Source organism: Virgibacillus litoralis, from assembly GCF_017873675.1.
Taxonomy (GTDB): Bacteria; Bacillota; Bacilli; order Bacillales; family Amphibacillaceae; genus Lentibacillus; species Lentibacillus litoralis.
On record NZ_JAGGKK010000023.1, the window covers coordinates 1 to 57,671 of the forward strand.

The 57,671-nt window shown below is 38.4% G+C and carries 55 protein-coding genes, 1 tRNA gene and 1 riboswitch (1 of these 57 running past the window's edge); of the genes, 39 read left to right on the forward strand and 17 right to left on the reverse strand.

The features are described 5' to 3' along the window. Window positions 1-284 precede the first annotated feature (284 nt). The gene (locus J2Z82_RS16760) at window positions 285-1,043 is read left to right on the forward strand and encodes an alpha/beta hydrolase (protein WP_209481963.1); all 759 of its coding nucleotides are present in this window, start codon (window positions 285-287) and stop codon (window positions 1,041-1,043) included. Between the two features lie 35 nt (window positions 1,044-1,078). Here J2Z82_RS16760 and J2Z82_RS16765 read toward each other — a convergent pair whose 3' ends face one another. Next, window positions 1,079-1,282, reverse strand: a complete 204-nt coding sequence (locus tag J2Z82_RS16765; RefSeq protein ID WP_209481964.1) for a hypothetical protein — start codon at window positions 1,280-1,282, stop codon at window positions 1,079-1,081. A 140-nt stretch (window positions 1,283-1,422) separates the two neighbouring features. On the opposite strand from J2Z82_RS16765, the gene J2Z82_RS16770 reads away from it, so the two are divergent. The 15 genes from J2Z82_RS16770 (at window position 1,423) to uxuA (ending at window position 14,480) form a co-directional block, all read left to right on the forward strand. Beyond that, window positions 1,423-2,091, forward strand: a complete 669-nt coding sequence (locus J2Z82_RS16770; protein WP_209481965.1) for an HAD family hydrolase — start codon at window positions 1,423-1,425, stop codon at window positions 2,089-2,091. 98 nt (window positions 2,092-2,189) lie between these two features. Continuing rightward, window positions 2,190-2,236: riboswitch (PreQ1 riboswitch) on the forward strand. Between the two features lie 155 nt (window positions 2,237-2,391). After that, complete coding sequence (gene queF / locus J2Z82_RS16775) at window positions 2,392-2,889, forward strand: preQ(1) synthase (protein WP_209481966.1); 498 nt, start codon at window positions 2,392-2,394, stop codon at window positions 2,887-2,889. A 59-nt stretch (window positions 2,890-2,948) separates the two neighbouring features. Then, the gene (locus tag J2Z82_RS16780; RefSeq protein WP_209481967.1) at window positions 2,949-3,563 is read left to right on the forward strand and encodes a queuosine precursor transporter; all 615 of its coding nucleotides are present in this window, start codon (window positions 2,949-2,951) and stop codon (window positions 3,561-3,563) included. Between the two features lie 211 nt (window positions 3,564-3,774). Further along, window positions 3,775-4,803 carry a LacI family DNA-binding transcriptional regulator gene (locus J2Z82_RS16785; protein ID WP_209481968.1) on the forward strand — a complete coding sequence of 343 codons (1,029 nt, stop codon included), beginning with the start codon at window positions 3,775-3,777 and terminating at the stop codon, window positions 4,801-4,803. Beyond that, window positions 4,796-5,746, forward strand: coding sequence for a sugar kinase (locus J2Z82_RS16790; protein WP_209481969.1), 951 nt, complete (start codon window positions 4,796-4,798; stop codon window positions 5,744-5,746). The genes J2Z82_RS16785 and J2Z82_RS16790 overlap by 8 nt, the downstream gene beginning before the upstream one ends. Window positions 5,747-5,753: 7 nt before the next feature. Continuing rightward, window positions 5,754-6,371, forward strand: a complete 618-nt coding sequence (gene hxlA, locus J2Z82_RS16795) for a 3-hexulose-6-phosphate synthase (protein ID WP_209481970.1) — start codon at window positions 5,754-5,756, stop codon at window positions 6,369-6,371. Next, window positions 6,371-6,922 carry a 6-phospho-3-hexuloisomerase gene (gene hxlB / locus J2Z82_RS16800; RefSeq protein WP_209481971.1) on the forward strand — a complete coding sequence of 184 codons (552 nt, stop codon included), beginning with the start codon at window positions 6,371-6,373 and terminating at the stop codon, window positions 6,920-6,922. The genes hxlA and hxlB overlap by 1 nt, the downstream gene beginning before the upstream one ends. 14 nt (window positions 6,923-6,936) lie before the next feature. Then, window positions 6,937-7,947, forward strand: coding sequence for an ureidoglycolate dehydrogenase (gene allD, locus J2Z82_RS16805; protein ID WP_209481972.1), 1,011 nt, complete (start codon window positions 6,937-6,939; stop codon window positions 7,945-7,947). A 114-nt stretch (window positions 7,948-8,061) separates the two neighbouring features. Continuing rightward, window positions 8,062-9,072 (forward strand): TRAP transporter substrate-binding protein, encoded by a 1,011-nt coding sequence (locus J2Z82_RS16810; protein ID WP_209481973.1) that lies wholly within the window; start codon window positions 8,062-8,064, stop codon window positions 9,070-9,072. Between the two features lie 64 nt (window positions 9,073-9,136). Continuing rightward, on the forward strand, window positions 9,137-9,622 hold the full coding sequence (locus J2Z82_RS16815; RefSeq protein ID WP_209481974.1) for a TRAP transporter small permease: 486 nt from the start codon (window positions 9,137-9,139) through the stop codon (window positions 9,620-9,622). Continuing rightward, the gene (locus J2Z82_RS16820; protein ID WP_209481975.1) at window positions 9,622-10,899 is read left to right on the forward strand and encodes a TRAP transporter large permease; all 1,278 of its coding nucleotides are present in this window, start codon (window positions 9,622-9,624) and stop codon (window positions 10,897-10,899) included. Before J2Z82_RS16815 ends, J2Z82_RS16820 begins: the two co-directional genes overlap by 1 nt. 15 nt (window positions 10,900-10,914) lie before the next feature. Next, a complete protein-coding gene (locus J2Z82_RS16825) occupies window positions 10,915-11,931 on the forward strand; it encodes a zinc-binding alcohol dehydrogenase family protein (RefSeq protein ID WP_209481976.1) in 1,017 nt (338 codons plus the stop codon). Between the two features lie 27 nt (window positions 11,932-11,958). Continuing rightward, entirely contained in the window at window positions 11,959-12,729 is a 771-nt protein-coding gene (locus J2Z82_RS16830) for a glucose 1-dehydrogenase (protein ID WP_209481977.1), read from the forward strand. 15 nt (window positions 12,730-12,744) lie between these two features. Further along, window positions 12,745-13,365: a bifunctional 2-keto-4-hydroxyglutarate aldolase/2-keto-3-deoxy-6-phosphogluconate aldolase gene (locus J2Z82_RS16835; protein ID WP_245251770.1), complete on the forward strand. Its 621-nt coding sequence runs from the start codon at window positions 12,745-12,747 to the stop codon at window positions 13,363-13,365. 41 nt (window positions 13,366-13,406) lie between these two features. Continuing rightward, window positions 13,407-14,480 carry a mannonate dehydratase gene (gene uxuA, locus J2Z82_RS16840; protein WP_209481978.1) on the forward strand — a complete coding sequence of 358 codons (1,074 nt, stop codon included), beginning with the start codon at window positions 13,407-13,409 and terminating at the stop codon, window positions 14,478-14,480. A 48-nt stretch (window positions 14,481-14,528) separates the two neighbouring features. Here the strand turns inward: uxuA and J2Z82_RS16845 are convergent. Next, window positions 14,529-14,618, reverse strand: a tRNA-Ser gene (locus J2Z82_RS16845). Window positions 14,619-14,859: 241 nt separating this feature from the next. On the opposite strand from J2Z82_RS16845, the gene J2Z82_RS16850 reads away from it, so the two are divergent. Both J2Z82_RS16850 and J2Z82_RS16860 read left to right on the forward strand, forming a co-directional pair. Next, complete coding sequence (locus J2Z82_RS16850) at window positions 14,860-15,693, forward strand: aldo/keto reductase (RefSeq protein WP_209481979.1); 834 nt, start codon at window positions 14,860-14,862, stop codon at window positions 15,691-15,693. A gap of 455 nt (window positions 15,694-16,148) precedes the next feature. Further along, complete coding sequence (locus tag J2Z82_RS16860) at window positions 16,149-17,882, forward strand: methyl-accepting chemotaxis protein (protein ID WP_209481981.1); 1,734 nt, start codon at window positions 16,149-16,151, stop codon at window positions 17,880-17,882. Window positions 17,883-18,006: 124 nt separating this feature from the next. On the opposite strand, the gene J2Z82_RS16865 is transcribed toward J2Z82_RS16860, so the two are convergent. Further along, the gene (locus J2Z82_RS16865) at window positions 18,007-19,164 is read right to left on the reverse strand and encodes an acyl-CoA dehydrogenase family protein (RefSeq protein ID WP_209481982.1); all 1,158 of its coding nucleotides are present in this window, start codon (window positions 19,162-19,164) and stop codon (window positions 18,007-18,009) included. 165 nt (window positions 19,165-19,329) lie between these two features. Here J2Z82_RS16865 and J2Z82_RS16870 point away from each other — a divergent pair, with 165 nt between their 5' ends. Further along, window positions 19,330-19,743, forward strand: a complete 414-nt coding sequence (locus J2Z82_RS16870) for a hypothetical protein (RefSeq protein WP_209481983.1) — start codon at window positions 19,330-19,332, stop codon at window positions 19,741-19,743. 25 nt (window positions 19,744-19,768) lie between these two features. Continuing rightward, the gene (locus J2Z82_RS16875) at window positions 19,769-20,209 is read left to right on the forward strand and encodes a hypothetical protein (protein ID WP_209481984.1); all 441 of its coding nucleotides are present in this window, start codon (window positions 19,769-19,771) and stop codon (window positions 20,207-20,209) included. Between the two features lie 548 nt (window positions 20,210-20,757). Here the strand turns inward: J2Z82_RS16875 and J2Z82_RS16880 are convergent. From J2Z82_RS16880 to rfbA, 7 genes are read right to left on the reverse strand one after another with little or no spacing between them, the layout of a single operon-like run. Beyond that, the gene (locus J2Z82_RS16880) at window positions 20,758-22,434 is read right to left on the reverse strand and encodes a DUF6044 family protein (RefSeq protein WP_209482018.1); all 1,677 of its coding nucleotides are present in this window, start codon (window positions 22,432-22,434) and stop codon (window positions 20,758-20,760) included. Continuing rightward, window positions 22,397-23,509, reverse strand: coding sequence for a dTDP-4-amino-4,6-dideoxygalactose transaminase (gene rffA, locus J2Z82_RS16885; RefSeq protein WP_209481985.1), 1,113 nt, complete (start codon window positions 23,507-23,509; stop codon window positions 22,397-22,399). Before rffA ends, J2Z82_RS16880 begins: the two co-directional genes overlap by 38 nt. Window positions 23,510-23,520: 11 nt before the next feature. After that, entirely contained in the window at window positions 23,521-23,886 is a 366-nt protein-coding gene (locus J2Z82_RS16890) for an EamA family transporter (protein WP_209481986.1), read from the reverse strand. A 2-nt stretch (window positions 23,887-23,888) separates the two neighbouring features. Next, window positions 23,889-24,518: a GNAT family N-acetyltransferase gene (locus tag J2Z82_RS16895; protein WP_245251771.1), complete on the reverse strand. Its 630-nt coding sequence runs from the start codon at window positions 24,516-24,518 to the stop codon at window positions 23,889-23,891. Window positions 24,519-24,567: 49 nt separating this feature from the next. Next, window positions 24,568-25,518: a glycosyltransferase family 2 protein gene (locus J2Z82_RS16900; RefSeq protein ID WP_209481988.1), complete on the reverse strand. Its 951-nt coding sequence runs from the start codon at window positions 25,516-25,518 to the stop codon at window positions 24,568-24,570. Continuing rightward, window positions 25,488-26,504, reverse strand: coding sequence for a dTDP-glucose 4,6-dehydratase (rfbB, locus tag J2Z82_RS16905; RefSeq protein ID WP_209481989.1), 1,017 nt, complete (start codon window positions 26,502-26,504; stop codon window positions 25,488-25,490). Before rfbB ends, J2Z82_RS16900 begins: the two co-directional genes overlap by 31 nt. Continuing rightward, entirely contained in the window at window positions 26,497-27,429 is a 933-nt protein-coding gene (rfbA, locus tag J2Z82_RS16910) for a glucose-1-phosphate thymidylyltransferase RfbA (protein WP_209481990.1), read from the reverse strand. Before rfbA ends, rfbB begins: the two co-directional genes overlap by 8 nt. Before the next feature lie 251 nt (window positions 27,430-27,680). Between rfbA and J2Z82_RS16915 the strand changes: the two genes are divergently transcribed. The 10 genes from J2Z82_RS16915 to J2Z82_RS16960 all read left to right on the forward strand — a co-directional run bounded on the left by J2Z82_RS16915 (window position 27,681) and on the right by J2Z82_RS16960 (window position 42,193). Beyond that, on the forward strand, window positions 27,681-28,529 hold the full coding sequence (locus J2Z82_RS16915; RefSeq protein WP_209481991.1) for a chemotaxis protein: 849 nt from the start codon (window positions 27,681-27,683) through the stop codon (window positions 28,527-28,529). Window positions 28,530-28,818: 289 nt separating this feature from the next. Beyond that, window positions 28,819-31,200: a penicillin acylase family protein gene (locus tag J2Z82_RS16920; RefSeq protein ID WP_209481992.1), complete on the forward strand. Its 2,382-nt coding sequence runs from the start codon at window positions 28,819-28,821 to the stop codon at window positions 31,198-31,200. A 338-nt stretch (window positions 31,201-31,538) separates the two neighbouring features. Beyond that, window positions 31,539-34,172, forward strand: coding sequence for a sigma 54-interacting transcriptional regulator (locus J2Z82_RS16925; RefSeq protein ID WP_209481993.1), 2,634 nt, complete (start codon window positions 31,539-31,541; stop codon window positions 34,170-34,172). Between the two features lie 224 nt (window positions 34,173-34,396). Next, window positions 34,397-34,618, forward strand: a complete 222-nt coding sequence (locus tag J2Z82_RS16930; protein ID WP_092491824.1) for a hypothetical protein — start codon at window positions 34,397-34,399, stop codon at window positions 34,616-34,618. A gap of 18 nt (window positions 34,619-34,636) precedes the next feature. Further along, the gene (locus J2Z82_RS16935) at window positions 34,637-34,939 is read left to right on the forward strand and encodes a PTS sugar transporter subunit IIB (protein ID WP_209481994.1); all 303 of its coding nucleotides are present in this window, start codon (window positions 34,637-34,639) and stop codon (window positions 34,937-34,939) included. Between the two features lie 13 nt (window positions 34,940-34,952). After that, on the forward strand, window positions 34,953-36,260 hold the full coding sequence (locus tag J2Z82_RS16940; RefSeq protein WP_209481995.1) for a PTS sugar transporter subunit IIC: 1,308 nt from the start codon (window positions 34,953-34,955) through the stop codon (window positions 36,258-36,260). A gap of 15 nt (window positions 36,261-36,275) precedes the next feature. Continuing rightward, window positions 36,276-36,605: a PTS lactose/cellobiose transporter subunit IIA gene (locus tag J2Z82_RS16945; protein ID WP_209481996.1), complete on the forward strand. Its 330-nt coding sequence runs from the start codon at window positions 36,276-36,278 to the stop codon at window positions 36,603-36,605. A gap of 72 nt (window positions 36,606-36,677) precedes the next feature. Then, window positions 36,678-37,661, forward strand: coding sequence for a Gfo/Idh/MocA family protein (locus J2Z82_RS16950; RefSeq protein WP_209481997.1), 984 nt, complete (start codon window positions 36,678-36,680; stop codon window positions 37,659-37,661). A gap of 765 nt (window positions 37,662-38,426) precedes the next feature. Then, window positions 38,427-40,274 carry an asparagine synthase (glutamine-hydrolyzing) gene (gene asnB, locus J2Z82_RS16955; RefSeq protein ID WP_209481998.1) on the forward strand — a complete coding sequence of 616 codons (1,848 nt, stop codon included), beginning with the start codon at window positions 38,427-38,429 and terminating at the stop codon, window positions 40,272-40,274. Between the two features lie 305 nt (window positions 40,275-40,579). Continuing rightward, entirely contained in the window at window positions 40,580-42,193 is a 1,614-nt protein-coding gene (locus J2Z82_RS16960; RefSeq protein WP_209481999.1) for an FMN-binding glutamate synthase family protein, read from the forward strand. 25 nt (window positions 42,194-42,218) lie between these two features. Here J2Z82_RS16960 and J2Z82_RS16965 read toward each other — a convergent pair whose 3' ends face one another. Further along, window positions 42,219-43,106, reverse strand: a complete 888-nt coding sequence (locus J2Z82_RS16965; RefSeq protein ID WP_209482000.1) for a glycine betaine ABC transporter substrate-binding protein — start codon at window positions 43,104-43,106, stop codon at window positions 42,219-42,221. Window positions 43,107-43,375: 269 nt separating this feature from the next. On the opposite strand from J2Z82_RS16965, the gene J2Z82_RS16970 reads away from it, so the two are divergent. Next, window positions 43,376-43,567, forward strand: a complete 192-nt coding sequence (locus J2Z82_RS16970; protein ID WP_209482001.1) for a YwbE family protein — start codon at window positions 43,376-43,378, stop codon at window positions 43,565-43,567. A gap of 42 nt (window positions 43,568-43,609) precedes the next feature. On the opposite strand, the gene J2Z82_RS16975 is transcribed toward J2Z82_RS16970, so the two are convergent. Next, window positions 43,610-44,395, reverse strand: a complete 786-nt coding sequence (locus J2Z82_RS16975; protein ID WP_209482002.1) for an HAD family hydrolase — start codon at window positions 44,393-44,395, stop codon at window positions 43,610-43,612. 239 nt (window positions 44,396-44,634) lie between these two features. On the opposite strand from J2Z82_RS16975, the gene J2Z82_RS16980 reads away from it, so the two are divergent. The 4 genes from J2Z82_RS16980 (at window position 44,635) to J2Z82_RS16995 (ending at window position 47,984) form a co-directional block, all read left to right on the forward strand. Then, window positions 44,635-45,396, forward strand: coding sequence for an SDR family NAD(P)-dependent oxidoreductase (locus J2Z82_RS16980; protein ID WP_209482003.1), 762 nt, complete (start codon window positions 44,635-44,637; stop codon window positions 45,394-45,396). A gap of 239 nt (window positions 45,397-45,635) precedes the next feature. After that, window positions 45,636-45,839: an alpha/beta-type small acid-soluble spore protein gene (locus J2Z82_RS16985; RefSeq protein ID WP_092491833.1), complete on the forward strand. Its 204-nt coding sequence runs from the start codon at window positions 45,636-45,638 to the stop codon at window positions 45,837-45,839. 234 nt (window positions 45,840-46,073) lie between these two features. Beyond that, window positions 46,074-46,199 carry an anti-repressor SinI family protein gene (locus J2Z82_RS16990; protein ID WP_209482004.1) on the forward strand — a complete coding sequence of 42 codons (126 nt, stop codon included), beginning with the start codon at window positions 46,074-46,076 and terminating at the stop codon, window positions 46,197-46,199. Between the two features lie 228 nt (window positions 46,200-46,427). Beyond that, window positions 46,428-47,984: a Na+/H+ antiporter NhaC family protein gene (locus J2Z82_RS16995; protein WP_209482005.1), complete on the forward strand. Its 1,557-nt coding sequence runs from the start codon at window positions 46,428-46,430 to the stop codon at window positions 47,982-47,984. Between the two features lie 192 nt (window positions 47,985-48,176). Here J2Z82_RS16995 and J2Z82_RS17000 read toward each other — a convergent pair whose 3' ends face one another. Further along, a complete protein-coding gene (locus tag J2Z82_RS17000) occupies window positions 48,177-49,874 on the reverse strand; it encodes a M3 family oligoendopeptidase (RefSeq protein ID WP_209482006.1) in 1,698 nt (565 codons plus the stop codon). Between the two features lie 212 nt (window positions 49,875-50,086). On the opposite strand from J2Z82_RS17000, the gene J2Z82_RS17005 reads away from it, so the two are divergent. Together J2Z82_RS17005 and J2Z82_RS17010 are read left to right on the forward strand one after the other, a co-directional pair. Beyond that, window positions 50,087-50,314 carry a DUF2164 domain-containing protein gene (locus tag J2Z82_RS17005; RefSeq protein WP_209482007.1) on the forward strand — a complete coding sequence of 76 codons (228 nt, stop codon included), beginning with the start codon at window positions 50,087-50,089 and terminating at the stop codon, window positions 50,312-50,314. Window positions 50,315-50,406: 92 nt separating this feature from the next. Then, window positions 50,407-50,685 (forward strand): hypothetical protein, encoded by a 279-nt coding sequence (locus tag J2Z82_RS17010; RefSeq protein ID WP_209482008.1) that lies wholly within the window; start codon window positions 50,407-50,409, stop codon window positions 50,683-50,685. A gap of 56 nt (window positions 50,686-50,741) precedes the next feature. Here J2Z82_RS17010 and J2Z82_RS17015 read toward each other — a convergent pair whose 3' ends face one another. The 3 genes from J2Z82_RS17015 to J2Z82_RS17025 all read right to left on the reverse strand — a co-directional run bounded on the left by J2Z82_RS17015 (window position 50,742) and on the right by J2Z82_RS17025 (window position 54,006). Further along, complete coding sequence (locus J2Z82_RS17015; protein ID WP_209482009.1) at window positions 50,742-51,668, reverse strand: DUF6612 family protein; 927 nt, start codon at window positions 51,666-51,668, stop codon at window positions 50,742-50,744. Between the two features lie 78 nt (window positions 51,669-51,746). Further along, the gene (locus tag J2Z82_RS17020) at window positions 51,747-52,736 is read right to left on the reverse strand and encodes a DUF6612 family protein (RefSeq protein WP_209482010.1); all 990 of its coding nucleotides are present in this window, start codon (window positions 52,734-52,736) and stop codon (window positions 51,747-51,749) included. A 433-nt stretch (window positions 52,737-53,169) separates the two neighbouring features. Next, on the reverse strand, window positions 53,170-54,006 hold the full coding sequence (locus tag J2Z82_RS17025; RefSeq protein ID WP_209482011.1) for a CvfB family protein: 837 nt from the start codon (window positions 54,004-54,006) through the stop codon (window positions 53,170-53,172). 683 nt (window positions 54,007-54,689) lie between these two features. Between J2Z82_RS17025 and J2Z82_RS17030 the strand changes: the two genes are divergently transcribed. Beyond that, a complete protein-coding gene (locus J2Z82_RS17030; RefSeq protein WP_209482012.1) occupies window positions 54,690-55,481 on the forward strand; it encodes an SDR family oxidoreductase in 792 nt (263 codons plus the stop codon). A 1-nt stretch (window position 55,482) separates the two neighbouring features. Here the strand turns inward: J2Z82_RS17030 and ytaF are convergent, their stop codons facing one another. Beyond that, window positions 55,483-56,103: a sporulation membrane protein YtaF gene (gene ytaF / locus J2Z82_RS17035; RefSeq protein WP_209482013.1), complete on the reverse strand. Its 621-nt coding sequence runs from the start codon at window positions 56,101-56,103 to the stop codon at window positions 55,483-55,485. Window positions 56,104-56,236: 133 nt separating this feature from the next. Here ytaF and J2Z82_RS17040 point away from each other — a divergent pair, with 133 nt between their 5' ends. Next, window positions 56,237-57,671: the 5' portion of a DNA topoisomerase III gene (locus tag J2Z82_RS17040; RefSeq protein ID WP_209482014.1), read on the forward strand. 725 nt of this gene lie beyond the right edge of the window; the window shows 1,435 of its 2,160 coding nt (coding positions 1-1,435); the start codon lies at window positions 56,237-56,239; its stop codon lies beyond the right edge, outside the window.

Below are 57,671 nucleotides of genomic sequence, written 5' to 3' on the forward strand. Positions count from 1 at the left end.
ATCCTTTATCTCAGGGAAAAGGAAGATCGACTAAGACCGCCGCTTTGCGCGGCAACGTCGACCTACCCGCGATGCGCGGGCACAGTCCATACGGCCTGAACAGGCGCTTGCGCTTTTGTTCTTCTAATGCCACTTTTACCCTTGGAGAATCGAATATAGTAGTAGAGAAGATAGTTTTATCTTATAATGTTTTTAATCCCAGTTGACAGAAGGAATATTAAAAGTGTCTATCGAATAGTTAAAATAGATGAATAAAACAGTAATCGTGTGAACGGAGGGGAAATATGGCCGAATCAATTGAACTTATGGAAAATGCTGAAGAATTTTATTTTCCGGGAAACAAAACAGGAGTGCTAGTTATCCATGGCTTTACTGGTACGACGCAGAGTATGCGGTTTTTGGGTGAAACATTAGCAGAAGAAGGCTTTACTGTATATGGACCAAGTCTGAAAGGGCATGGAACTGACCCAGAGGATATGGAAACTACATCGTATCGTGATTGGATTCGATCAGTAGGAGATGCATTAGAAATACTAAATAAGACATGTGATGAAATTTTCATAACAGGTTTATCCATGGGTGGAACATTAACACTTTATGTGGCAGAAAATTCTTCCTCAATCAAAGGAATTATGCCCATTAACGCTGCAGTGCATATGCCTGATTTAATTAAAACATATGATTCACTTCGGGATACAAAGACGCGATTTGTTGATGGTATTGGGTCTGATATAAAACAAAAAGGCGTGGAAGAACTCGCATATGCTAAAACACCTGTAAAGTCAATGAAGGAACTAATCGCCCTATCGATGATTGTCAGAGGGAATCTATCAAAGGTAGAAACACCAGCAATGATATTTTCGTCAACGGTTGATCATGTTGTACCACCGGAAAATTCACAGGAGATATATGATTCTATCTCATCAAATGACCGTGAACTGGTGAAGCTGGAGAATAGTTATCATGTAGCAACACTGGACAACGATAAAGAATTGATTGCTGAAAAGTGTGTGGAATTTGTAAAGGGAATAAGTAAGAATTAGGATCAGTACAAAGGGAATTGCTTCTTGGCAATTCCTTAATCTCTATTACGTAGTTCTTCATATGCTTTTAAATAATTTTGATAGACCTCGACATCAGTCCCATCTTTTTCCTCACCAAATACCCGCTCCAGCGTTATTTTGCTTGAATCTTCAAGTGAACAGTCTTTGGTGTTCATGATCAATTTCATATATGACTTGAAATAAGCTTTGCTTAGCTTTCCTCCATGTTTAATGCGCATGTAACAACACTCCTTGTTTGTATATTAAATGGAATAAACATTAATATCAATTTTGTGATATATACTGAAGCATATACATCTATGGAAATATTTACAATCCTACATGGCTCGGATACAATTGAAATAGAGGTGATTTATAAATGGCAGTTGTAACGGTAGATTTTGATGGGACTCTATTTCAAGGGAATTCATTTAAAGTTATGTTTGAAGCGGCGCAAAAGGATTTTAATCTTAAACAGTGGGCAGTCGTTGGTGCGGGAGTAATCAAAGCGGTTGTTAGTGGGATTTTAAAAGGTAAGAACGCATTCCGTATCAGTTTTTTTAAAGCTTTTGCCAAATCCTTTAAAGGAAAGTCTGAAACAGAAATGGATGAATTTTTCCGTAAGCTGGTGGACATTGGCAGGGAAGATATTCATCAGGGACTGGTTCAAAAAATTCACGAACACCAGGAGCAAGGGGATGAAATAATTGTCCTATCTGGTGCACTCCATCCCTTTTTAAAGGCGTTTACAAGGGAAGTAAACTTGCAAGTACATATCATCAGTACGAAATTACAATATGATCAAAACGGCATATGCACTGGTGAAATTGGAACTGTGATAAATGGAGATGAAAAAGTAAAGGAAGTTAAAAATTGGGTGGCTGCTGAAAGTGATTTAGTTGAGAAAACTGAAGTATGGGCTTATGCAGATAGTTTAAGCGATTATCCATTGTTTCAATTTGCCAACCATCCAATTGTTGTAAATCCAGATGATGCAATGAAAAAGTTAGCCGAAAAGCATAATTGGCCGATTTTTAAGTCTGCCTAATTTGTACATATTTCCGATTGAAATGACTTATTGACATGACTTTCTTTCGACTATATAATTAGTCGAGTAAAATGGATAATTCAGATCCGTTAAAAATAACGGGAGAGGTTCTTAGCTTTAACCCTCTATAAAAAACTAAGGACAGATGATGCGATTATGAAGCCATGTGCCTTAGAGGCCATGGTTTTTATATTTTCAGTTAAGTAAGTATAAATACTTTCTTACAGTATAACTAAGGCACTCACCATTAAGGCTTGACGAATGCCAAGTTTTCTAAAAATAAAGTGAGGAGGTTATCAAATGGCTGGTAGACGTGATGAAGAATTAACAGATATATCTCTTTTAGGGAACCAAGGAACACCTTATAACTTTGATTATTCACCAGAAGTATTAGAGGCATTTGATAATAAACATCCCTACAGAGATTATTTCGTGAAATTCAATTGTCCTGAGTTTACGACACTGTGTCCAAAAACAGGACAACCCGATTTTGGGACAGTGTATATTAGTTATGTACCTAACGATAAGATGGTGGAGAGTAAGTCACTGAAGCTATATTTATTCAGTTTCAGAAATCATGGCGATTTTCATGAGGACAGTATGAATATTATTATGAACGATCTTATCGAACTAATGGACCCTCGCTATATTGAAGTGTGGGGGAAATTTACGCCACGTGGAGGTATTTCCATTGATCCCTATTGCAATTATGGAAAGCCCGGAACTAAGTTTGAACAGGTGGCTGATCATCGCTTAATGAACCATGATATGTATCCAGAAAAGGTAGATAATCGCTAGCAACGTTTAAGTTTTGAGGGTTAGCTTTGTTCTTTTTCCTAGATAGGAAGAGGATTATTATGTTTGTTTATTTAAATGCTTTATTTGTAGGACTTTTACTAATAGCTAATATTTTAGGAGTTAAATTATTCAGTATTGGGGAATTTGTATTACCTGCTGCAGCTATAGTGTATGTAGCAACTTACTTGATAACAGATGTTATTGGTGAGATCTATGGAAAGGATGCAGCTAGGAAAACTGTTCAGGCAGGTTTTATAACACAGGTAATTGCATTAATTTTTATCTTTATTGCAATTCAACTACCTGCTGCACCAGTTTTCGGTTCCCAAGCAGAATTCGAACAGGTTTTAGGAGGAAGCTTCAGGGTTATTTTGGCAAGCTTAATTTCATATATTGCCAGCCAAAACCTGGATGTATCAATTTTTCATCGTTTAAAAGCAAGGCACGGCGAAAAGAAATTATGGTTGCGTAACAATGTATCTACTATGACAAGTCAATTAATCGATACAAGTTTATTTATAACTGTAGCCTTTTGGGGTACTGTCCCAACCAGTGTTTTGTTTGGTATGATCCTAACACAATATGTATTTAAACTATGTGTGGCATTAGTTGACACTCCCATAGCATACTTGTTGGTGAGATTAGGCAGAAGATCTGTCGGTAAAGTTGCATAGAAAAAAACGTCATTCCAGATGGGATGACGTTTTTTTATGAGCTATATTTGTCATACATTGCTGTGCCTAGATCTATGTGTGTTATTATCCAATGTTTTAAAGGAATTTTTCCAAAAATATTAATTTTACCATTGTAAAACGCTTACATCTGTTATATAATTTCACTAAATCGATTTAGTAAACCGATTTAGTAAGGGGTAAGGAGATTTTGATGAGTAGGAAAATGACTATTGCAGATGTGGCTGAAAAAGCTGAGGTATCAAAAAGTACAGTGTCCCAATTTTTGAATGAGCGGTTTGAATATATGGGTGAGGAAACTCGAACAAGAGTTCAAAATGCAATTTCGGAATTGGAGTATCAACCAAACGTGGTTGCCAGAAGCTTAAAAAAGAAGAGTACATCGACGATTGGTGTTATCGTGGCTAATATTTTACATGCATATTCCACCCAAGTTATTAGAGCGATAGAAAATGTATGTAACGAGAAGGGTTTTTCGACGATAATATGTAACGCTGACGATAATCCAGAAAAAGAAAAGAAATATATTGAAACCCTCTTAGCTAAACAAGTGGATGGATTAATAGTAGTACCGATAAGTGGTAACTTAGAAACTTATGACAAACTACTGAAGCAGAACTACCCAATTGTCTTTTTGGATCGATTAGTAGATGGGCTTAATACGGATACAGTTCTTTTAGATAATGAAAGGGCATCCGAACTAGCTGTTAGTCATCTATTGAAGAATGGCTATGAAGATATAGCCATAGTAACTACATCATTAGTTGATAACGTTACGCCTAGGATTGAAAGAATTAATGGGTACAAACGTACTCTTGAAGCAAACGGTATAACAGTAAGACCTGAATTCATTAGAGGGATGGAACTGAACTCGTTCAGCCAAGGACTAGATGCTCTGTTTTCATTGGATAAAAAACCTGATGCTATTATTTCTGGTAACGACTTGACTCTAATGGAAATTTTGAAATATACCTTTAAAAACGATATAAAAATTGGAAAAGATATAGGTTTAATAACGATTGATGAAGTATCATTTGGTCCTATTCATTCACCTCCTCTAACGACCATAGCGCAGCCAACATTTGAAATGGGTACAGAGGTGGCAACAATTTTACTGAAAAAAATCAAGGATAAAGAAATAAAAGATCCAGTAATACATCGACATGAACCATCAATAATCATTCGGAATTCAACTAAGAAAGAAGGTGTATCTAGTGAATGATGTCATAACAATTGGCGATGCAATGATTACTTTTGATCCTGATTCAACTGGACCGATGCGCTTCGTTAACGCATTTAAACGAAAAGTTGGTGGGGCAGAATTTAATGTTGCGATTGGATGTGCTCGGCTTGGTTTAAAAACGGGGTGGATAAGCCGGTTAGGTCAGGATGAATTTGGCAGATATATTTATAATTTCGCTCGTGGAGAAGGTATTGATGTTAGCGAAGTGGAGCTCATGTATGGCTATCCGACATCAATTAATTTTAAGGAAATAAACGGAGATGGGTCTTCAAATACATTTTACTACCGGGAGAAATCACCAACTCTAACGCTAGATTCGAACTCTTTAAATGAAGAATTCTTTAAAAAAGCAAGATTACTGCATATTACAGGGGTTTTCCCAGCAGTAAATAATCAAAACATTAATACTGTATATGAGGCTATTAAATTAGCAAAAAAGCATAACTTAAAAATATCAATGGATCCAAACATTCGGTTAAAATTATGGGATGAAAAACTGGCTCAAAAAACACTATTGGGATGGATGGAAGATGTTGATTATTTATTAGCAGGAACTGATGAATTGGAATTGTTATTCGGTACAGAGGATATAGACAAATGGATTGAGAAAATGAAAGAATACTCAGTATCACATTTATTTATTAAACAAGGTGAAAATGGCGCAATGCTGTGGACTGATAATAGTTTATATGAACAACCTTCTGAACAAAATGTAAACGCTATAGATACTGTTGGTGCTGGGGATGGTTTCGATGCAGGTGCTCTTTATGGACTTCTAAATCACTGGAATGCTGAAAAAATGTTAAAGTTTGCCAATATACTTGGTTCAATGGTTGTTGAAGTGGTTGGTGATAATGAAGGGTTGCCATACCTAGAGGATGCCCTGAACAGATTAGAGGAAATAAAGACTATTGAAAGGTAGGGTCTAAATGATTCAAATAGCTCTTGACCGAATGGGTAAGGAAGAATGCTTCAAGATAATTGCCCAAATTAATAGATATATTGATTACATTGAAATTGGAACTGGTGTTATAAAGCAATACGGGATGTCAATCGTTCAAGAGATGAAAAAGTTCTACCCTGAGAAAGAGATTTTAGCTGATATGAAAACATGTGATGCAGGAAAACACGAGACACTTCAAGCTTTCGAAGCTGGTGCTGATTATACTACTGTAATGGGCTTTTCGGCAGATAAAACAATAATAGACTCATTACAAGTTGCTGAAGAACACAGAAAACATATTGTTGTAGACTTACTTGGTATAACATCAAAGGATCGTATTTTAGAGTTGAAAGAAATAGGTGTAAAAGCGGTATCAATGCATATCGGAAAAGACATGCAAGGTGAAACATCCTTGGACTATTTGGAAGATTATCTGGATGTACTTGAAGGCTTTACCATTTTTGTGGCTGGAGGTATTGACCCAGAGTGCGTTCAGTACTTTTCGAAAATAAATCCTAACGTGTATATTATCGGAAGCTATATTACGGGTTCTAAATATCCTGAACAAGCGGCTAAAAATATGCAGGAGGTGATTGGAAAGTAATGAAGAAAACTCATTTAAAGATTCTTGAGGAACTAAAGCAAGTTGCTGAACAGCTAGATGACAACCAAATTGAGTCTTTTTCAAATAAACTTAATAAGGCAGAACGAATATTTGTTGCCGGTGAAGGCCGATCAGGTTTAATGGGAAAGGCGTTTGCCATGAGGCTGATGCATGCAGGTTACGACGTTTTTGTAAAAGGTGAAACAATAACGCCCAGTATTCAAAAAAACGATGTTTTGGTAGAGATTAGTGGGTCGGGTAATTCAACCTCACTTTTATCGGCTGCTCAGCAGGTGAAGAAATCAGGAGCAACTTTATTATTAGTTACAACAGCACCTGACTCAGAACTTGGTCATCTAGCTGATGAAACTATTCGGGTCCCTGCTGCAACTAAGCTACGACGTCCAAAAGAACCTGTGACAATACAACCGATGGGTAATCAGTTTGACCAAAGTGTTCATATTTTACTAGATGCAGTTGTAATTTCCTTAACTCAAAGTCGTGATGATATTAATCATTATATGAAGGAGCAGCACGAGAACCTTGACTAGAAAGGAAGATATAGATGGCAGACATAATTGTACAAGAGAAAGAATTAAAATCACTTGTTGTAAAAAAATTAACTGAAGCAGATGTGAGTGAGGAACATGCATCAGTAGTGGCAGATGTTTTGGTTCATGCTGACTCTAGAGGTGTAAGTTCTCATGGAGTGTTGCGAACAGAACATTATGTGAGACGAATGAATGAAGGCGGAATGAATCCAAATCCGGAGTTTAAAGTTGAGGATAGAGGTAAGACAGCAGCATTATTCGACGGTGATAATGGAATGGGTCATGTAATTACTAAAAAAGCGATGGATAAAGCAATTGATTTAGCGAAGGAAAACGGGATTGGTATGGTTGGAATTGTTAACAGCAGTCATTGTGGCGCTCTATCTTATTTTGCAGAACAAGCTGCAAAAGAAGAAGTTGTAAGCATGGTAATGACTCAAACAGACAGTGCAGTGGTTCCATTTGGTGGATCTGAGCCGTATTTTGGTACAAACCCTATAGCATATGGATTTCCAGCAAAAAATAACAAGCCAATTATACTAGATATGGCAACAAGTAACGTAGCATTAGGAAAAGTACTTCACGCAAGAGAAACTGGTAAATCAATACCTGATAGTTGGGGTGTAGATACCAACGGAAATCCTGTTACTGATCCAACCTTAGTTAAAAACCTATTGCCTATCGGTGGTCCTAAGGGCTATGGATTAGCTCTAACTGTAGATGTACTATCTGGAATTTTAACAGGATCCGCATTCGGAACAAATATAGCCTCTATGTATGGTGATTATAATAATTACCGTCGTTTGGGTCACGTGATTTTAACTGTTGATCCAGGATTATTTATTGAAAAAGATCATTTCCTCGAAAACATTGACAATATGATCGACGAATTGCATCAGCTAGAGCCCGCAGAAGGCTTTAAATCAGTTATGGTGCCAGGTGAACCTGAGCAATTGAAAGAGGAAGAACGTTTGAATAGTGGTATACCTGTTCCTAAAAGTATTTATGAATATTTAACTTCATAATCTATTTTTTACTACGTTAAAGGGGTGATTCAATTATTAAATATACTAAATTTTCTTAAATGAAAACGGTACCTAAGAGAACAACAAATTATATTTCCAGGGAGGATTAATATTATGAAGAAAGTTATTGGCCTACTAATGGGGCTATCACTAATTTTTGTTTTGGCAGCTTGTGGTGGAGATGATTCATCAAATGAGGAAAGCAGCGGCAGTGAAGGAGAAACAATTACTTGGAAGCTTGGTCATTTATCAAATGAAGACCATCAATGGCATAAAACTGCAGTAAAGTTTTCAGAATTAGTTAGTGAAAAGACAGATGGAAAATTAGAAATCGAAATTTATCCCAATGAGCAATTAGGTAGTGAAACAGAAGTGCTAAATGGTATTGAAGCTGGAACGGTTGATATGACTATTTCTGGTGAAACGATGCAAAACTGGGCACCCGAAGCTGCTCTAATGGCAGTACCATACGCATTTAAAAATGAAGAACATGTTAAGAGTGTTGTAGAAGGAGATATTGGTAAGGAAATTGAAAACGCGGTCAAAGAAAAAGTTGGCGTAACACCATTGTACTATCATTTGCGTGCTCCACGTAATTTAACATCAAATGAACCAATTAAATCACCTTCTGATTTAGAAGGATTTAAAATGAGAGTTCCTAATGTTCCGTTATTCATGGATTCATGGAAAGAAGCTGGAGCTCGTCCACAAGTAATGGATTTTAGTGAAGTATTTACAGGGCTACAACAAGGTGTTATTGATGGTCAGGAAAACCCTGTTGATTTAATTCATAGTGCAAGTTTCTTTGAAGTACAAGACTACGTTAACAAAACAGAACACGTTCGCAGCTGGATTTATGTTGTTGTAGGAAACGAACAGTTAAACTCGTTGAATGATGATATGCAAGCAGCAGTAAAAGAGGCTGCAAAAGAAGCACAGGCTTTCGGTATGGATCTATATGAAACTGAAACAGAAGGATATGTTCAAAAGTTAAAAGACAAAGGCATGGAATTCGTTGAAGTTGATCAAGATGCTTTTGCCGAAGCAATGAAACCAGCAGTACAAAATAGTCTTTCAGAGGAACAGTTAGCACTATATGAAAAAATTCTTAAAGCAGCAGAATAATTAATTTTCGGGAACATCTTTTAGTAGATGTTCCCCCCTTAATCTTATTAAATGAGGTGAAACCATGAAAGCGGTAAATGTTTTCAGCAGGATACTTAAATTCTTAACAGTTCTAACGTTTTCTGCTTTGATTGTAGTTGTACTTATCCAAATTACAGGTAGATATTCACCGTTAACTTTTGTATGGACTGAAGAGTTGTCAAGATACTTATTTGTTTATTCTATTGCATTTGGAGCACCAGTAGCAATGGAAAAAAGGGAATATATTACAGTGGATTTGCTTGTTGGATTCCTTCCAGAAAGGATAAAAAAGTTCTATAATGCATTTATTTATCTGGTATTAGGTGCATTTTCAGCGATGCTCGTCATGTATGCATATGAATTTGCGATGCTTGGAGAAGGGCAAACATCTGCAACTTTGGGAATTGATATGTTTTATGTCTATTTAAGTATGTCTATAACACTTCTGTTTCTAGCTGTGTATAGTTTTATAAATATAATTCATGTTCTAAAGGAAAATACTGTTGAGAGGGAAGAGGGTGTTGAATAATGATGGCACTAATATTATTTTTGTCATTTATCGTAATGATTTTTGTTGGTGTTCCAATTGCTTTTAGTTTGGGTTTATCCTCGCTAATTTACCTTCTCTTAACTGATATATCTTTATCGATTATCCCGCAAAAAATGTTTGAAGGGATTAATTCATTCACTTTGCTCTGTATACCTGGTTTTATATTAGCTGGAAACTTGATGAATGCAGGTGGGATAACAAAAAGAATTATTGCATTTACAAATAATATTGTAGGTCATATACGTGGAGGACTTGGTTTAGCAAATGTTGGTGCTTCAATGGGTTTTGCTGGAATATCTGGAACAGCACTAGCAGATACAGCAAGTATTGGTTCGGTTATGATTCCTTCTATGAAAAAGGAAGGGTATGATGCATCTTTTTCAGTTGCGGTTACATCATCATCCTCAACAATTGGCCCAATTATCCCACCATCATTGCCAATGATCATTTTGGGTACATTGGCAACAGTTTCGATAGGTGACTTATTTATTGCAGGTGTGATCCCAGGAGTTTTACTTGCTGCAGGATTGATGATTGTTACGTATGTTATTTCTGCTAAACGAAAGTATCCCAGGGGGGAACGGCAAAGTTTTCCAGTTATTTTCAAGTCTTTTTGGGGTGCATTTTGGGCCTTAATGATGACGGTTGTTATATTATTTGGTATACTCAGTGGTTATTTTACACCGACAGAGGCATCAATCATTGCAGTAGTATACGCGACTTTAATAGGCCTATTTATTTACAGGGACTTGAAGATTCGTGAAATGCCAAAAATTATACTAGATTCAATGGTTAGTGCTGCTGGTATTATGATTCTCGTTGGATTTGCAAATTTATTTGGATGGATATTGGTAAGTGAGCGAATACCGCAGTTAGTTGCTGATTTTATATTATCCATTTCTGATAATCCAATTATAATTATTTTATTAATAAATCTATTATTGCTGTTTGTTGGTACATTTATGGAGACTATAGCGGCTATCGTTATTCTTTTCCCTGTACTATTACCGATTGCAACACAACTTGGTATGGATCCAGTTCATTTTGGTGTCATGATGGTATTGAACCTTATGATTGGTCTGTCAACACCACCAGTAGGGGTATGTTTATTCGTGGCTTCCAGTATTGGGAAAGTATCAATTGGCCGTGCTTCCGTAGCATTATTGCCATTTCTAGCGGTAAGCTTAATTGTATTATTATTAGTGGCGTTCATCCCGGAAATCACTCTGTTTTTACCAAGTCTATTTGATAATTAGATCGGAGGTATATATATGAAAGCAATACAAGTAACTAAGCCACATGATTTACGTGTGGTTGAAGCAGAAGAACCTAAATTAACGAAATCGAATGATGTAAAGATTCGTATGAAAGCAATGGGGATTTGTGGATCTGATATGCACATTCTACATGGGCAAAACCCTTTTGCTTCTTATCCTCGAGTTATTGGCCATGAAGTGTCAGGGGAAATAGAGGAAATAGGTAACTCTGTAACAGGCTTAAATATTGGTGATAAAGTCGTAATTGAACCAATGACATCCTGTGGTGAATGCTACGCTTGTAAACAGGGTCGTCCAAATGTGTGTGTGCATGTAGAAGTATACGGTGTGCATAGAGAAGGTGGTGGGCGTGAAGTGACTGTGATGCCTGGAAACCTTGTTCATCGTGTCGATTCCTCGCTTAACTGGTCCGAGATTGCTCTAATTGAACCTTTTTCAATTGGTGCACAAGCAACATATCGTGGTCAAATTCAAAATGAAGATATGGTCTATATAATAGGAGCCGGACCAATTGGATTATGCTGTTTGAAAATGGCTCTAAATGCAGGAGCGAAAGTAGCTATTTCTGATTTTAATCAGGAAAGGTTAGATTTTGCTCGTAAGTGGGGAGCAGATCTTACAATAAATCCTCAAGATCAGGATGTTAGTGAAGCACTTTCTTACTGGACAAGTGAAATGGGCGCAAACGTAGTAATTGATGCCGTAGGAACTCCAAAAACAGCTGTGCAAGCAATCGAAGTAACTTCTGTTGCAGCAAGAGTTGTTTTATTAGGTTTCCATGTAGATGTTTCTCATATAGCACAAGTTAATATCACAAAGAAAGAATTGACTATATGTGGTTCGAGACTACAGACGCATCGTTTTCCTAAGGTCGTTGAATTGTTTAATTCAAAAGACTTTGATGTGAAAGACTTGATAAGTCATGAGTTTGCTTTAGAGGATGCTCAAGAAGCTTTTAAATTAATGGAAGAAATGCCCTCCGGGGTCCGTAAAGTAATAATTAAACTGTAGAATGACAAGATATTTGGAGGTTTTTTAATGAATGAAATGTTTAATTTGCAGGATAAAATCGCAGTTGTGATGGGTGGTACAAGCACACTTGGTTCATCTATGGCACTAGGCTTGGCGCAAAGTGGTGCTGATGTAGTTTTAACTGGCCGAAATGAGGATAAAGCAAATTCTATTTTGAAAGAGATTAAACAGTATGATGTAAAGGCAGACTTTATAAAAACAGATGTATTGCAAATGGACTCTATTAAAGAAGCGGCTGAAGTGATTGATAAAAAGTACGGCGGTTGGGACATTTTGATTAATGCCGCAGGGGTTAATAGTTCAACACCTTTTTATGAAATAAAAGAAGATGAGTGGGACAGTATAATGGATGTTAATTTGAAGTCTGTAATGTTTACATGCCAGCAATTTGCTCGAAAGAACAAAGAAAGAGAGCGAGGAGGAAGCATAATTAATATTTCTTCTGTTTCCTCCATTACGCCGCTGACAAAAGTAGTAACTTATTCTGCCTCTAAAGCTGCAATTAATAGTATCACAGAATTTATGGCGCAGGAGCTGGCACCGGATAATATAAGAGTAAATGCTATAATTCCAGGCTTTTTCCCAGCAGAACAAAATCGCAAAATTCTTACGGAGGATCGTGTGAAATCAATCATGGACCACACACCTATGAAACGATTTGGGGATCCTCAAGAATTACAAGGGGCAGTAATTTGGTTAGCATCTGAAAAAGCGGCTGGTTTTGTTACTGGTTCAATGGTAACTGTAGACGGAGGCTTTGGTGCAACCAAAATTTAGCAGGGAGTGAATGCTATGCAAATGATCGACACATTACAAAAACTAAGGGAATCAAAAATAGTAGCTGTAATTCGTGCGGAGACAAGTCAAGAAGCAATTGAATTTTCGGAAGCGTGTATTCGAGGTGGGATAACGAGTATTGAGTTAACCTATACAATTCCTCAAGTCGAAGAAGCAATTGAAACGTTGTCCGAACGCTTTCCTGATACTCTGGTTGGGGCAGGAACTGTATTGGATGCAACTACAGCTAAAATGGCAATGCAATCTGGCGCGGAATACATTGTAAGTCCTGGGTTTGATAAAGAAACTGCATCGCTGTGCAACCTATATCAAATTCCTTATTTGCCAGGATGCATGACAGTTTCTGAAATGATGACTGCACTTTCATCAGGATGTTCTATGATTAAACTATTTCCTGGCGGTGTTTTTGGTCCTAAGGCTATAAAGCAATTCAAAGCTCCATTACCTCAACTGTCTATTATGCCAACAGGTGGAGTGGATTTATCTAATATTGACGATTGGTTTGAGAACGGTGCTGAAGTTGTAGGAGTGGGGAGCTCATTGATTAAAGGTAGTTTAAAGGATATTGAGAATGCATCCAGAAAATTTGTATTTAAAGTTTCAAATTTGAAATAGGTAAAAAGGGCTGCTAAAGATGAATAGAGGTGTAACAATATATGAGAATGATAGTAAGGTGGTTTGGAAAAGGGAACGATACGGTTGAGTTAGAACATATCAAACAAATACCTGGTGTAGAAGGCGTGGCATGGTCTCTTCATGATGTGCCGGCAGGAGAAGTATGGCCTGAGGATAAAATTTTAGAGGTGAAAAAACAAGTAGAGAATAAGGGCTTAAATATAGATGTTGTAGAAAGTGTTAACATTCATGAAGATATAAAGCTTGGATTACCTGGACGTGAACAATATATCAATAACTATATAAAGACTATTGAGAGTTTGGGAAAAGCGGGTGTGAAAGTCATCTGTTATAATTTCATGCCAGTTTTTGACTGGACACGGACTGAATTGTTTAAGAAGATGGAGGACGGATCAACAGCCTTATATTTTGAAAATGAAAAAATAAAGGAATCTGATCCAATGGAATTAGTGGAAATGATTTCTAATAACTCATCGTTTACTATGCCTGGCTGGGAGCCAGAAAGACTTGAACATTTATCTAAGCTGTTTGAACAATATAAACAGATAACAGAGGAAGATTTATGGTCAAACCTTCAATACTTTCTTGAGAGAGTTATACCAGTTGCTAAAGAAAACAATATAAAAATGGCAATTCATCCCGACGATCCACCTTGGTCAGTATTTGGTTTACCGCGAATTATAACAAGTAAGGAAAATATCCAAAGGTTTTTAAAGTTGGTTGATGACCCTTATAATGGTTTAACTTTATGTAGTGGATCGCTCGGTGCAAATCCTAATAATGATATTACTAGTATGGTTCGTGAATTTTCAAGCCGAATTCACTTTGCTCATATTAGAAATGTGAAAACATATGAAAATGGGGATTTTATTGAAACTTCCCATCGTACAGACGATGGAAGTGTTGATATATATAATGTAGTGAAGAGTTATCATAAATCAAATTTTTCTGGATATGTTAGACCGGATCACGGAAGACATATTTGGGGAGAAAAAAGCAGACCAGGTTATGGGCTTTATGATAGAGCGCTTGGAATTATGTATTTATGGGGATTATGGGATTCATTTGAAAGACTTAAAAAGGAAAGTCAGTAAAAACCGGATAGTGTTTTCACTATCCGGTTTTATCTATTATGATAGAAAAGGAGAAAGTGGGATTCGAACCCACGCGACGGTTGCCCGCCCTAATGCATTTCGAGTGCATCCCCTTCAGCCAGACTTGGGTATTTCTCCATAAAATTTGCAGTTTAAGAAAGAACTACTTTCAAACTGCATAAGTTCAACTAAGGCTTTTGCCATTAAAGTTTGGTGATAAGCCAAGTTTTCTAACAATAAAGATAATACTCCATTTTTTTGTTTTCTTCAAGTATGTAGTTCAACCAAAATTTTACTGGTAAATGGTTCTTAGAATTTGAGTTCTGGCTGAAAAGTAAGCTAGAATTTAAGTATAGATTTTTATGTGGAGGTAATAGTTATGATAAATAGTCTTCAGGATACGGTAACATTAAATAATGGTGTCAAGATGCCTGGCTTTGGCCTAGGTGTTTATAAAGTTGACGATGGAGAGGAAGCAACTAAAGCTGTGAAAGCAGCTCTTACCCATGGTTACAGAAGTATTGATACTGCATCTTTCTATGATAATGAAATAGGAGTAGGAGAAGGGATTAGGCAATCCGGAATACCGAGAGAGGAAATCTTTGTTACGTCAAAGGTGTGGAATGATGAGCAGGGTTATGATAATACCTTGAATGCTTTTGAATCAAGCCTTGAAAAACTTGGGTTAGATTATCTTGACCTTTACTTAATTCATTGGCCTGTCAGTGGGAAGTTTAAAGAGACCTGGAGGGCAATGGAGAAATTGTATGCAGAGGGAAAGGTCAGGGCAATTGGTGTGAGTAATTTCCATGTCCAGCACTTAGAAAGTCTTTTAGCTGATTGTGATGTTAGACCAGCAATAAATCAGGTGGAACATCATCCTCACCTTACGCAGCCAGAGCTGAAATCATTTTGTGAAAATAGAGGTATTCAACTAGAAGCATGGTCTCCGCTTAAAAGAGGTGGTCTCTTAGATGAACCGACTATAGTTAAAATTGCCGAAAAATATAAGAAGTCTACAGCACAAGTAATTTTACGGTGGGATACACAAACGAATGTTGTTACAATTCCTAAGTCGGTAAAAGAACATCGGATTATCGAGAATGCGAATATATTTGATTTTGCATTAACGGAAGAAGAAGTTGAACAGATCAGCGGGTTAAATATTAATGATCGCAGTGGTGGAAATCCTGACAGTTTTGATGGTGAGTAATAATTTATAAGTAAAGATTCCTGCATAATAAAGCTTGCTCCAGTAAGGACTGGCGATAAGAGAACTTTTTTTAAGGTTGTATAATGCCGACTTGGAAATATCCTCGCTTTATGCGGGCAAGCCCTATGCCCCCGCAGCTCATAATCTTTCCAACATATACAGAAATTTGTTGATTTTTAATTGGTAATAAATTCTGTATGTTTTTAGTACCATTAGTAAAGTCCTATAGATGACGAATAAAGGCAGGACGCAAAGTTATGGGTTTAACGTATTGAAGCTGCTATGATCGACTTGACTGCCAAACGACTTAACATTATTATCTCTCTTTAACTGTGGCTATTCTATTATTTTAGTAGAATAGCTTTTTTATTATAAACAAACAGGTACTTTGTGCCGATAATAATAGGAGAGAATAACATAATAGTAGGTTAATAGAGACAGAGGGGAAGACGGGAATGTTTAAAAACAAATTTAAATTCAACTTCAAAAAGTTCAACTTTAAGAATGTATCGATTGGGAAGAAGTACGGTCTTATTCTAATTTTAATTTTTACTTTATTTGGAGCTTCAACTGGAGCGGCAACAATGTTAATTTCAAATATAGGCGATAATGTTGATGCATTGGAACGAAGAGGAGACAGGTCCATCAATCTTACTGAAATGGGTTCACTGACAAGGTCTAAAGGTATTCGAATTGTTGAATATCTTAATAGTCAGGATCAGGAAATTGCTGATGAATATGCGGCGAGCAGCGATCAGTTCGATGTATTGGAAACTCAATTGAGTGATAAAATGGATACGAAGGAACAGCAAAAGTTATTTGATGAAATTGTTGAGAATGACCAATTGATAGATAAGTTGTTTGAACAACGAATTGTTGATGCCATTGAAAATGGTGATGAGCGAACTGCTGAGCACTATGTAACGCAAGCGAACAAACTTAGGTCTGAAACAGTGGATTTATTGGAGAGTTTGCGGTCCATTGTTAACGAAGAACGTGAAGCAGCAATAACACAAACGAAGGAAAGTCAGAATTTGACACTTATTATCCAGGTGGCATCTGTAGTTACAGCTATCATAATTGGCGGAATACTTGCTTACATAGTTAGTCGTAAAGTTTCACATAACCTGAATAGGGTAGTTGAAGTAAGTAATAAAATTGCCGATGGAGACCTGACTGTTCAAACAATTGAATACAATGGAAAAGATGAAATTGGAAAACTTGCTACGGCAGTAAACACAATGAGTACAAACTTGCGAAGTGTAATTCAGCAGGTGGCAAATGTTTCGGAAACGGTAAACAGCCAAAGTGAAGAACTTACCCAGTCGGCCAATGAGGTAAAGTCAGGATCTGAACAAATTGCCACGACTATGCAGGAGTTATCTTCTGGTTCGGAAACACAGGCTAACAGCGCAAGTGAACTATCCACGGTTATGGGATCATTTTCAACTAAGGTTATGGAAGCTAATGATAATGGGGAGCGTATTCAACAAGCCTCAAGTGATGTACTTGGTATGACAGATAAAGGTAGTCAGCTGATGGAGTCTTCTACAGAACAAATGATTAAGATTGACCAAATTGTTAAAGATGCTGTTGAAAAAGTGGAAGGTTTGGATTCCAAATCCAAGGAAATATCCAAATTGGTCTCGGTAATTAAGGATATTGCCGAACAAACAAATCTTCTAGCGTTGAACGCAGCAATTGAAGCTGCCCGGGCAGGTGAGCATGGAAAAGGTTTTGCTGTAGTAGCTGATGAGGTACGGAAGCTTGCCGAACAGGTTTCCGTTTCTGTTACGGATATTACAGAAATTGTGGCAAGTATCCAAAATGAATCAACCACAGTATCTGAATCGTTACAAGGCGGATATCGTGAGGTTGAACAAGGAACAGGCCAAATCAAAACAACAAGTGAGACATTTAATGGAATTAATACAGCCGTTAAAGAAATGGTTGATAGCATAAACACGGTATCTGAAAATTTATCCGAAATTTCAGCAGGGAGTCAGGAAATGAATGGGTCTATTGAGGAAATTGCATCTATTTCTGAAGAATCTGCTGCGGGCGTTGAGCAAACTTCTGCCTCGGCGCAGCAAACAAGCAGTTCAATGGAGGAAGTGGCAGCAAGCTCAGAGGACCTTGCCAAGTTAGCAGAAGAATTGAATGGCTTAGTAAGACAATTTAAATTATAAGGATTGATGAACAAAAGCACTAATACGTCCTGTACGTCGGAGCTGGACGTGGCTGATTTTGGATAGTTTCCTAACATTAAAAAAGGATCGATCGCTATTAAATGCGAACGATCCTTTTACTATACTAGCTGTTTTGTGCTATGGCTTTATCCCCAAGTTGCATGATCGTCATATCATCCATTGGTGGGTTATGGATACCTGCTCTTACGTCACGATAATGGCGCTGCAATGGGTTTTGTTTGGATAGGCTCCGTGCACCGGTGATACGCATTGCCAGGTCAACAATTTCTACTGCCTGATTCACAACGGATAATTTTGCTGCGCCAAGCTCTGGCTGCATTGATGCGCGTACCTCATCACTACTTTCATCCCATTTTTTAGCTACATCATACAGAAAACTGGAGCTTTGCATGACACGTAGTTCCATTTCTCCTATTTTTTGTTTTACGTTTGGAAGTTCCGATATTGTTCCTTTAATACTATTAGGCGAATACTCTGTTGCAAAGTTAACAGCATACGCCTGGGCAGCCTTGGCTATCCCAAGATAGCATGCCGGAATGTGAAGCAGCCATCCTGCTGGGCTTTTTTTGCCTGGTGTGAGATATCCAACCAGATCATCATCATTCACATATACGTCTGTCAGAACGAGATCATGGCTGCCTGTAGCTTTCATTGCTATAGAATCCCAAGTTTCATCGATCGTCACACCTTGGCATTCCCGTTTGACGAGGAAGTTCCCGACTTGGTCGGTTCCATCAATCGAAGCACTGACGAGAAAATAGGAGAGGATTGGCGCCATTGTCGTGAATGTTTTTCGCCCCGTAATAACCCATCCACCTTCATCAGATTTTCTTGCTGTAGTCTCAGGTTTACCTCCACGGGTTGGACTCCCCGTTGCTGGTTCAGTTGCAGCGCCATTTAGCAGTGCTCCGGTTTTAATAACGTCTGTTGCAAATTCCTGATATTTTTCATCTTTCCAGCTATTGTTATCTCCGTTATGCTTGGTGATTCCCATATGCCAGCCGATAGATAATGCTGTTGCACCATCTGCTTGGGCAATTGTTTCCTGGTGACGCAGCATTTCATAGAGAGAGATTCCGAGCCCTCCATATTTTTGAGGGATTGTAATTGCTGGATAGCCAATTTCTTTTAGTTCATTAAAATTTTCAAAAGGGAATGTTCCATTTTCGTCATGCTCATTGGACCTATCTGTAAAAGGTCTTACTGTTTCTTCCATTAATTTTATGCGTTCTTCAATTGTATTTAGGTCAGTTATCTTCATATTCAACCTCCTGTATTTCCGATAAAAATAGTCGGATTTATTAATTGTATTATTTCATTTAGATTATGAAAGTTCAAGATTTTAGACTGGGTAAGGTATATTATATAATATTTCTCCCATCCCCGAATAAAATGGTATTAACGGCATTCGTAAAGGAAGAATCTAATGAACAGTTTTGGAGTAAACCTGCCAATTTCGTCAAATTTACTTTTAAGAGTCTTTGAAAAAAGACTGGCTCAGCAAAATTCTGTGCAGGACTTATCTATATCCATGGAAGATGATTTAATACGGATCAGCGGTGTGGCTAAAAAACTGTTCTTTAATATGTATTTTGAAATAGATTTAAAACCAATGTATGCGGACAAGCGGTTGCTGTATTTTCAAATTAATAGGATAACACCGCTTAATTTAGGGTGGCTAAAAAGTAAAATATTCAACAGACCACCTTTTTTAAATTATAAAAAAGATATGATAATGATTGATTTGAATTGTATTAACAGGATTAGAGATATACCGGTTGGAAATGTCAAAGGGTTCAATGTTATCGGGGATAAGTTATGGGTTAAATTAGGACTATAATTGCCAGTCGATTAGGAGGGATACGATGAGGATAGTGCTGCTGTTAGTGGTTACCCTAGGTATTGGTTTTACCATATATTTTCTCATTGATAAGTCTCCTGAAGATTATGCTGTTGGGGCTGTTGACATGTTTTATGCATATGAACAGGATGGGGCCTTTTCTGATTCCTGGGCGATGTTTCATCCATTAATGAAAGAGAAGTTTGATAAAGGGCATTATCTGCAGGATCGTGCACACGTGTTCATGAATCACTTTGGTGTTACTACGTTTACTTACTCTCTAGATGAAGCAGTGGAAGTAAAGAACTGGAAAATTGAAGAAGGAGCAGAACCGATTGATCTAGTTTATAAAGTGACAGTGACACAAGATTATAAAGGTAAATATGGCAGGTTTCATATAGTCCAGGATATTTACGCAACGGTGATTGAAGAGGAGTGGAAAATACTTTGGGACTATAATAAGTAGACCTGTAGTCGAGCGACAACATCCCAAAGTCGAGCGACAACGCCCCAAAGTCGAGCGACAACGCCTCAAAGTCGAGCGACGACGCCCCAAAGTCGAGCGACAAAGCCCCAAAGTCGAGCGACAACATCCAAAAGTCGAGCGACAAAGCCCCAAAGTCGAGCGATAAAGCCTCAAGGTCGAGCGACAACATCCCAAAGTCGAGCGACCACGTCCTAAAGTCGAGCGACGACGCCCCAAAGTCGAGCGACAACGCCTCAAAGTCGAGCGACGACGTCCCAAAGTCGAGCGACGACGCCTCAAAGTCGAGCGACGACGCACAAAAGTTGAGCGACGACGCCTCAAAGTCGAGCGACCACGTCCTAAAGTCGAGCGACGAAGCCCTAAAGTCGAGCGACGACGCCCCAAAGTCGAGCGACGACGCCCCAAAGTCGAGCGACAACGCCTCAAAGTCGAGCGACGACGCCTCAAAGTCGAGCGACGACGCCCTAAAGTCGAGCGACGACGCCTCAAAGTCGAGCGAGCCCCATCTAAAATCGCTCCCCTCAAGGTCAAGCGACAACTTTATATAAATAAATTTTCCACGGGGATTCACTGTTTTCGAAGCTCCGCTCATATTTAAGCCCATTCTCTTCGTAATTCAAAATAGGCAGGGCAGAGAACACATAGTCTCCACCTAACTTAGACAGTGCCTCACTATTTATATTGAGATTTTCTAATTCTTTGTTACTTTGCTTTGTGAATCGATAATTTTCGCCGAGCTCACTTACATACATATACAGTCTGCCGCCCCAGGTATCGAAATAATTCTTTAGGTTAGAATTTTTTTCAAGTTCGGGTGCGATTATTTTTCGGAATTTGTGCTTGTATTCTAATGGAAAACTGTTGTTATACGTATCAAGTGTATAGAATCCGTTATATTGAGCAATGGTTGGGTGCATAGCAATGCTGACAACTTCGTATTTGGATTGGTCCTTACCAATATAACTTTCAATCGAATCAAATAAATCCTCTGAATAAAATTCTGCAAATGTTGGAGTCCCAATCCTGCTGTATTTATTCTCTTCATTTAAATAAAACACGATGCTGCATTGGGCAACAATTACCATGACTACTAAAATTTTTCCAAATCGGATATGCTTCCTTAGAATCCACAATGCCAACGCAAAGCAGATATACCAAATCATCGGGTCGAGAAAATGTATCCTGCTGAAGTTAAACGTGTTCAGAATCATTATTTCATCTTTTAATACACGCCATCCTTCCCAATACCAAAATGCATACCAGAGTGAAATCAAGGCGTTGAATATAATTAAGCTAAGTAATAATTTCGGTTTCAGATTACGATATGCTGCAACTAGGAATGCAACACCGATAACAGGGATGATGATTTTGGTGTGGACTGCCATGTCGTGCGTATGTCCGTTAATGAAATTATGGGAAAATAACTCCAATGTCTCTGCCAAATCATTATGTCCAAGGTCATTTTCTGTCCGGTGCGATGTAAATCCATCACTAAAAAACATGGAATAAAGTAACAAATAATTTTTCATCAAAAAGAGAACTGTCATAGAGGTAATCGCGGTAAAAAATGCACAGTTGGACTTTTTTAATCGTATCCAATCAATTAACCAAACTACACCCATCAGACCTAAGAAAAATACAAATGTAAGGATAAAACTTGAGAAAAACGGCAGTAAGAATAATACTAGCCAATAATATTTATTGATGTTCCACCCATGTTCGCGGATTGTTAAAAATACATGTAAAGCAAGCGGAAGTCCTGCAATTGATAAGAGACCTGATGGCCAAAATGGCAGCAGTGCAAAACATAGTGCTGCACCAACTGAAATTAATGGTGTTCCGATACGATTTCGAAGTAAAATATACATTCCATAAAAAGCAACAAACCGCATGATTGTTTGCCCAATCGTATAAGCTGTCATCGGTTCGAAAAGTACATAAAGCCATACCATTGCATCAAATGGTGTGGCAAGTGAACTTCGTGGCAGTCCATTAATAACATTTGGTAGTGTTCCTGGTGAAAATAGCTGTCCACTTTCTACGAGCAGTTTGTACCAGACAATGTTTGAGTCTAAATTGTCGTGCACGCGAATATGTGTGTCTTCACCAAGAATGTAATATGGAAGCAGATAGGCGACGATCACCAGACATGCTAACGTTATTAATTTAGGTGTTGAAAAAAGCTTGTGTATGGGTGACCACATCATCTACAGCCTCTTCTCCTATTCCAAAATATAAAGGTAAGCGAACAATTTTTTCACTTTCAGTTGTGGTAAACTGATCTTCGCCAATAAACTTTCCAAATTTTTTTCCTGCATGTGACGAATGCAGCGGCACGTAATGTGTTACGGCCATTATGTCATGTTTTTTAAGGTATGCAATCAACTCCTGCTGCTGATTGGTTTTTATATAAAACATATGGGAATTGTGTTGGCATTCTGATGGGACGTACGGAACTTCAACTTCGGGTAAATCAGTTAACGCATCGTAATATTGCCTCCATGCACGTAATCGGCTCTTATTAATCAAGTCGGCATGCTGTAATTGAACAGATAGATATGCTGCATTCAGGTCACTCAATAAATAGGATGAACCAACATCACGCCAAGTATATTTATCTACCATTCCTTTAAAGAATTGCTCCCGGTTTGTGCCTTTTTCCTGTAAAATTTCTGCGCGTTCAACTGCCTCAGGGCGATTTACAATTAAGGCACCACCTTCACCGCAAGTGAAATTCTTTGTTTCATGAAAGCTTATCGCGCCAAAGTGGCCAATGGTACCAAGGGGTCTTCCTTTGTACGTGCTGAACAATGCCTGGGCTGCATCCTCTATAACCCATAGTCCGTAGCGATTTGCAATGTCCATTATTGCATCCATATCACAGGATATACCTGCATAGTGAACAACAACTATCGCCTTTGTACGCTTGGTTATTGCTGCTTCAATTGCATCCGGTGAGATATTCATCGTATTAGGTTCGATGTCAACAAAGCGAATTGCAGTTCCTCTTAGTGCAAATGCATTGGCTGTCGAAACAAATGTGTACGATGGCATGATGACCTCATCTTCTTCTCCAACTTCCGTTAACAGTGTGGTCATTTCAAGTGCAGCTGTACATGATGGTGTCAGAATAACTTTCTCACACTGCAGTCGTGCTTCAAGCCAGTCGGTACATTTCTTTCCAAAAGGTCCATTTCCGGATAGCTTTGTTTGTTCAATTGCTTCCTTCATTGCTGTTGCTTCTTTTCCAATTACACATGGTTTATTAAACGGAATCAAAATTAATCACCTCACAACGATTGACTTGTAACGATAATGCCCGCAACAATTAACGATAATCCAACTACTTTTTTTACAGTTACGGGATCTCCGAAAATAATTACGGAAAGCAGAAACACCAGAACAAATGACAGACTCATAAAAGGGTAAGCATAGCTGATATTGAATTTTGTCATTGCCGCCATCCAGAAAAGGGATGCGATAAATGCTGAAATGAAACCGGAAAGAATCCAAGGATTGAGTAATAAATGCAGGAGGAAATATACTTTATCAATTAGTGCTTCTGGTAGTAAGCCTGCTTTATCAATCTTCCATTTTAAAACAATTTGGCCATAAACGGTGAAGAATATTGTGCCAAAAATATAAAGATATCCCATGATTACACACCTGGTCCGGTTACTTTATGGTAAACGTCGACTGTATTGATAAGCCTAAAGCCAAGTGAATAAAATAGATTTAATGAAGCTACATTAGCAGCTGAAATGGACGTCCGTAACTCGTTATACCCTAACTTAAATTGCTCGGCACAGCCTTGGCTCGTAAATGCTTTTGCAAGACCTCTGCTTCGGTATTCCTCTTTAATTCCAAGCAGAAGAACTTTGTCATCTTCATAAGCAAAAAACCCTGCTATATCATCTTCATACATGAGAGCGAAAATCTGATCCTTCTCTTGAAGATCCTTTACCCAATTCATGTAGCGAGTGTCAGCCATCGAATTAGGGATATTGAAATCACGATGAAACCGACCGTGCTTGAACGATTCTTCCGCTATTAGAATAATCTCAGATGGATTATAATCTTTCGTAATTGATGTAGCATCTTTATCGAAAAGGTGTAAGTTTTCTTTTTTACATAAGGGCTCGATTAAAGTGTCCATATAATAAAAATTATATTTAAGAAGGAGCTCCGGACTTTCCAAGGGGCCAATCTTAAGCGTGTAGTGTCCATCATACTTATTTGTTTCCTGAAGTGCTTCTTCAAATGTTCCGGTTACTTCAAATGTGTCCATATTAAAATTTCTCTTGTCCCAAGGGGTTTCCCGTAGGTGTTTCATATTATCAGCTCCGTTCGTCGTTATCTTCTGTCGTCTCACGAATTAAATAAAGTGGCCTTGCCTTTGTTTCATTAAATACCTTGCCTAAGTATAGCCCGAGAACGCCAAAGTTGAAGAAAATTAATCCACCAATAAAGTAAATGGAGACCATGACACTAGTCCAGCCTTGAACTGGTTCTGCTAAAAAGAAGTATCTTGCAAATAGATACATCCCGTAAAGAAATGAGCCCAACGAAATTAAGAAGCCGAATTGGATCGATAAGCGAAGCGGCTTATTTGATTGGGATATAATGGCATCAGTTGCTAGTGTCACCAGCTTTTTAATGTTATAAGAGGTTTTTCCTGCTTTCCTTGAGTTGTGCTCGACTTGGACGCTACTCGCTTTATACCCCATCCACTGAATGAAAAGCGGGAAGAAGCGATTTTGTTCGCGCATTTGCTTAAATCCATCTACCACTTTTTTGGAACTGATACTAAAGTTGGCAGCGGTATGGTCTGATTTCCCGCCTGTAAAATAGTCATAGACTCTGTAAAAAAGCTGTGATGATTTTCGCTTAAACCAATTGTCCTGACGTTGTATACGATGCCCAAATACGACCTCATATCCTTCTTGAGCTTTATCATACAATGTTTGGATTTCTTCTGGACGGTCCTGTAGGTCACAATCCATCACCACAACCCAGTCGCCAGTGGTGTAGTCAAGGCCGGCTGTTATTGCATGGTGCTGCCCGAAATTCCTGGCAAGGTCAATTCCTCTTATTCGATCATCTGTTACGCTTAGCTGTTTAATGGTTTCCCAGGCATTATCAGGACTGGCATCGTTTACTAAGATAATTTCGAAGTGGGCCGGGATTTTTTCGATGGTGGTTTTAATACGGTCATAAAGTTGGTTTAAACAAGGTTCGCATCCATATACTGGAATGACTACAGAGATTGTTGGGTGACTTGTTCCCATTGTTCCACATACCATTCAACCGTATTTTTTAATCCCTTATCCAAATCCATCGCTGGCTCCCACCCCAAGTTTTGCCTGAGTTTAGTATCGTCGACTGCATAACGTCTGTCATGTCCCGGGCGATCTTTTGTGAATGCAATTAATTCTTTACAGCTATGATTCTCGGGTTTTAGATGGTCCAGGATATCACAAATTTTCATCGCGAGTTCGATGTTTGTAATTTCATTTCCGCCACCGATGTTGTATGTCTCTAATGGTTTTGCATTATGAAAAATAAGATCCAATGCCCTGCAATGATCTTGAACATAAAGCCAGTCACGTACGTTTTTTCCATCACCATAGACAGGAATAGACTCACCTTTTAAGGATTTTGAAATAATTCTCGGTATCAGTTTCTCCTCGTGCTGCATGGGCCCATAATTATTAGAGCTGCTCGATATAACAACATTCATCCCATACGTATTGCCGAAGCTTTTAACGAGCATATTGGCACTTGCTTTAGAAGCACTGTATGGGTTACGGGGGTCATAAGGTGTATCCTCATGAAATTTCCCGAATGAGCCAAGTGATCCATAAACTTCATCGGTTGAAATATGATGGAAGCGTCTTGTTGCAAGTTCACCTTTCATTTCCCATGATTCACGAGCAGCCTGAAGCAATACGGTTGTTCCGAGTACATTTGATTCAATAAACGATGCTGCATCTTCAATGGACCGATCAACGTGCGATTCAGCTGCAAAGTGGATAACCCCATAAATATTGTAAATAGAAAATACACTTTTTATGAGAACTTCATCAGCAATATCTCCTTGAATGAAATGGTAATTTTCAAAATTATCCACTTCACGAAGGTTGGCTGTTGAGCCTGCATAGGTTAATTTATCAATATTTATCAGCTGATAATCGGGATATTTTTTCAAGAAGTAATGGAGGAAATTTGAACCAATAAATCCATTTCCACCTGTTATGAGTAATGTTTTATTCATTTTCTACCAGTCCCAACATTGGATTGCGATCAATAGATTCCCAGTATTGTTCTGTGTGTTTACGGTCAGCAATTTCGAGTAAATATTTCCCGTAATCGGTCTTCTCCATTGCTTTCCCTTTTTTCTGAAGTGCTTCTTGGCTCATATAGCCCATGTAATAGGCGATTTCTTCCAGACATGCAATTTTAAAACCTTGACGCTGCTGTGTAATTTTTACAAATTCAGATGCATCGAAAAGCGATTCATGTGTTCCAGCATCCATCCAAGCAAATCCTCTACCCAATAATTGCACGTCAAGCTGGCTGCCTTTTAGGTATTCTTTATTTAAGTCGGTAATTTCCAGCTCGCCTCGCGCTGAGTAGGGTAGTTGTTTAGCAATCTGGACAGCTCGGTAATCATAAATATACAGCCCCGTTACGGCAAAATCTGATTTTGGCTGTTCCGGTTTTTCCTCAAGGGAGATTACTTTCTGATTATGATCAAATTCTGCTACCCCAAACCGATGAGCATCTTTTACACGATATCCGAATATCGTTGCGCTTCGATGATTTTCAAGTGCTTTTCTAAATAGGGTCGTAAACCCTTGGCCATAAAAAATATTATCACCTAGTATAAGTGTCACATCATCTTTTCCGATGAAATCCTCAGCTAGAATAAATGCCTCCGGAATCCCATTTGGATCGGATTGTTCCATGTAGGTGAGGTTGATGCCAAGTGATGAGCCGTCGCCCAAGAGGTCCTTAAAGCGGGGTTTATCTTCAGGTGTGCTAATAATCATGATGTCTGTAATCCCACCCAGCATTAATACTGATAATGGATAATAAATCATAGGCTTATCATAGACAGCCAGTAAATGTTTGCTAATACTGTCAGTACTCGGAGAAAGTCTCGAACCGCTACCCCCAGCAAGAATAATACCCTTCATTAAAATCACTCCTTTGATAGTGGTGGTGCCTGTCACTTCCCGGTTTATGTCGGTTTATGTCAAATAATATTTTGCTTACAGAAATGGCTCTGTTAATAAACATATAACCTTTTTACCGCTGTAATAATCTTACATTTTCGTTGCATTTTTATTACGAATAGGAGATTGTTTTTAGTGAAGATGGGCTATATTGTTTGTAATTGAAGTCTGTTTTGTTTAGTAGGTTAATAGGTATTTAGAGGAGGGGACGTATGACCCAAAAAATTGCCATATTGATATTGCATGGAGCAGGTACTCCTGATAAACATTTCGCTGAGAAAATGATTAGATGTATTTCGAATCGCTTTGAGAAAAAGCTAGGGGTAAAAAGCTCAGAGCTGGAGTTTGAGCCTGTGTTCTGGTCGGCTATTTTTGCAGGTGAGCAGGAGGAGCTTTGGAACAATCTGCAACAGAATCAGGATTTGGATTATACACGGATGCGCCGATTTGTAATTGAATTTTTATCCGATGCTGTTGCGTACCAGCCTACGAGTTCGGGCGGGCAAAACTATGATAAGGTTCATAAGCTGGTTGCTAAAGCCATTCGAAAGTTAAAAGAACGGGCTGGAAAAAACGCACCACTTTGTGTCATCAGTCATAGCCTTGGAACTGTAGTCGCGAGTAATTATTTTTACGATTTACAGTTCAGACGTGAAAATATGGGAGTAGAAACGAGGAAGTGTACCCACCAGACACCGATTGAACAGTGTGAGACGTTATCTCTTTTTTATACGTTGGGAAGTCCAATGGCATTATGGTCGATGCGATATATTGATTTTGGCTCACCGATTGCTGTTCCGTCACTTGATTTAGAGAAACTTTACCCAGGTTTAAAAGGAGAGTGGCTAAATTTTTATGATAAAGATGACGTTTTGGCATATCCGCTTAAGGGGCTGAACGGTGAATATAATCAAGCAGTGACAAAGGATGTTGATGTAAATGCTGGAGGCTTGCTGACAAGCTGGAATCCGCTCTCGCATACAAAATATGATACAGATTCGGAAGTGGTTCGCGCTGTTGCTGATGGGTTGATCAGGACTTGGAAGGTTGTAAATGACTAGGCCTGTATCTGTTGAAATGAGCTTGTCCTTTCTAAGCAAGTCTATTCTACGATCTCTTACCGTTAAATATTGAGTAGATTTGCAGGACTTTTGTCGGTATATATCGAATGAATATAATAATAGATATTAGAAAACTTGGCTTATCGCCAGGTTTTAATATAGATAAGCCTTAGTTGCAATTATGCAGTAAGAAAGGATTTATCTTTCTGTTTAGAGAACTTGGATTAAACATGGAGTGGAATCCTTATTTGTACTTGTTCAGTATTATCTTGTTAAGAAACAGGGGGCTATGTCATTGCAAACACAGGAAGTTATTTTGGAGCCACAAAAGAAAAAAAGAAATAAGAAAAAAATAATTCTTATCAGTCTCGGAGTATTGCTGGCAATAGGGCTTAGTTTATTCATTTTTGCAAACGGATACATAAATAAGTCACTAGCAGAGACTGAAGGGACAATACAGTTGCCATCATTGGAAAATGAGGTGACAGTGACAACAGATGGGGATGGTGTCCCGCATATTAAGGCGGAAAATAATCATGATCTTTACATGGCCCAAGGATACATACAGGCCCAAAGCAGAATGTTCCAGATGGAAATGTCACGCAGGCAGGCATCTGGGACGTTAAGTGAGATTGTTGGCGAAGCAGCTGTCGGTCATGATAAGTATTTTCGTTCACTTGGATTAAGACGGGCAGCGGAGGAGTCGTATAATATCTATTCTGATGAAAGCAAGAAGGTATTGCAGTGGTTTGCTGATGGTGTAAATGCGTATATTAAACAGGCAAAAGAAGAAAATAGTTTGCCTGTCGAGTTTACACTTATGGGGTCTGAACCAGCTGAATGGACACCAGTTGATTCGTTGACAATAGGTAAATATATGGCGTTTGACCTTGGTGGTCATTGGGAGCGTCAAGCATTTAACTATTATGCTCTGAACAACTTTGCTGAAGAAAAGGCGTATGAGTTATTTCCTGTTTACCCTGAAAATAAGCCGACAATCATAGGCGAGGATGAAGTTGATGTAGCAGCAAGTTTTGAAAACGCGATTATTCCACATGCTTTTAATGGAAGCAATAACTGGGTTGTGAGTGGCGAAAAGTCAAAGTCGGGCCAGCCGTTATTAGCGAATGATCCGCATTTAGGTCTTGCGACGCCATCAATTTGGTATCAGATGCAATTAGAATCGCCTGATGTAAGCGTGAGTGGCGTTATTTTTGCTGGTGTTCCTGGAATTATTTTAGGTCATAATGAGAAGATTGCCTGGGGTGTTACGAATACTGGGCCAGATGTCCAGCAGCTGTATCTGGAAAAGAGAAATCCTGATAACCCTAATGAATTTTTGTATGAAGATAATTGGGAAGAAGCTGAAGTAATCGATGAGCCGATCAAGGTTAAAGATGGTGAAACGATAGATTACGAGGTTATTGAGACACGTCATGGGCCGATAATTTCAGAACATGCCAATGAAAGCGCAAAGGATACAGTTATGTCCTTAAGGTGGACGGCTCTAGAAGCAACGACAGAGCTTGAAGCCATTTTGGAAATAAACCGTGCATCTAATTGGTCCGAATTTGAGAAAGGACTGGAAAAGTTCCTGTCTCCAGCGCAAAACTTTGTGTTTGCATCTAGTGATGGGACGATTGCTTATAAAGCAAATGGAAATATTCCTATTTATGAAAATGGTGAGGATGCACAGTTACCTCTCGAGGGCTGGGAAAAAGAGAATAACTGGAAAGGGTATATTCCATTTGATGAATTGCCGACAGTAGTTAATCCTGATAAGGGTTTTGTTGCAACTGCAAACAATAAAATAATCGGTGACGAATATCCTTATCATATCAGCAACATGTGGGCGCAACCGTATCGTTATGAACGGATTGCTGAAGTACTGGCAGCAGGTAATGATTTAACGGCTAAAGATATGCAGGCGTTGCAGATGGATAAGATGAATTTACAGGCACGTGAGTTTGTACCAATGTTTGCTGAAACGTTAGATAGTGTGGAATTAACTGATGACGCGAAAAAAGCAATGGAACTTCTTTTGAATTGGGATTACAAGGACAATGTTGATGCATCACAGCCTTTAATATTTCACCAATGGCTGGATGAAATTGAAGCTATTTTATATGATGGTGAAATTCCAGAAGATGTCATGGACTTGTTTGGAAGCAGAGGACAAACAACCGATGAACTCCTGCGAAGAGGGAATAATTCGATTTGGATTCAGGAAAATGGCGGGATTAAGGAATTACTAAGCCAGTCACTCGAAAATACAATGGATAAATTGGTAAAAGAACATGGAAAAGAGCCAGCAGACTGGAAATGGGGCGACTACCATAAGGTTCAGTTTTATCATCCATTGTCAGATATAAGTCCGGTGCTGGAATTCTTTTTTAATAACGAGGATCCGATTTCTGTTGGGGGAAGCAGTGTTACTCCAATGGCTGCGAGCTATGATTCCGAAACTGGTATTGTTGATCACGGTGCATCATGGCGGTTTGTGATCGATACAAATGATATGGAAACAGGTTATCATATCGTTGGTCCCGGGCAAGCTGGACACTTCAAGAGTGATTGGTACCATAACCAAATGAATGACTGGGTCGGCGGCGGGTATCATGTGACTGAGATGAATGCAGAAAAAGGAATGGAATTAACGTTGACACCTTAAAAGATATAAAGCAAATTCGGCTGAAAATCCAATTATGAAGTTTAGAGGACACCAGATACCTTATTTGGCAAAAATTCCTTCTATTAAGTACGATGGATGTAAGTGTTTCCATGCTTGGATGACTACTAAATAGTCATTGTTTTGCAAACATAGCGTCCCGTGAGTCCGCTAATAAAAGAAAGCGTGCTTAGAGAAGATTTTTTCTCTAAGCTTTTTCTAATTCAAATAAGGTCTCCTCATCCCTCATTTAAAAGCCAACAAATATGCATTTTTGTGCTATTCCTGCTAAAATTAAAGGTGTATTACTATTATTTAAGATAGATGAGGTATAGCATGCTATGAGTCGCATAATGGATATTTATAAAAAACTTAACAATACAGATGAAAACAGCTTAAGTGCGGGTGATATTGGTGAGCAGCTTAATATAGACCGGTCCACAGCCAGTCGCTATTTAAATGATTTGGTAAAAGCGGAAAAGGTCATTAAGATTCCTGGGAAGCCTGTGAGATATAAAATAAAAACTCCCAGCAGCAATAAAGCATCTGGAACCGACGTAATTGGCGCAGGTGACAGTCTTCAGCCAATTCTGGAGACAGGAACTGCAGCGTTTTTGTATCCTTCGAGGCCACTCCCCATTTTATTGACAGGTGAAACGGGAACAGGGAAATCCTATTTAGCAGAAAAACTATCCAACATGGCGATAGAAAAGTCAACTGAGCGCAGGGAGGTACCTTTTATTGCCTTTAATTGTGCAGATTATGCGCAAAATGCTGAATTACTTGTGGGGCAAATTTTTGGTATTAAAGAAGGGGCCTTTACAGGGGCCACAGAGGATAAAAAAGGTTTAGTTGAACAGGCAGATGGAGGGATTCTTTTCCTGGATGAAATTCACCGTCTTCCGCCTTCTGGCCAGGAAATGTTGTTTTACTTAATAGATAAAGGGGTTTATCGCCGCCTGGGTGAGGCAACACAAGAACGAACTGCCAACATTGCGCTGATAGGTGCCACAACGGAGGATTCCGAAAGTTATTTGCTGCCGACATTATTAAGACGTTTTTCGGTTAAGTTGAACGTTCCGCCTTTAAGAGAAAGAACAATATCAGAACGCGAGGCATTGATTGAACATTTCCTCGCTGAAGAAGCTGCGAAAATGAATACTAATTTATCGATTGAAGATGCATGTCGGAATGCATTCCTGACTTATGATTGTCCTGGTAATATCGGTCAGCTGAAGAGTGATATTCAAATTGTCTGTGCGCGTGCTTATTTACGTTATTTAAATAAAGAAGAGGAAAATGTGCTAATCAAAATGGAAGACTTTCCTGGTAAAAACATGGCACTCATGCATAAGGAAACGGATGAACAAAAAGCGGTTCAACTAATTGAAGCAAATGAGTCAGACCATAAGCCTTTTCCCAATATTTATCAGCGGCTTGATAAGGGGTCGCAACAGAATGGAAATGATAGGCTTCAATCAGTAGTTTTAAATTATATACAGGATTTAACACAAAAGTATCAGCATCCTGGCTCAATGCAGCAAGGGTGGCAGCAGTTGATAGAGGAAGATTTGTATTGGGCATTAAAGAATGCGGCGAAACAACTGAAGGATATTATGCCAATTAATATTCATGAGAATCAGCTATATGTAATTGGTTTGCATTTACAGAATTATCGCAATCACCTTAAGAATAATGTTGATAAAGCTCCTATTCCCGAAATGATTCATCCGAATGAGGCCTATCGTCAGGCAGCAAGCCAGCTTGCGGCACATTTGAAAAAAACAATTGGACTAGACTTGCCTAAATCCGAAACGGAACTCATTGCACATTTTCTGACACCTGAGCAGAATTACAGCCAGGCTTCTGAACAAACCATAGCGGTTATTCTTGTCACCCATGGCAAGTCAACAGCATCCTCGATGGCCGAAGTCACGAATTATCTGCTTGGAAATAATGTAATACATGCAATTGATATGCCATTGGATATTGCTGCAGCAGACACATATGAACGAGTTAAGGAAAAAATTATTGGGCTGAACCATATAAAAGGTGCATTATTACTAGTTGATATCGGATCACTGATTACGATGGGTGATACAATTCAGCACGAATTGGATGTTCCGATTAAGACTCTATCAAGCGTTAATCTTCCAATGGTTCTGGAAGCTGGCAGAAAATCGCTTGTTTCTGATCAGACTTTGGATGACATCTATTACGAATCTAAAAAGGCAATGTTTACCTTTATGGAAAAAGAACAGGAGACAGCTAATATTAAGAAAAAGCGCCTTATTGCTACCGTGTGTTTCACTGGAGAGGGTGCTGCACAGTTACTAGAGTCATGGATTGAGAATCAATTATCAACACTTGATCAGGATGTATTGATTCGGTCAGTCAGGATTGATCCGAGCACGAAAGACACGTCTATCCTTGAGGACTTGAAAAGTTATTATGAAGTGATTGCTATAATCGGGACCGTTCCTGTTTCTATCGATGGTATTCCATATATTCCAGCGTGGGAGCTATTACAGCAAGAGGGTATTTCCAGAATGTTGAAACTGTTGGAAATCACCCGTCAATCAACAGTCCCCAACGTGGAAGAAAATATTTCAAGTGAAGAACTTTATGATTTAATTGTTCAAGGACTTGGAGAAATTGTTACCTATATTAATCCGAAGACAATTGCTGGAATCTTAAATGAGTTTATTCCGCCGATTCGCCATTACTATGGATGGGATACGAATAGGGAGCTTGGTATGTGGATGCATTTAAGTGTTTTAGTTGATCGGATTATCTCGGTTAATGTAAAAGGTACTAATGAACAATATATATCATCTATTCCATTAGATAATACAACAGCAATTACGGACAAAGAGGATAAGCTTTGGTCGCCTTTATATAACAAAATAGAAGAAGTTTTCCAGATTGAACTAGTAAGCGAAATACGTAAGGAACTGGTAAAGCTCTCTCGTTAAATGTGTGCAGAAATTATTGCACACATTTTTTTGTGCGCTTTTTTAACTTATATTAAAATATAGCATTATTACTATGACAAGGGTTAGAAGAGTATACCCGTGTGATTAATATATATTGGCACAGTTTTTGCTTTATGATATATGTAAGATGTGTTAAAAGTTTCAATTCTGTAAAAAGGTATAGGTAACAACAATTTTGGGACTATAACAAGGGGAGGGATAAAATGAAAAAGTTTCTATTTATTTATGCACTCGCATTTTCACTGATTTGGGTGGGATACGGTCTGTATTCAGTCATAACGAATCAGCCTTCCGCAAACCTTATCCTGGGAATTGGTGTCGCATTTTCATTAACTATTTTCGCAGCGTCATGGTTTTCATATTGGCTGATGGGTCATTACAAAAATGTTGATGCATTAGCTAGAAAAATTCTATCAAAAAATTAATCTAAGGAGTGGACTTACATGAAATTAATTATCTTATGCAGCTGGGGAGCAACTTCAAGTCAATTAGCTAAAAAGGTTCAGGAAGCGGCAGAAAAAAGAGATTTAGATTTTCAAGCTTTTGCTGGTGGAACCGGTGAGTTTAAACAGAAAGCAAGCGAATATGATGTTGCATTATTGGAGCCACAGGTTCGTCACCTGAAGAAGGAAGTTACAAAAGTGGCAGATGAGCATAACATTCCGGTAGAACTTGTTGATCAGCGTGCATTCGCATTGATGGATGGCGATAAAGTACTTGATCAAGCATTAAATTTAGTGAAATAAGGGGGAGAAAGACATGAACATAGCAACATGGCTAGAAGATCATCTTATGGAACCATTGGGAAAAATTGCCCAAAATAAATACTTGCAGGCAATTCGAGATGCATTCGTTATTTTTGCATTACCAGTTATTATTACAGGTGCGTTCTTCTTAATTATTGCCAACCCACCATCTTCTTTGGATTGGGGAATAATTAATGCGTGGGAAAACGCAGTACAGCCTATTCAGGCACAGCTACTATTTCCATTTAACCTGACCTTTGGATTAATGGCATTAACTGTGGCATTTGGTGTTGGTTATAGTTTAGCGATTCGGGAAGATATGGATGCAGTTATGGCAGGTATTCTTTCGATGCTAGCTTTCTTTATGACTGCGTTTCCAGTAAAAGACATTACACAAGTCCCTTTTGGTGAAATTTTAAACTATCTAGGTGGACAAGGGTTATTCGTAGCAATTATATTAGGTATACTAACAACTGAAGCAATGCGTTTTCTTATTAATAAGGGTGTTGCCTTTGAAATGCCAGCAGGTGTACCACCATATGTAATGCGAACCTTTCGGGCACTTGTTCCATTCATGTTAATCCTTCCTTTAGTGTGGATTTTGGCATGGATTGTCTGGGCAAACTTTGGCGTTACAATTCCACAATTAGTATTGGACGCATTTAGTCCATTTGTTGCGGCATCAAACTCTTACTGGGCTGCACTCGGTATGATTTTATTAATGCTTGTTTTGTGGTCAATTGGTATTCACGGAATGAACGTCGTATCTTCTGTTGCCTATCCATTTTGGATGACGCAGCTAGCTAGCAATGCTGATGCTATTGAATCAGGAAGTGAAGCAACAGGTATTGTTACAGAACCTTTCTTTCATATGTTTACACATATTGGTGGCTCAGGTGCAACATTAGGACTGGTTATCTTCATGGTCTTCTCAGCGTCAGCACAAATTAAACAAGTAGGGAAGACAGCTATTATTCCGTCATTCTTTAACATTAATGAACCGGTAATTTTTGGACTTCCGATCGTTCTGAATCCGGTTCTGATTATTCCATTTATATTAGGTCCAGTAATTATTGTTACAGTCAACTATATTTTGTTTGCAACAGGTATTTTGCCACCTGTTATCGTTCAACCACCATTTACGGTACCGATTTTCTTTGGTGGATTTATCGCTACCGGTGGTTCATGGCTGGCGGGTCTTGTTCAGATTATGAACGCAGTAATTGCAACGGTGATTTATTACCCATTCTTTAAACGATATGAAAAACAACTTGTCGAAGAAGAGCAATCAAATAAAGAAGAACAGCCAGCTAACAGCTAGAGAGGAGATTGCGCTATGAATTATGAAGAAATAATGATGCAGCTTATTTTACACGGTGGAAACGCCCGTGGTGCAGCTTATGAAGCCCTGAATGAAGCGGAGGAATATAAGTTTGATGATGCTGAGAAGCTACTAGAGGAAGCAGATGAAGAATTTCTTAAAGGTCATAAGTATCAAACACAGCTAATCCAAAGCGAAGATGATACTGTGCCAAACTTCTTCATGATACACGCACAGGATCATGTAATGACTGCACAGGCAGAGATACAATTGATCAAGCGAATGATAAATCAGTTGAAATCACAAGAGAACCTGGAAAAGCGTATCGAAAAGCTTGAACAATAAAATTTTGTAGTATATACTGCCTAACATCACTGGTGTTGGGCAGTATTTATATTCAGTTGAAAGGATGAGATGATGAGATTTGGTACTATTGGTACAGGGTGGATTACGGATGCATTTATAGATGCGGCTAAAAGTTCCGAAAATTTTATGCATAATGCCGTTTATTCCAGGACTTCTGAAAAGGCGAATATGTTTGCTGACAAACATAATGTTAGAAACGTGTTTACAGACATCGAACAAATGGCAAAAAGCGGTGAAATAGATTGTGTTTATATAGCATCTCCAAATTCGATGCATGCAGAGCATGCGATTATATTTTTAAAACAAAAAAAACATGTTATTTGTGAGAAGCCGATTTTTTCAAATACGAAAGAGTGGAAAGAGGCTCATCAAATAGCTGAAGAAAATAATGTTTATTTATTCGAGGCAATGCGTAATATACATTCACCTAATTTTAAAAGTTTGCAGGAAAATCTTGATGAAATTGGAAAAGTTCGCAGTATGTCGTTGCATCTTATTCAGTACTCTTCTCGTTATGATAAGTATTTGAGAGGAGAAAACCCAAATATCTTTACAGCGGAATTTTCTGGTGGAGCGCTTGTTGATCTCGGTGTTTACCCGTTATCTGTTGCAGTAGCCTTGTTTGGACAGCCTGAAGATGTTTCATACTTTCCGGTTAAATTAAAAAGTGGGATCGATGGTAATGGCACATTAGTTTTAACGTATTCTGATTTCACTTGTACGATTCTATGTTCAAAGATATCCAATTCCTTTAATGCCTGTGAGATTCAAGGTGAGGAAGGTACACTAGTATTTGACGATGCTGGGGAGATAAATAACCCGCGGCTATTTAAGACACCATCAAAACAACGAGTATCCTTAAATTCTGTGAATCAAGACAATAACATGGTGTTTGAGATTGATCATTTTGCTAGCATTATAGAAACAGGAAATGACCAGGCATATAAGGATCTGAATGAATTGAGTTTCAATGTACTTTCCGTAACGGAAGAAGCCCGTAGACAAACTGGAATTGTATTTGCTTCTGAAAAATAGATACGGCTTGTGCTGGAGGGTAGGATAAATCATTTTTTAGTTGCCTGATTGAATCTAAGGCTTGAACTCTAAAATGATAAGGGGTTCCGAGGAAGCAAATAAGCTTTCTTAGAACCCCTTTAACGATTAGCCATTTTTTTCTAACGAGGCTGGGACAAAAGTGATTTGATCAAAGTGAAAAGTGCAACTGTGACACTCACCAAAAGACTTGGTGAATCCTAGTTTTCTAATGGTGCAGATTAGGTATAAACTGCGACATACTGTGGAAAATATTCAGCCGGTTCTCATAACCCTGATGAGTGACCGTTTCTCGATGTTTGGATAGAATTCGTGCTCTCATAAGCTCGATGAAGACACATTTCATGCTATTTAAACAGTGTTCGTGCTCTCATAAGCTCGATGAAGACAAGTTTCATGCAATTTAATTAGGGTTCGTGCTCTCATAACCTCGATGAAGACACATTTCACGCAATTTAAACAGGGTTCGTGCTCTCATAACCTCGATGAAGACACATTTTATGCAATTTAAACAATTTTCGTGCTCTCATAACCTCGATGAAGACACATTTCATAAACTGCGTATTAACCAACCATTTTATCCTGCTATTATTCGTCTTTAAGTGAAAGTTTTAGATATGTCCCTGTTTCGTTTTTCTTAACATTATTTATGTTTGTTTGTCATATACTCTTAAGTTGTACTTGGAATACTTATTACGTCTCCTGCATATACTATTTTGTTGATATTCTGTGAGAGGATGAAGTGAATTGTGCGGGATTACTGGATTGGTGAATTGGAATAATAGCGCCTGGAACGAGCGACCTGCATTGGCTAAGATGACAGAAACATTGACGTTGCGTGGCCCGGACGATACACAAGTTTGGGTGGATAAACATGTGGCGTTTGGTCACAAAAGGCTTGCTGTTATTGACATTGAAGGTGGAAAACAGCCAATGCATAAGAAGAAGGATGGATTTTCTTACACGCTTGTATATAATGGTGAGTTATATAATACGGAAGAATTACGAAAAGAATTACGAGACAGAGGCCATGATTTCAGTACAACATCAGATACAGAAGTGCTGCTGACGGCTTATATCGAATGGAAAGAAAATTGCGTTGATTTTCTTAATGGGATTTATGCTTTTGGAGTGTGGGATGAGGAAAAGGAACAACTGTTTATGTCACGAGATCGACTTGGGGTTAAACCGTTATTTTTCCATGAGAATTCAGGACATTTTCTTTTTGGATCTGAGTTAAAGGCAATTTTAGCGCATCCAGATATGAAGGCGGAAGTTGATCGTGATGGACTTGCTGAGATATTTGGCTTAGGTCCATCGAGAACACCAGGACATGGAATTTTTAAAGGAATTGATGAATTACGGGCAGGTCATTCTTTAATTTTTTCTAAAAACGGACTAAAAGTCTGGAGATACTGGAATGTAGAGAGCAAGCTGCATCATGATTCAATAGAGGAAACATCCGAAACAGTACGGGAGTTATTTGTTGATGCTGTTCAGCGTCAGCTAGTTGCTGATGTACCAGTCTCAACATTTTTATCAGGTGGCTTGGATTCAAGCGCGATTACTGCTATTGCTTCTGACTATTTTAAAGCAAATGGCAGAGGGCAGTTGTCTACGTTCTCGGTAGATTATGAAGGTAATGATCAATACTTTGAGTCTAGCAAATTTCAGCCTTCCAGTGATCGACCATGGATTGAAAAGATGGTTCAACACTTTTCAACAAATCATCATGATGAAGTGATGACGGGAAATGAATTGGCGAGTTTGCTAAAGGAGTCGGTTGATTTACGTGACCAACCAGGAATGGCTGACATTGATTCATCACTGTTATGGTTTAGCAGGCGTATAAAGAAGCATACAACAGTGAGCTTATCTGGAGAATGCGCAGATGAAATTTTTGGTGGATATCCTTGGTTTCATGATCCAACAGCCTCTTCAGACGGTGGTTTTCCGTGGATGAGATCCCTGGATGAAAAAATAGGTTTGCTTCACCCAGAGTGGCAAACAAAACTAAATCTTAAAGACTATGTATATAATCGCTATAAAGAAACGATTGATGAGACACCAAGACTTGATGGGGAGAACGCGGAGGACACAAGGCGCAGAGAACTATTTTATTTAAATATGCATTGGTTTATGGCGCAATTGCTTGATCGAAAGGATCGAATGAGTATGGGTGCCAGTCTGGAAGTTAGGGTGCCATTTGCCGATCATAAATTAGTAGAATATGTTTGGAATATACCATGGGAAATGAAGAATTTACATGGCAGGGAGAAAGGTATATTACGAAAGGCTATGGAAGGTATACTGCCGGATGATGTTTTGTATCGAAAGAAAAGTCCATATCCAAAGACTTTTCAACCAGAATACACCAGGCAAGTGGTTAACTGGATGAATGAAATTTTAGCAGATTCCGGTTCACCGCTATTTGAATTTATAGATCGAAAAAGAGTAGAAGCTATTGTTCTTAGTGAAGGGAAAGAATTCAAAGAGCCATGGTATGGCCAATTAATGAAAGGTCCGCAGCTGATTGCGCATTTGTGTCAGATTAATTATTGGTTAAGTAAATATAATGTAACAGTCCGCGATTAATTACTGGAACAGTAAAGCAGCTTGCCAAGTCAATTCGGCTTTTGGCAAGTTTTTTGCAGTTGAAACAATTTCATAATTCAAAAGTAACGCAGTAAATCCAAACTAATTGAAAATGTGCTAGGACTGTTGATTTCCTCTGCAGGCGGACGCTTTGCGTGGGCAGTTAAGAAAGTTACTGCATAAGTGCAGCTGTGGATTAGCTGTAAGCCAAGTTTTTGAAGTTTTTCAATGTTTATTTTGGATAATTTTTATCACTACTATACATCCTAACTTTATAGACGCTTAATTAAAGGTGGAATTGCAGGATGAATATAGCTAATGTCATGACAATTATTGGCTTTGTGGTTGTCTTTCTTATTTTAATTATAGTAGTAGTGACAGGTATTTATTTATATAACGTTGATCAAAAGCAAAAGCAGCACCCGGTTCTCCGTAATTATCCATTATTAGGGAGGGCACGGTATTTTTTTGAGAGTATAGGACCCGAGTTACGGCAGTATTTTTTCAATAATGATAATGAAGGAAAGCCCTTTTCACGTAATGACTTCCAGCATATTGTTAGAAAGGCAAAATATAAACGTGATGTTTTTGGCTTCGGATCACAGCGCGACTTTGAAGCAGAAGGATATTATATACGGAATTCAATGTTTCCAAAGCTCACTAAGGAATTAAAAATGGATCAAAAAACAAAAGCAAAAACGAATCGTTACTTACTGATTAAGGAACCCATGTTTGCACAAAGAGTGGAAAAGTTAGAGGAACATGAATCTTCCGTGTATCTGCTTGATGAAAAAGATACGATTGTTATAGGTGGGCAATGTAAATATCCATTTAAAGTAAGAGGTCAAATAGGTATGTCAGCAATGAGCTATGGTTCATTAGGCGACAGGGCAATTACTGCACTCTCTGAAGGTTTGGGTATGGCAAAAGGTACGTGGATGAATACCGGGGAAGGCGGGCTTTCGGATTACCACTTAAAAGGTGGCGTTGACCTTATCATGCAAATTGGCCCCGGTATGTTTGGTGTAAGAGACCGTGAAGGCAACTTCAATTGGGATGAGTTACTTGAGAAAAGTAGGATTCCAGAATTAAAGGCTTTTGAAGTAAAACTGGCACAAGGCGCTAAGACACGTGGTGGACATGTTGATGCTGAAAAAGTTAATGAAGAAATTGCCAGAATTCGTATGGTTGAGCCATTCAAGTCTATTGACAGTCCAAATCGATTTCCTGAATTTAGTGATATGCCTTCGTTATTTAATTTTATTGAACGAATTAGGGAACACACGGGGCTCCCTGTTGGAATGAAGATTGTAATTGGAAGCCACATTGAAGCAGATGAATTAGCAAAACAGATTAGAGATACGGGAAAAGGGCCGGATTTTATAACAGTAGATGGTGGTGAGGGGGGAACGGGTGCATCTTATCAAGAACTAACAGATAGTGTAGGTTTGCCAATAAGATCTGCATTGCCTCTAGTTGATAACGCGTTGAAAAAATATGGCGTTCGTAATACTGTGAAAATTATTGCTGCAGGGAAGTTAATCTCACCGGACAGAGTTGCAATAGCGATTGCTATGGGGGCAGATCTTGTTAATATTGCACGTGGTTTTATGATAACTGTTGGCTGTATTCAAACGCTGCAATGTGCATCGAATATGTGCCCTGTTGGGGTGGCAACTACTGACCCTGATATGCAAAAAGCCCTAGTAATTAATGAAAAAAAACACCGTACAGCAAACTATGTGATTACGATGCGAAAGGGATTGTTCCGGGTTGCTGCTGCATCAGGGCTAGATTCACCAGTTCATTTCAAGCGTGAACATGTTGTTTATAAGGATGAAAAAGGTAAAACCTGGTCAATGGATGATATTTATCAAACGATGATTGAAAAAGGAGGAGAAGGGTCTGCCAATGCCTAACATTAGCGGTTACTTCTAAGGTAAATTATTTTCCAAGCATTTGGTCCACTTGATCTCTGTTGTCTTTAATCCACTGCTTTGCGGATTCTTCAAATGAAACATCGTTAGTTTCGTGTTCTTGCATCATTTTTTCTAAGTCATCTACTTTAATACTCCAGTTGGATAAAATTTCGTATGCCTCAGGGTGCTTTTTCTCCAGTCCCTGATAAGAAAGTACATAAACATTATCGTATTTGAAGTTTTCTTTTGGCTCTTCTAAGAACTTAAGATCATATTTTGCAAACATGGAATGCGGGCGCCAACCTGTAATGATAACAGGTTCTTCATTTTTAATTTTATCGTCAAGTACGCCTAGCATCGCACTTTCACTGGATGGTACCAATTCATATCCATCAAGACTATAATCTTTCATAACTTCTTCAGAAATTGAAACTATTCCCGCACCAGGGCTAATTGTATATACTATACCACCAAATTTATCTGGATTTTCCTTGATGTCCTCTATTGAGTCTTCTTCAACATAGCTAGGGACTACCCAGCCTAATGGCACGTTTTCATAACTTGTTGCAACCTTTTGTAAATCATCTTTATATTGATTCCATAGTTCCTTCTCTGTATATGGTAGCCATGCATCCATGAAAACGTCAATTTCTTCTGATTGCAGGCCTTCAAAGATCAATGGTTGTGACAATAGTGATATTTTTATATTGTATCCTGCTTTCTTTAAAATTTGTTTAGCAATTTGTGTTGGTGCTTTTGTGCTTGTCCATTCAGTTTGTCCAAATACGATTGTTCCCTCTTTATTATCATTAAAGTTTTTATCCTGTTGGTTAATGGATTCGTCTTCTGTGTTTCCGCATGCAGCTAACAATAAAAGTCCTATTATAAAAAGTAAACTTACTGATTTCCTCATGTAAATTTTTCGTCCTTTCTCGATTGTTGTATGTTACTAAACATTTCTCACATATCCCCATTATTAATGTTATAGACTATAGTACTTAGATAGAAATCAGACTTTTTGGAAAGAGATTGGTGGCGAATTCGGCTACTGAAAAATTGTGAGGAATTTATATTTGGATCCACATCTAGAAGATGAATTCTTAGAGAACATTGTGTATATATTTTTAACTGATTTTGATAAACTATTCTAAAAGAGGAAGTTAAAAGAAAGGAATTAATAATATGACAATCGATGGCAGGCACAGGAAGAATATTTATCCTGGGTTAGAGGTAGAAGTTATTTTAAAAAAAGATCAGAAGAGTGGTGTACGTACGGCTGGTGTTGTAAAGGATCTCTTAACTAATTCGAGTTACCATCCGCATGGAATAAAAGTACGACTGGAGGATGGACAGGTTGGTCGTGTTTGTACATAAAAAATGGCAGGATTGGTTTGAAGACCAATCCTGCCATTTCGTTTAAACGGTTAAACCTAACTTTTTTAATCCATTAACTATTCCATCATCTGAGACAGTGGTTGTTTTATCCTTGGCATATTGGAACAGTTCATTAGGAGCGTTTCCCATTGCAAAGCCTTCTCCAACAGCTTGAAGCATTTCTTTATCATTCATACCATCGCCAAAAGCTATCGATTGTTCACGTGGGATATGCAACAGATCAAGCACCTTATCAACAGCAATTCCTTTGTTAACGTTTTTGCGAATAATATCATAACAATGTTCGACACCAGGTACATGAACTGGAGATAGATGAATATTAGCTCCTAATTCATATAGGGCAGGTTGTGATGGGGATAAATTCATTAATGTTGCACCTAATATTTTATCTTTATTCTCCCCATTGTAGAGCTCACTTTTTTTCATTTGAAATGTTTCAATAAAATGGGTGACAAGAGGTCGTGTTAGTGTTGTGTAGTAACTTGTATCCCTTGTATATAACACTAGTTCATGATCATTTTTTTTAGCTATATCCAAAATTTGCTCTACGGTGTTCTTGTCCATTGGTTCATTTACAACGGTCTTATCACGATAGACTGCAAAAGCACCGTTGTATCCTATATACGAATGGATATCGAGTTCTTTTGCTAAATCATGAATCTCATGTAATGGACGACCTGTCGCGAGGAATACTTCAACACCTTGTTCTTTTACCTTTGTTATAGCATTTTTTGTAGCTTCAGTGTACGTATGATCTGGCTTTAAAATAGTACCATCAATATCGAGAAATAATATTTTGTATGTCATGTAAATCTCCTTATATTTTTTTGACAGAAAAGATACCTTCTTTACTGCATAAGTGCAACTAAGGCTTATCTATATTAAAACTTGGTGATAAGCCAAGTTTTCTAACATATATCGTATTTTAGCATAGACAGTCATTATTTTGTGTAAATATGTTTAACTTTCTTCCATAAGGGTTAGATTATGTGGGAGTAGGCAATAGGATCTACTTTACAAGCCGCATTATAAGGAGTGTATAGATTATGGCAAGACTAGAAGGAAAAACAGCAATCATTACTGGCGGTATTGGCAAAAAAACAGCTGAATACTTTTTAAAAGAGGGTGCAAAGGTATCGCTGGTTGATATGAAGCAGGATGCACTTGATAATGTGAAGTCGGACCTTGAGCAATACGGTGATGTTATGACAGTCAAGGCTGACGTTACGAATGAAGATGAAGTGAAGAATTATGTTACTAAAACAATAGAGAAGTTTGGCAGTATAGATGTGTTTTTCAATAATGCAGGTATAGAAGGAGAAGTTGCCCCAATTGCAGAACAGAAGGTTGAAAACTTTAATAAAGTGCTGACTGTAAATGTACAGGGTATTTTTCTTGGCTTGAAGCATGTGATTCCAATTATGACAAAACAGGAGAGCGGCAGTATTATTAATACTTCTTCTGTCGCAGGGCTAATCGGATCACCTGGTGTTTCACCTTATGTAGCTTCCAAACATGCTGTAATTGGATTAACAAAGTCAGCCGCATTGGAGGTTGCAGGTTCGAATGTGAGGGTTAATTCAATTCATCCTTCACCAGTCAATACTAGAATGATGCGTTCCTTGGAGAAAGGCTTTAATCCTGATGATGCCGAACAGGCAAAAGAAGAACAGGAAAATGCTATTCCAATGGGCCGTTATGGTGAATCCGGTGATATTGCAAACTTAGTACTGTTTCTAGCCTCTGATGAAAGCAGTTTTATCAGTGGTTCACAGTATCGCATTGATGGTGGAATGGCAGCACAATAAGAAGTGTTAGCATAAAAAATTTAAGAAATAGGATTAAGGGAGACCATGAAGTGGGGCTTCCTTTATTTAGCAGATAAGAAAAGTGTAAATTCTTTCTTACTGAATAAGTGCAACTAAGGCTTGGCGATAAGCCAAGTTTTCTAATGCAATTTTTAACAGGGGTAAAATTTAGTAAGTTATCAAAAAATAACACTGAACAGGTTATTGACTGTTCAAAAACCCACGAGGAGTGATCAGTTATGGCAGGTAACAATAATCGTAATGATTTGTTAGTGCCTGGCGCGGATAATGCAATGAATCGCATGAAAGAGGAAATTGCAAGTGAGTTTGGTGTTCAGACTGGTGCTGACACAACTGCACGCGAAAACGGATCAGTGGGCGGCGAAATGGTTAAACGAATGATCAAAATAGCCGAATCAAGCATGTCTGATACAAATAAGTAGCGTTTGTATTAGTGATGCGGGTAGTCACCCTAACTGCAAGTAGTTAGGGTGGCTTTTTTTAAATGAGGCTGAGGTGGGTGACACCAAAAGTCTCATTTGTATACTTAGGTATACTTTCATATTTTAATTTTATTTTGTATTGTTGTTGTATATACTTTTTGAAGTAGGCATGGGAATTTATAACCAGATCAACTTTTTGAATTTACATAAACATGATTATATGGGGGAAACGAAATGAATGATCAGTTTATGATTGCGCTTGATGAGGAATGGGTTGAATTAGTGCAGGAGGCAAAGGCAGCGGGTTTAAGCATTGAAGAGATTAAAGACTTTTTACAGAATGGACATGAAGACAGCTAATTTTTTTAACTTTATCGTTCTGTTTTAAGAACGAATTGCTCAGCTAAAGGAAAAATAAAAGCAAACCTAATTAGTGGGTTTGCTTTTATTTTTTTAGTTGCTAAAAATAATCTGAATTTTTCTAAGACTTTTGCAGGATTTTTTAGTACGATAAAGAAATATTATTGTATAAGCATTAATATGTTTTAATAGGTAGTACTTTAATCAAATTTGAAAGGAGATGAGAACATGGAGTTTGGAATTCTTTCGCTATTGCCCCCAGTTATTGCGATTGTGCTGGCCTTGATCACCCGTAATGTAATACCTGCATTATTTGCTGGTGTCTGGCTTGGTGCAACGATGATGCATGACTGGAATCCATTAATGGGATTGTACGCAAGTTTTGGTGATTTTATCATTCCTAATGTAGGGAGTGAGTGGAGTGCAACTGTTTTAATTTACTGTGGACTTTTTGGAGTTCTAATCGCTTTTTTGCAAAAAACAGGTGGTGCCCACGCTATTGCACATTCCATTTCCAAAAAGGTGAAAACGCCAAGGGGGGCACAGAGTTCAACGTTCCTATTTGGTATCATTATTTTCTTTGAGGACTATTTTAATGCACTGACAGTTGGAAGTGTTATGCGATCGGTAACAGATAAAATGCGTGTATCAAGAGAAAAACTTGCTTATATAGTTGATTCTACCTCTGCACCAATGTGTCTGTTAGCACCAGTATCAACTTGGGTTGTTTTTGTTATGGGGCTTATCGGTGCGCAGTTTGTAGAGCTTGGTATGACAGGGTCAGAGTATATGACATATATTTTCACGATACCGTTCAATTTCTACTCGATATTAGCACTTGCCCTTGTGGCAATTATTGTCTTTATGAAATGGGATTATGGTCCAATGGCAAAAGCTGAATACCGTGCACGTACAACTGGCGAAGTGATTCGTAAGGGTGCTGAACCACCGTCAGAGGATAAAATGGCTGATGATGTAAAATTGGCTGAAGGTCATACTCCAAAGAAGCGAAATATGATTGTTCCAATTGTAGTGCTTATTGGATTGATTCCACCACTATTCTTGTGGACAGGTGGATTTCCTGAAAAAGATTTTGTTGCGGCAGTTGGTGAAGCTGACGGCGGAAAATCAATATTAATTGCTGCTTTTTCAGCTGGGGTTGTTGCTCTTATTATGGGCATGCAGCAAAAACTGTTTTCATTTAAAGAAGCGATGTCTATTTATGTAAGTGGCTTTAGAAGTATGATGCTTGTGTATATTATACTGACGCTGGCTTGGTCAATTGGAAGTGTAACATCTGAACTGGGAACAGCCGCATATATTGTTGATTTTGCGGAACAAACAGCATCGCCAGCGATAATTCCAGTATTATTGTTCATTATTGGTGCAATTGTTGCTTTCACAACAGGTACTTCGTATGGAACATTTGCTATCATGGTTCCAATCGCAATGCCGATTGCTGATTCGATGGATCTTTCCATGTACTTGGCAATTGCAGCAGTTCTAAGTGGAGGGATATTTGGTGATCATTGTTCTCCGATTTCCGATACAACTATCCTGTCTTCAGCTGGGTCTGCGAGTGACCATATCGATCACGTAAATACTCAAATTCCTTATGCAATAACAGCAGGAATTTCCGGTATAGTTTCATTCCTGATTGCTGGGATAACAGGCTCTGCAATTCTTTCTATTATTGCAGGAGTTATCACGCTAATTATACTGGCCTTCATTTTAAACAGGGTATGGGGGCAGAAAATACCGAATGAATCGAGTTTAGCTGCTTAATAATGAATGCTCTTCAGTTTATATTTACTGCATAAGTACAACTTTAAAATTCATCACAAAGAATTGGTGAATGCCGGGGTTTTCTAAGAAAATGATCATAATGAAAGCAAAAAGAGTAACTGCCTATTTTGACAGTTACTCTTTTTTCGCTAAGAAAAATTCTACAGCACTTGTTAACGATTCTGCATTTGGTTACAATGATTTATCATCTACTGAATCCAGCCAATTTTCAATTGATTCAACAATCGATTCAACGGCTCCTTCTTCAAATGGAGAACGGAGATTAGCGGCTTCGACAAGACCCAGGAACGATTTTGTTCCACCTAATTTACATAAGTTAAGATAGTCGCTCCAGGCATTATCGTTTTCATCAAATGATCGTTTCCAGAATTGAAAAGCGCACATTTGAGCCAAAGTGTAGTCGATATAATAAAATGGAACCTCATAAATATGACCTTGACGCTGCCAGAAACTCCCTGTTTCCAAATAAGCATTGCCATCATAGTCACGATGGGGCAGGTAAATTTCCTCAAGTTTTCTCCATGCTTGCTTACGTTCATCTGGTGTCCAATCTGGGTTCTTGTAAACTAGATGCTGAAATTCATCAACTGCAACACCGTATGGGAGGAACTGTAATCCTTCTGACAAGTGAACGTACTTATATTTCTCAGTGTCTTCCTTGAAAAATAGCTCCATCCATGGCCATGTAAAAAATTCCATACTCATCGAATGAATTTCTGCTGATTCACACGTCGGCATTAAGTACTCAGGAATTTCATTATTACGACTGGAGTAAAATTGAAATGCATGACCTGCTTCATGTGTTAGAACATCGACATCACCTGAAGTACCGTTAAAGTTCGCGAAAATAAATGGTGATTGATAATCTTCAATGAATGTACAGTACCCACCAGCCTCTTTGCCCTTTTTCGCTTCAAGATCCATTAGGTTTCGATCAAGCATAAATCGGAAAAATCCTTTCGTTTCCTGAGACAGCTCTTCGTACATCTTCTTCCCGTTTTCAATAATCCATTCTGGTGTCCCTTTTGGAGTTGCATTTCCTGTTTGGAATCTGAAGTTTTCATCATAAAACTTGAGTGAATTAAGACCAATTCTCTCTGCTTGTTTTTCGTAAAGTTTAGTAGCTAGTGGAACGATCGATTCACGGACTTGTTTTCGGAAAATATCAACCATATCAGCGTCGTAATCGATACGCAGCATTCTTATGTAACCAAGCTCGACGAAATTTTTGTAACCTAATGTTGTTGCGATTTTATGCCGTGTTTTAACAAGCTGGTCATATATGTCATCAAATTCCTTTGCATGTCCGGCGAAGAAACCTGCACTTGCTTCAACAGCTTCTTTTCGAACTAATCGATCCTTACTTTCGGTAAATGGTGAAAGCTGTGCCAATGTGTATGTCTCTCCCTGAAACTCTACCTCGGCCGAAGCGACTAGCTTTGAGTACTGTGATGATAACCTGTTTTCTTTTTGAAGCAGTGTAATAACTTCAGGTGAAAAAGACTTGATTTGGTAGTCAGCAATTTGAAATAATTGCTTGCCCCATTTTTTCTCAAGTTCGTCACGAAAAGATGAATTTACCAGTTCTTTATAAAATAACGTGTCCAGCTCTTGTATTTCCGGTTCGATCTCGTCGAAAAAATCCCGTTCTTTCTGATAATAATCATCATTTGTATCAATCGATGCACGAATATAAACTAGATTAGAAAGTGTAGACAATCGGTTGCGGAATTCGTTTATTTTCTTGATAGCTTCATTTTGCTGATTAATTGATGGTGCATTTGTGAACTTCTCTAATAGCTTGTTGAACGTCTTCTTTTCCTGCTGCATGTCAGGTCGCTCATATGTGTAATTTTCAAAAGACTGCATGGTATTCCTCCTTGTTATAATTATCGTATTCGACATTTTTCGTCGAAATCCTTTTTCGTAGTTAAGTTTCTTACTGCATAAGTTTAACTATAACATTCCGCTGCAAAGGCTTGCACGCAAGGAAATCACACCCTTTAACAAATCCCAGGTTTTCAAAAGAAGGTAAAATATGTGATATACTATCTTTCTAAAATGATGCGGAGGTTTTTTACATGAAGCCAAAATTTGAACTGACAAAAGAAAAGAAAGCAGGGATGGTAGAATTACTCAAAAGATATTTTTTGGAGGAGCGGGATGAAGAGATTGGCGACCTTGCTGCAATGTTAATGCTGGAATTTATTATCGAAGAAATTGCACCGGTATTTTATAATCTAGGTGTTGAAGATAGTCACGCATATATAGGTGATAAGTTGGATGATATGTTTGGGATTATGAAATAACTGTAATTCTGAAAAATGAGATAATTTAATTGACTTTATTAAAGCTCCGGGATAGACTGAATGATAATAACAAATAATGATGAGGTGATATTATGTTTGTTACTACTGTGACTATTGGGCTTGTGTTAGTAGTTGTACTGATGCTCTTCAACATCGTCCTGAGTAAACTATCTTCTAAAGATAGGTACATATTGTATATGCCTGGAGTTGTGCTATTTGCTACAGGGTTAATCCTATTTATCGTCGCAACTATTGGAGATAAAATTGTAATAACCGGATTAGGCCTTGGGGGATGGGGAATTGCATGCATGTTCGCTGCAGCTATTGATTTTACTGTAACTTCAATAGTGGACACATACACACATTCATAAATAAAGTTAATCGGCTTGAGGATAATTTACACATCTCCAAGCCGATTTTTAATGAACTACTGTCCAACCGAAACTGCGGAATCCGTGATTTCTTTTGGAACCGTGATATCATCGTGCTCGTTAAATTCGCTTATGGTATATTCTGCATTATGATATGTTTCAACCTCACCTATTTCTCCTGAGGTAGTTGATTCATATTCAAATGTGTAGCCCACCATATAAAGTGAATCTTTATCGATTTTTATTTCATAAGTTCCATTGACATTCATATTATCATAATGTTCCTTTAAAATACCTTCCTGTGCTGCAATCCCAGCCCCCATTACGGCTGATTTATATTCTTCATTTGTACCGGTAAATGTTAAAACAAAATGGTTGCCATTGTCATTAACTTCAAATGCATTACTGAGATTGACGTACTCGGTCAATTGGTCCGCCTGTAACGTAGTAAACAAACTTCCATAATCTGAACTAGCAGGCATCTTCATCCATTGATCTTGATCTGGTGATTTTATATACATTCCGTCTGCTACTTTGTAGAGTTCGACGACTCCACCGGAATCCGTATTACTAGTTGTCGATGATTTCATATACATATTGGATTGATCAGCTAAGCTAAGTTCCATTGTCAGTTCAGTTGTTGCTTTTTCATTCTGCCCACTAATAGTACTGTCATCTGTGAATTCTCCTTTTACTAGATAACTGGACACCTCTTGCATTGCTTCTGCTGATTTTTGAAATATCTTCTTGGCGTCAGAACCAATAAGATTACCGCTTTCGCTGGGTTCCTCAGCTTCTTCGGGATCCTCTTCTTTTGTACTTTCTTCAGTGTTCTCATCACCGGTATCTGATGTTTCTTCATTCGTTTGTTCTTCTTCTGCGACAGCATCTTTTTCCGTTTTATCTTGATCAGCATTGTCACTGCCGCATGCTGCGAGAGCCATTACACAAATTAGAAATAGTAAAGCTATTATTTTCCTCATAGGCCACCTCTTTTAGGGTTATTATTAAACATTAGCATACGAAACAAGCTGTTGTAATGTATCCTCAAGTATATAAATTTACTTTACAGGTTCAGCAGCTTCTCGAACTTCTTGTGGTACAATAAGCTCAACGTAAGCATTGAAGTTACCATAGGAAAACTCGCTTTTTTCATAGATATGCCCTTTACCAGCTTCCCCAGAGGTGGTCGCTTCATATTCGAGCAAATAGTTTGTTAGATAAAATGTTTGCTTATCAATGGTCAATTTGTAGATTCCAGTGACTTTCATATTATGATAGAAATCTCTGAAAAAATCATTCAAGACTTTTTGACCTGCGCCAAAAACGATTTCTTTAAATTCCTCATCAGTGCCAGAATAGCTTAGGATGTAATGGTCTTCTTCATCAGTAACTTGGAAAAGGGAACTGTAGTCGGAATAAAAGCTTAATTGCTCATCAAAAACAGTGTTGTATAGATTATTAACTGCGTACTCAGCCTCCATTGAAATCCATTTGTTATTCTCTTTCAGGTAATACATTTCTTCATTTAGATACATTTCCATGTTACTGTCAGGCTCATCGTTGGCTTCAATTTTAACGGTTTGGTGGAGCGTCTTTTGCTCTCCGATCATCATATCTGCATTAATATTGATTATTTCAATACGTTTGACATCATTGATGATTGCATCTGACACTGTGGTACCGCCCATGTATAAACTGTCAACATTCTTCATTGCTTCACTGGATTTTCGGAGAATTGCTGCAGCGTCCGTTAGTTTAGCTGTTGCGTCTTCACTTTGATTCGTTTCTTCCATGTTTGTATCATCGGTATTTGTTTGCTCGTCTGATTGATTGCTATCATCTTCATTTGGCTGTTTCTTTTTTTCGCCAGTTTCATCATCATCGTCTTGCTGTTCTTCTCCGACTTCGTTAACTTCCTCAGTTGTTGCTTCTGTTTCTTCTACTGTATTTTTGTTGGTTTCGTCATTCATTACTGGTTCTTCTTCACTGCATGCGGTCATTAATAATAGGGTAATCCCCATTAAGATAAAACCTGTTAACTTCTTCATATGCACACCTCTATTAGTGTTGGTGCTCAAACTTTACCACACTAAAAATAGTGCTGTAATGTATACTTAAGTATAAAACAAAAGCGCAAGCGCCTGTTCAGCGCCGTATGGACTGCGCCCGCGCATCGCGTGTGGGTCGACGTTGCCGCGCAAAGCGGCGGTCTTAGTCGATCTTCCTTTTCCCTGAGATAAAGGATACACGAAGAGCGTAAGCGATTCGATGTTGACTTATCGTAGACACGGGGAGGGAAGTCCACTAGGCGCTAGGTGCTGGAGCTGGACGTCGCTGATTCGGAAGTCCAGTAATCCACAGCACTTAAATTTTATAATTTCCTAAATAAAAAAAACAGCCATGATTAGGCTGCTTAGTTAGTCGCAAATTTCCCTTGATACATACCGACATTGATTGGGAAGTGACAAATGCCCCTCGAATCTACTTCAGATATGTTTTGCCGTCATGTTGTTCTATTTTTCGTTCCTTCATGAGTTTCCCTAGGGCACGTTTGAAGGCGGCTTTGCTGATATTAAATGTTCCTTGAATATCTTCAGGGTCACTTTTATCGCTGAATGGAATAACGCCATCACTCTGTTTAAGGTGCATTAAAATGTTATCGGCATCTTGACCCATGCTGTGTTGCTTAAGCGGCTTAAGCGAAACGTTTAGTGTCCCGTCTTCTTTTACATCGATTACCCGTCCTTCAACCCATTCGCCGAGCCGTGGTTCTTCTTTTCGTTCTGTATGATGAATAAATCCGCGATAACCGTCTTCAGATATAATAGCTGAGCCTTCCTTGCTTGTTCGATACACACGTCCGCTGAATGCCTGCTTTAACAAGTCATCTGGTGCTAGATCCCACTGTCTCTCAACGACGCCCTCGGATGCCGGTATTGCCAGCAAGCGGCCTTTTTGGTCTTTTCCTAAAGTTACGTAAAGCATATCACCGATTATTGGCCAAACGCTTTCGAATAATGGGAGATCATCGATAGACACAAGCATCTCTTTTGCGATACCAATGTTTACAAACACGCCAAGACCTGGCATGACTTCAACAACTTCAGCCCAGTCATACTCGTCCATTTGTACAGAAGGGAGCTTGGTGGTTGCGATGAGCTGTCCTTTCTTATCAGTGTAGGGAAATACTTCAATTTCCTGTTCTGGTTCAAGTTCTGTGTCCAGCTCATTATTGTGCAGAAGTACATCGCCCTCTAATACGTAACCAGTATCAATTTTTCGAAGTACCTTAAGTTTTTGGATTAATCCTATTCTCATTTTTGTTAGCCTACTTTCCTTATATGTATTGGAAAAGGGGTACTCTTACTATAAGAGTACCCCTTTGATTTATAAAGTAACACATAAGTTTCCATTTTTATATTTATCCCGAATTGATTTATCGGGTGGGAAATCACCATTTATGGGATTTCGCTTTTACCGCGGTCATTGTTCCACTGGGGTTTTCTTCCTTAAGCAACGTCAGCCCTACCTGCTCTGACGTCCTTGCGACCCCTTAGTCGCGCCAGTGTGAATAAGATCTTCAAAAACTTACTAGCAGAATGCCAGAATTTCATACTTACTTGTTACTTCACTTATAACTTATATATAATCTCACATAATCTTACGCTTGTCAACATTTTTTTGGGGAAGTGTTCGACAAAAAACGGGAAGTGACAGGCACCAACATCAACGCTTATCAGTATTGTTACAGTGACGGTGCTGCTAAATGTAATTGCGTGATGTTTTCACTTTTAATTTAATGGGTATTTTAATGATATGCACAAAGTTGAAAGGGTGAATTATATGATACGGACAATTTTAATGGTAATAGGTGCGATTGTAGTTATTGGCTGGATACTTTCAATGTTATAATAAGAGTATGAAAAATGTAGAATCCGGAGTCCTTTCTAAGAAGGATTCCGGATTTTCATAAGCAATTTGCCGAAAGGAATGTGATTAGGATGGATCTTCAACTAAAAGGAAAGTCTGTACTTGTAACAGCTGCCAGCAAAGGACTTGGAAAAGCAATTGCTACTGAATTTGCACAAGAGGGTGCTAACGTTTTAATAAGTAGCCGAAGTGAATCTTCACTTGCCAGCACTGTTAGAGAGATTAAGAAGAAAACGGGTAATGAGAATGTCAGTTATATTGTTTGTGATATGAAAAATACTGAGGAAATCAGGCAGATGGCAGAGCATGCGGTATCTGTATATGGGACTGTTGATGTTTTAGTTAATAATGCAGGAGGGCCTCCAGCTGGAAAGTTTGCTGACATGTCAGATGAGGATTGGTACCATGCGTTTGAACTGAATCTTCTAAGTTTCATTCGAACAACTCGCGTGGTCATTCCATATATGAAAAAACAGGAGATTGGTCATATTGTAAATATTGCTTCTTCATCAATAAAACAAAGTCTGGATAATCTTATATTGTCCAATACGATGCGACCTGCAATTGTTGGACTTGCAAAAAGTCTTGCGCGAGAACTTGCTGAAGATAATATTTTAATAAATACGGTTGGCCCAGGAACAATTGAAACAGATCGAGTACTGGAATTGAATCAGAAAAAATCGGATAAACAAGGAGTTTCTGTTGAAGAGGTAAAACAAGAAGCGGTTCAGCAAATACCAATGAAGCGATACGGAGAACCCGATGAATTTGCAAAGGCGATTGTGTTTCTTGCATCTGGTGCTAATACATATATTACCGGACAGTCGCTTATTATTGACGGCGGGCAAGTGAAGGCATTGTAAATCATATTATATTAGAAATCCCTAACATGATCAGTAAAAATGGAGGTAACAGTGCAAACCGTTGCATCCATTTTTTTGTGGCTAAAAAAATTCCCAAACGGACTCCACATAATACGAATCCCCCGCTCATAAGGGCTATTGAAACAGCGGTTGTGACTGGTGAATAGCCTAGCATAGCTGCTCCAAGACCAGCACCAAAAGCGTCAATTGCCAGCGCGAACCCTAGAAGTAGTGCCTCGTTTGCTGAAATGGTCCCGGACTGGTCCAAATCGGCTTGAACGGGCTGTTTCATTACAGTTTTAAAATTGCCCCAAGCTTCATCATTTGAATTTATATCAGGATCTGGTTCACTTTTGGAACGAGTAACATTATATAAACAAAATAAACCAATTAAAAGCAAAATAATACCGCCAATCATTTCAGCTACGTCAGGTGTGATAAAGGATCTTAATATGTTACCAATTGTCATTGATATAAAAACAATTAATCCAGAACAGAACATAATTATACTTAATGCAGTAAATGGAACCCGAATCCGTCGCATTCCATAGGTGATTCCAACTCCAAATCCATCGATACTTACTCCAATAATTAAAAGTATTAATCCAGCATTAAAGAGCATTTATATCAATTTCCTTTCTGCAATTATCTAAATTATTGTATGGATATAATAATGAGTTGTGACCGTCCACAAATTTAGTTCAATTATGGTAAAGTAGCATGAGAGAGTAGTTAAATAAGAAAGGGTTTTTTAAATGAGCAAAACACTAGTATTAGCTGAAAAACCTTCTGTCGGAAGAGATATTGCTAGAGTGCTGAACTGTAATAAAAAAGGCAATGGCTTCCTTGAAGGATCTAATTATATTGTGACATGGGCACTTGGGCATTTAGTTACCCTGGCTGACCCGGAAGTTTATGATGAAAAATTAAAAACATGGCGCTTAGACGATTTACCAATGCTCCCCTCGCAACTAAAGCTAGTTGTAATCAAAAAGTCCGGCAAGCAATTCAGCACAGTGAAAACACAAATGAACAGAAATGATGTGCAGGATATTGTAATTGCGACTGATGCTGGACGTGAAGGTGAATTGGTTGCTAGATGGATCATCGAAAAAGCACGTGTTAAAAAGCCAGTGAAGCGATTGTGGATTTCATCTGTCACAGATAAAGCAATTCGTGATGGGTTCAAGCAACTTAAGCCTGGAGGAAAGTATGAGAATTTATATGCCTCTGCAGTAGCTCGATCTGAGGCTGACTGGTATGTCGGTTTGAATGCAACTCGTGCGTTGACAACTAAATTTAATGCGCAGCTATCCACTGGACGAGTGCAGACGCCGACACTTGCAATGATTGCAGCCAGAGAGAAAGAAATTCGGGAATTCCAGCCACAGAAGTTTTATGGAATTGAAGCAAAAACATCAAACGGCGTTACACTAACATGGCAGGATGCAAAAAATAACGGTCGGATTTTTTCCAAAGAAAAGGCCAATACATTACACAATCAGTTGAAAAACAAACCTGCAAAAGTGGTAAACGTTCATAAATCCTATAAGAAAAAATATGCACCACAGTTGTATGATTTGACGGAACTGCAGCGTGATGCAAACCGCATCTTTGGATATTCCGGAAAGCAAACATTATCCCTGATGCAGAAACTATATGAACAGCATAAGGTACTCACGTATCCACGTACCGATTCAAGAGTTATCTCGACTGATATTGTTCCAACATTGAAAGAGCGCGTTAAGGCATGTGGTGTTGATGAGTATGCACGATTTGCCAATAAAGTGTTAAAGCGCGAATGGAAGTTGCCAAAATCCGTTGTTGATGATACAAAAGTTTCCGATCACCATGCAATCATCCCTACTGAACAATCGGTTATTTTAAGTGAATTGAATGATAAAGAACGTAAAATTTATGACCTTGTTGTTAAGCGGTTTTTAGCGGTACTGGCTGATCCATATGAATACGAACAAACTACAATTGATGTGCATATTGAAAATGAACGTTTTTCCACTAAAGGAAACATCGTTAAGAAATTAGGATGGAAAGAAATTTATAAGGAAAATAATACTTCAGAGACTCAGTTACCAGCTATCCAACAAGGAGAATTATTTTCAAATGTTAAAATTATGCAGACGAATGGTGAGACAAAACCGCCCGAGCGCTTCACAGAAGGCGGATTACTTC

Excerpts from the sequence above, each read along its gene's own strand:
- J2Z82_RS16940 (WP_209481995.1), top strand. The coding sequence starts at position 34,953 with ATGAACATAGCAACATGGCTAGAAGATCATCTTATGGAACCATTGGGA.
- J2Z82_RS16960 (WP_209481999.1), top strand. The coding sequence starts at position 40,580 with ATGAATATAGCTAATGTCATGACAATTATTGGCTTTGTGGTTGTCTTT.
- J2Z82_RS16835 (WP_245251770.1), top strand. The coding sequence starts at position 12,745 with ATGCAAATGATCGACACATTACAAAAACTAAGGGAATCAAAAATAGTA.
- hxlB (WP_209481971.1), top strand. The coding sequence starts at position 6,371 with ATGAAGAAAACTCATTTAAAGATTCTTGAGGAACTAAAGCAAGTTGCT.
- J2Z82_RS16925 (WP_209481993.1), top strand. The coding sequence starts at position 31,539 with ATGAGTCGCATAATGGATATTTATAAAAAACTTAACAATACAGATGAA.
- J2Z82_RS16830 (WP_209481977.1), top strand. The coding sequence starts at position 11,959 with ATGAATGAAATGTTTAATTTGCAGGATAAAATCGCAGTTGTGATGGGT.
- J2Z82_RS16945 (WP_209481996.1), top strand. The coding sequence starts at position 36,276 with ATGAATTATGAAGAAATAATGATGCAGCTTATTTTACACGGTGGAAAC.
- J2Z82_RS17005 (WP_209482007.1), top strand. The coding sequence starts at position 50,087 with ATGAAGCCAAAATTTGAACTGACAAAAGAAAAGAAAGCAGGGATGGTA.
- J2Z82_RS16990 (WP_209482004.1), top strand. The coding sequence starts at position 46,074 with ATGAATGATCAGTTTATGATTGCGCTTGATGAGGAATGGGTTGAATTA.
- J2Z82_RS16880 (WP_209482018.1), bottom strand. The coding sequence starts at position 22,434 with ATGTGGTCACCCATACACAAGCTTTTTTCAACACCTAAATTAATAACG.
- J2Z82_RS16810 (WP_209481973.1), top strand. The coding sequence starts at position 8,062 with ATGAAGAAAGTTATTGGCCTACTAATGGGGCTATCACTAATTTTTGTT.
- J2Z82_RS16760 (WP_209481963.1), top strand. The coding sequence starts at position 285 with ATGGCCGAATCAATTGAACTTATGGAAAATGCTGAAGAATTTTATTTT.
- J2Z82_RS16780 (WP_209481967.1), top strand. The coding sequence starts at position 2,949 with ATGTTTGTTTATTTAAATGCTTTATTTGTAGGACTTTTACTAATAGCT.
- J2Z82_RS16950 (WP_209481997.1), top strand. The coding sequence starts at position 36,678 with ATGAGATTTGGTACTATTGGTACAGGGTGGATTACGGATGCATTTATA.
- J2Z82_RS16850 (WP_209481979.1), top strand. The coding sequence starts at position 14,860 with ATGATAAATAGTCTTCAGGATACGGTAACATTAAATAATGGTGTCAAG.
- J2Z82_RS16820 (WP_209481975.1), top strand. The coding sequence starts at position 9,622 with ATGATGGCACTAATATTATTTTTGTCATTTATCGTAATGATTTTTGTT.
- J2Z82_RS16995 (WP_209482005.1), top strand. The coding sequence starts at position 46,428 with ATGGAGTTTGGAATTCTTTCGCTATTGCCCCCAGTTATTGCGATTGTG.
- queF (WP_209481966.1), top strand. The coding sequence starts at position 2,392 with ATGGCTGGTAGACGTGATGAAGAATTAACAGATATATCTCTTTTAGGG.
- rfbA (WP_209481990.1), bottom strand. The coding sequence starts at position 27,429 with ATGAAGGGTATTATTCTTGCTGGGGGTAGCGGTTCGAGACTTTCTCCG.
- J2Z82_RS17020 (WP_209482010.1), bottom strand. The coding sequence starts at position 52,736 with ATGAAGAAGTTAACAGGTTTTATCTTAATGGGGATTACCCTATTATTA.
- J2Z82_RS16890 (WP_209481986.1), bottom strand. The coding sequence starts at position 23,886 with ATGGGATATCTTTATATTTTTGGCACAATATTCTTCACCGTTTATGGC.
- J2Z82_RS16970 (WP_209482001.1), top strand. The coding sequence starts at position 43,376 with ATGACAATCGATGGCAGGCACAGGAAGAATATTTATCCTGGGTTAGAG.
- J2Z82_RS16900 (WP_209481988.1), bottom strand. The coding sequence starts at position 25,518 with ATGGGAACAAGTCACCCAACAATCTCTGTAGTCATTCCAGTATATGGA.
- J2Z82_RS16920 (WP_209481992.1), top strand. The coding sequence starts at position 28,819 with ATGTCATTGCAAACACAGGAAGTTATTTTGGAGCCACAAAAGAAAAAA.
- J2Z82_RS17010 (WP_209482008.1), top strand. The coding sequence starts at position 50,407 with ATGTTTGTTACTACTGTGACTATTGGGCTTGTGTTAGTAGTTGTACTG.
- J2Z82_RS16975 (WP_209482002.1), bottom strand. The coding sequence starts at position 44,395 with ATGACATACAAAATATTATTTCTCGATATTGATGGTACTATTTTAAAG.
- J2Z82_RS16895 (WP_245251771.1), bottom strand. The coding sequence starts at position 24,518 with ATGGACACATTTGAAGTAACCGGAACATTTGAAGAAGCACTTCAGGAA.
- J2Z82_RS16985 (WP_092491833.1), top strand. The coding sequence starts at position 45,636 with ATGGCAGGTAACAATAATCGTAATGATTTGTTAGTGCCTGGCGCGGAT.
- J2Z82_RS16865 (WP_209481982.1), bottom strand. The coding sequence starts at position 19,164 with ATGAAGATAACTGACCTAAATACAATTGAAGAACGCATAAAATTAATG.
- J2Z82_RS17000 (WP_209482006.1), bottom strand. The coding sequence starts at position 49,874 with ATGCAGTCTTTTGAAAATTACACATATGAGCGACCTGACATGCAGCAG.
- ytaF (WP_209482013.1), bottom strand. The coding sequence starts at position 56,103 with ATGCTCTTTAATGCTGGATTAATACTTTTAATTATTGGAGTAAGTATC.
- hxlA (WP_209481970.1), top strand. The coding sequence starts at position 5,754 with ATGATTCAAATAGCTCTTGACCGAATGGGTAAGGAAGAATGCTTCAAG.
- J2Z82_RS17025 (WP_209482011.1), bottom strand. The coding sequence starts at position 54,006 with ATGAGAATAGGATTAATCCAAAAACTTAAGGTACTTCGAAAAATTGAT.
- J2Z82_RS16765 (WP_209481964.1), bottom strand. The coding sequence starts at position 1,282 with ATGCGCATTAAACATGGAGGAAAGCTAAGCAAAGCTTATTTCAAGTCA.
- J2Z82_RS16930 (WP_092491824.1), top strand. The coding sequence starts at position 34,397 with ATGAAAAAGTTTCTATTTATTTATGCACTCGCATTTTCACTGATTTGG.
- J2Z82_RS16870 (WP_209481983.1), top strand. The coding sequence starts at position 19,330 with ATGAACAGTTTTGGAGTAAACCTGCCAATTTCGTCAAATTTACTTTTA.
- uxuA (WP_209481978.1), top strand. The coding sequence starts at position 13,407 with ATGAGAATGATAGTAAGGTGGTTTGGAAAAGGGAACGATACGGTTGAG.
- J2Z82_RS16965 (WP_209482000.1), bottom strand. The coding sequence starts at position 43,106 with ATGAGGAAATCAGTAAGTTTACTTTTTATAATAGGACTTTTATTGTTA.
- J2Z82_RS17015 (WP_209482009.1), bottom strand. The coding sequence starts at position 51,668 with ATGAGGAAAATAATAGCTTTACTATTTCTAATTTGTGTAATGGCTCTC.
- J2Z82_RS16875 (WP_209481984.1), top strand. The coding sequence starts at position 19,769 with ATGAGGATAGTGCTGCTGTTAGTGGTTACCCTAGGTATTGGTTTTACC.
- J2Z82_RS16860 (WP_209481981.1), top strand. The coding sequence starts at position 16,149 with ATGTTTAAAAACAAATTTAAATTCAACTTCAAAAAGTTCAACTTTAAG.
- J2Z82_RS16980 (WP_209482003.1), top strand. The coding sequence starts at position 44,635 with ATGGCAAGACTAGAAGGAAAAACAGCAATCATTACTGGCGGTATTGGC.
- J2Z82_RS16770 (WP_209481965.1), top strand. The coding sequence starts at position 1,423 with ATGGCAGTTGTAACGGTAGATTTTGATGGGACTCTATTTCAAGGGAAT.
- J2Z82_RS16825 (WP_209481976.1), top strand. The coding sequence starts at position 10,915 with ATGAAAGCAATACAAGTAACTAAGCCACATGATTTACGTGTGGTTGAA.
- J2Z82_RS17030 (WP_209482012.1), top strand. The coding sequence starts at position 54,690 with ATGGATCTTCAACTAAAAGGAAAGTCTGTACTTGTAACAGCTGCCAGC.
- J2Z82_RS16935 (WP_209481994.1), top strand. The coding sequence starts at position 34,637 with ATGAAATTAATTATCTTATGCAGCTGGGGAGCAACTTCAAGTCAATTA.
- J2Z82_RS16815 (WP_209481974.1), top strand. The coding sequence starts at position 9,137 with ATGAAAGCGGTAAATGTTTTCAGCAGGATACTTAAATTCTTAACAGTT.
- allD (WP_209481972.1), top strand. The coding sequence starts at position 6,937 with ATGGCAGACATAATTGTACAAGAGAAAGAATTAAAATCACTTGTTGTA.
- J2Z82_RS16785 (WP_209481968.1), top strand. The coding sequence starts at position 3,775 with ATGAGTAGGAAAATGACTATTGCAGATGTGGCTGAAAAAGCTGAGGTA.
- J2Z82_RS16915 (WP_209481991.1), top strand. The coding sequence starts at position 27,681 with ATGACCCAAAAAATTGCCATATTGATATTGCATGGAGCAGGTACTCCT.
- rfbB (WP_209481989.1), bottom strand. The coding sequence starts at position 26,504 with ATGAATAAAACATTACTCATAACAGGTGGAAATGGATTTATTGGTTCA.